We start from the raw sequence: 55,956 nt of genomic DNA on the forward strand, positions 1-55,956 counted from the left end.
CGCCGCCTGGGTGCTGATGACGGGCAGTTACATCCCGATGCTGCGCTACTACCGGCAGACCTTGTGGCTGGCACCGCTGCTGCCCCTGACGGCCCTTCTCTACCTCCTGATGACCGTGGACTCGGCGGTGCGGCACCTCCTCGGACAGGGCGCGGCCTGGAAGGGGCGCACCTACGCCCGCCCCAGCTCCGCGCCCTGACGGCCGCGCGCCGTGCACCGGGTCTTCACTTGCGGCCGGGTGTCCAGTTCATGCCCCAGCCGTAGGCGTGGTCGAGGGTGCGCTGCGGGCTGACTCCGCGCTGCGGCACCAGATAGCGGGCCTCGCGCTGTACGACGAGATCGTTGCCGGTGTTGGTGATGAGCGCGAGCGCGCAGACCGGGGACGGGACGGTGCACTCGTCGAGCGAGAAGTCGATCGGCGCGCCGAACTGCGGTTGCAGGGTGACCGTGGCGTGGAGGTTGGCGAAGCTGCGGGCGCCCTCGTAGATGGTCACGAAGACCAGGATCCGGCGGAACGACCGCAGGTGGTCGAGGTTGATGGTGAGGTTCTCACCGGCCGCCCGGGCACCGGTCCGGTCGTCGGCGTCCAGGTGGATGAAGGGCGGTTGGTGCAGCGAGCCGAACGAGTTGCCGAGCGCCTGGACCACGCCCTTGCTGCCGTCGGAGAGTTCGAACAGCGCCCCCAGGTCGAGATCGAGCTCGTTGTGCATGGCCATGGCCTTGCCCAGCTTGGAGGCCCAGCCCGAAAACTGCTTGTGCACCTGCCAGTTGAGGTTGACCCGCATGGTGCCGGAGGTGCCGCCCTGCTTGGTGAGCGAGACAGCGGGCGCCTCCTTCGTCAGGGTGACCTTGCTGAGGCTCACCGGCGCCGTGGCGGGCGCGGGGGCCGGTGCGGTGGGCGGAGGCGGCGGAAGGGGCGTGGAGGCGGCGGTGGGCGGCGGAGGCGGGTACGCCCCGGCCGGAGGGCCGGACGGCGGCGCGGGGGCGGCGTACGGGTTCGGCGCGGCCGCGTGGGGGGTCTGTGCCGCGTACGGGTTCAGCCCGGCGTTCGGCGGCGCGGCGGGGGCGGGAACGGGGGCGGCGGGCCGAGCCGGCGTCTGCTGCGGTTCGTCGACGCTGATACCGAAGTCCGTGGCGAGCCCCGCCAGGCCGCTCTGATACCCCTGGCCCACCGCGCGGAACTTCCAGGCGCCCTGCCTGCGGTACAGCTCGCCGAGGACGAAGGCGGTCTCGACGGTGGCGTCCTCGCTGTCGAAGCGGGCGAGTTCCGCGCCGCCCGCCGCGTCCAGCACCCGGATGTGCAGACCGGGGACCTGACCGAACGTTCCGCCATCGGCCGAGGCCGCGAGGACCACGGTGTCGATGGCGGACTCCATGCGGGCGAGGTCCACCGAAAGGGTGTCGGTCACGGTGTCACCCATGGTCCGCTTCCCCTCGTGGCGCACCGCGCCGGAGGAGTGCGCCGCCTGGTTGTAAAAGACGAAGTCCCCGTCGGACCTGACCTTCCCGGACATCAGCAGCAGTGCCGAGGCGTCCACGTCCGGCGCCCCCGGCCCGGCGCGCCAGCCGAGCTCGATCCGCACCGCGCTTGCCGGTACTGGCGTGTTACCGCCCTTGCGCATCGCCATTTCCGTCCCCCTGCCTCTCTGTTCGTTCGGTTCCGCTCGGCCGCCGCATACCGCGGACGACCGGTGGCTACCCGCTGAAAACGCGCTCTTTACACGATCTCAACGTACCCTGACGACCGATTTTCCCTGGTTCGCTCGGATTGGGGATCCACGGCCACTCCGAACACTGAAAACAACCCTCCTACCGGACTCCCCAATCAGCACATGGTGGGCTTAACTTATGGTCTATGACCTCCCCCCGCAGCACTTACGGTGGCGGCTACTACTCCTCGCCGTCCTTCCCGGACACCCCCATCTACGACAGCCTTGTCGCCGAGCGGGGCACACCACAGATCGCGCCCATCAGGGTGCCGTCCGCCTACGACACCGGAAGTCATCTTCCGGCCCTGCCCTCAGCGCTTCCCGCGCTGCCGGCCGCGCCCTCGCCGCAGCCCACGTACCAGGGCTACCAGCAGCAGCCACAGCCCACCGGGCTGCAGCAGGCGCACGCGCCCTACATCCCGCCGCAGCCGACCGGCCCGCGGGGCTACCCGGGCGCTCAGCAGCCGCAGGCGCAGCGCCCCGGCCCGGCCGCGCCGACGGGGTACGAGGCGATGCGCCCGGCCATGACGCGTCCGGCCGCGCCGCGTCCGGCGGCCCCCGCGCCGTCTCCCTACGACGACCAGTACGGGCGTCAGCAGTACCCGGGCGGCCGGTCGCCGCAGCCTGGAGGCGGCTACTGACACGTGTCGGGAGGTGATGCGACCGGGCCGGTGCCCGGTCGCGGGAAGGATCGGGCCGGATGGGGAATCCCCGTCCGGCCCCTGACTTTTTTGCGGACCGTCGGGCCCCTGGATTCGCGGAGGCCGGGACGGTGCCGACTCTCGAGGGGCCGTTCGGCCCCTCCCCCGCGGTGGAACGCCTCGCGATGCTGGACCGGGCAATTCCGCGAGCCATCTCCATCACGGGGGCGGACCGGGCTCTCACTCCACTGCGGTGAAGGGCGACTAGACCGGTCCCCCCTCGTTCGGTGTGGGGCGCCGGGGCCGGCAGGGGAGCCGGTCCCGGCGCCCCATGCGAAACGCGCGCCGGGCCCACCGTAAGGACGTCACCAAGCCCACCGTAAGGACGTCATCGGCTCCAGACCGTACCGCGCACGGGCTCACTAACCCGTTTCGCGCTCCTTGATCCGCTCGGCGATCACCGCGGCCTGAATGCGCCGCCCCACGCCCAGCTTGGACAGGATCGAGGAGATGCGGTTCTTGACGGTCTTCTCGGCCAGGAACAGCCGCTCGGCGATCTGCCGGTTGGTCAGCCCGTCGCCGATGAGCTGGAGGATCTCCCGCTCCCGCGGTGACAGGTTCTCCAGCTCCACGGGCCCGCTGGGCGCGGGGCCGCGCAGCCGGGCCATCACCCGGGCGGTGGCGCCGGGGTCGAGCATGGAGCGGCCGTCAGCCACCGTACGCACCGCCGACACCAGGTCGGACCCGTTGATCTGCTTGAGTACATAGCCCGCGGCCCCGGCCATGATGGCGTCGAACAGCGCCTCGTCGTCGTCGAAGGACGTCAGCATCAGACACGCGAGATCGGGGAGCCGGGCCCGCAACTCCCGGCAGACCTCGATCCCTTCGTGGTCCCCGCCGTCGCCCGAGGAGCCGAGCCGTACGTCGAGCACCGCGACCCGTGGCCGTACGGCGGGGGCGCGGGCGATGGCCTCGCGGGCGTTGGCCGCCTCGCCGACCACCTCCAGATCGGACTCGGCGTCGAGCAGGTCACGCAGTCCGCGCCGCACCACCTCGTGGTCGTCGAGCAGAAAGACCCTGATGGGGCCGTCGGGGTCGGCGGTCTGGGGCACGGCCTCTCCTCCATGGCGCACGGGTCGCCGGTCGCGATCCGGCTGCCCAGCTTTACGTTCTGCCGCAGGGCGACGTAAGGGGCCATTCGGCCCCCCGGCCGCTCTCCGCGCCCTCCCGTCCGATCATGGCGAGATCCCGCCCGCGTACGGCCCGTACAGATCCAGCAGCCGGGTGCGGGCGCTCTGCAGCCGGCCCCCGATCACCTGGGCGCAGGCCAGCGCGAGGGCATAGCCCAGTTCCGGGTCCTCGTCGCACAGCCTGCGCACCGCCTCCGCGTTGAACTCGTGCGCGCGCACCGGGCTGAGCGCCTCCGCGCCCAGATGCCAGGTGTCCGGCGGGAAGAGCCAGGACCATCCGATGAGTTCTCCGGGGCCGAGGGTCTCGATCACCGCGGGCCGACGCCCCGGAACATGCAGATCGAGGGTGACCGCCCCGGTGCGGATGATCCAGAAACGGTCGGCCTTACGGCCCTCCTCGAAGATGCGGCCGCCCGCGGGGAAGGACGCATCGTGGGCAAGCGCCATCACCCGTTCACGATGTTCGGTCTTCAGCGCGTTCAGAAGTCCCATCATGACCTCACCTTGCCGTCTCCTCTCCCCCCTCGCCCCTCGGCGGTCACTGTGCGTACGAACTGTGCGTACGAGAGGCAGCGATCCAAAGCGATACACCGACGATCGGGTATCGCTTCACCCTTACCCATTTTCGGTCACGTTTCCGATATGACACGTCATTCGTGGTCGTGATGACTGATGAGACCCCACTCCCCGTACCCTCGGCTGCTTCACCGACCCTGCGATGTCGCTCGTACTCGTCACCAAACGGGAGGCACTGGTGCTAGCCGACCCTCGTCGGTCCGCCGATCGAGCCGGAGAACACCTGCTCCACCGCCATTTCACCGCCGACGAGCTGCCCCGGCTGCGGGTGCAGATCGAGGAGTGCGCGGCCTGGGCCGGGCTCAGCGAGGCCCGCCGCGGGGACTTCGTGCTGGCCGTCGACGAGATCGCCAACAACGCCATCGAGCATGCGGGCGGCACCGGCTCCCTGCTGCTGCGGCGGATCGGCGACGAGTTGGAGTGCCGGATCAGCGACTCCGGCCCCGGCTTCTCCGAGGACGTCATCCCCCGGATCCTGCCGGGGCTGGACGGCGCCACCAACGGCCGCGGACTGTGGCTGACCCAGCTGGTCACCGACCGGCTGGTGATCAGCGCGGGGGCGGTGGGGGCCGTGGTGACGCTGTCCATGCGGCTGCGCTGAGTGAGCCGCCGGACTCCCACGGCGACCGCTTCGGCGCGACAATGGGAGGGGACACACCCATGTGCCGGCAGGAGAGGCGGTGGGCACGGTGGAGCTTCCCGTGGTCGTCGGGGTCGACGGTTCGGACGCCGCCTCGGACGCACTGGACTGGGCGGCCGAGCTGGCCGGGCGCCGCGGGCTGCCGCTGCGCGTCGTCCACGCCTCCCTGTGGGAGCGGTACGAGGGCTACGTCGCCGGAACGGCCGCCGACCGCCCCGCCGAGCGGCTCCACAGCGAGGCGGTGCTGGCCACCGCGGCCGAGCGGGCCGGGCGGCGGGTGCCGGCCCTGAAGGTGATGACCGACCTGGCGGCCGACGACGCGGTCACCGCCCTGCTGCGCGCCGGGCAGAGCGCCGAGGCGCTGGTGGTCGGCTCGCGCGGCCGCGGCGAGTTCGCCTCCCTGTTGCTCGGTTCGGTCGGGCTGGGCATCGCGGCCCGCGCCCAGTGCCCGGTGGTCGTGGTGCGCGGCCGCCCGGAGAACGTGCACGGCGGGATGAACCGGGTGGTGGTGGGCATCGCCGAGCGCGAGCGCCCGAGCGAGCGGGAGCCCGCGCCGCCCTCGGCCGCCGTCGCGTTCGCCCTCCGCGAGGCGCGGCTGCGCGGCGGCGAGCTGGAGGCGGTGCACGCATGGCGCTGTGCGGGCCCCGAGGACCACGGAGCGCGCGAGAACCACGGAGCACACGAGGACCACACGGCACGCGAGAACCACAGAGCACCCCAGGACCACACGGCACGCGAGGACCACGGAACGCGCGAGGACCACGCACGGCGCGCCGCCGAGCTCCTGGACGAGACGCTGGGCGGTGCCACGGCGGCCGGGCTGCCGCCGGTGCCGGTGGCGCACCGCCCGGTCGAGGGCTCGGCGCGCAAGGCGCTGCTGGACGCCTCCGCGCACGCCGATCTGCTGGTGGTGGGGGCCCGGCGGCGGCAGGGGCACTTCGGCATGCAGCTGGGGCTTGTCAACCACGCCGTACTGCATCACGCCAAGTGTCCGGTCGCCGTGGTGCCGGTTTCCTAGGCTCCCGTCCCTCAGCGGCCCCTGGCCCTGGCCGAGTTCCTTCCATCGCCGCCACCATCGGCCCCTGCCCCGGCTACTCTGCTGGTGAGAGGCTCATGGGGGGATGGTGGCCAGGTGTCGGGCAGTGCGGATCAGGGGCGCCATCCGGCTCTTCCCCAACTCCGGCTCGACCAGCTTCTCGATGAGCTCCAGGCGCGGCTGGACGCCGCCCGGTCCACCCAGGACCGGATGCACAACCTCCTGGAAGCCGTGCTCAGCGTGGGCCGCGAGCTGGATCTGGAACAGGTGCTGCGCCGGATCGTGGAGTCCGCGGTGGTGCTGGCCGACGCGGAGTACGGCGCGCTCGGCGTGATCGACCGGCATCGGCTCTCGCAGTTCCTGCCGGTGGGCATATCCGAGGAACGAGCCCACCGCATCGGCCCGTTGCCCAGCGGTCACGGACTGCTCGGCGAGCTGATCCGCCACCCCCAGTCGCTGCGACTCACCGATCTGTCGGAGCATCCGGCGAGCTACGGCTTCCCCGAGCACCATCCGCCGATGCGCTCCTTCCTGGGCGTGCCGATCCGGGTCCGTGACGAGGTCTTCGGGAATCTCTATCTGACCGAGAAGCGCGGCGGCGCCCAGTTCGACGCCGATGACGAGGCGGTGCTGACCACCCTGTCGGTCGCCGCCGGGGTGGCCATCGACAACGCCCGGCTGTACCACGAGAGCCGGCGCCGCGAGCAGTGGCTGGAGGCGCTCGGCGTCATCACCCGTACGCTGCTGGCGGGCACCGCGGCGGGCGAGGCGCTGAGCCTGATCGCCCGGCTCGCCCTGCAGGTGGCCCTCGCCGACTCGGCGGCGATCCTGCTGCCGGCCGCGGGCACCGACTCCCTGGTGGTCGAGGTGGCCGAGGGGCATGACGCGGAGGCCATCGGCGGGCTGATGGTGCCGTCCGACGGCTCGCTGGCCGGACTCGCCGCCCGCACCGGACGCCCCGCGGTCGCCTCGGACGTACGGGTGGACTCCCGGGCCCGGTCCTGGCCACTGCCCGCTCCGGAGAGCGAGTTCGGCCCGGTGGTGGCCGTGCCGCTGGTCGCGGGCGCGCGGGCCTCCGGTGCGCTGCGGCTGTGCCGGCTCGCCGGACGGCAGCCCTTCGACGACCATGAGGTGGAGCTGCTCTCGGGGTTCGCGGCACAGGCGGCGCTCGCCCTGGAACTGGCCCGGCACCGCGCCGAGTCCGAGCATATGGCGCTGCTCCAGGACCGTGACCGGATCGCCCGGGACCTCCATGATCTGGCCATTCAGCGGCTCTTCGCGACCGGTCTCACCCTGCAGAGCGCGGGCCGGCTGATCGAACGCCCGGAGGCGTCCGAGCGGGTGGGGCGTGCCGTGGACGACCTGGACGAGACCATCAAGATCATCCGTTCCACCATCTTCGCCCTGCGCACGGTCGGGGACGACGGCGGCGAACCCGCCACGCTGCGGCGTCGGCTGGTCAAGGCCGTCCGGTCGGCCTCCGACACCCTGGGCTTCGCACCGTCACTGCTGATGGACGGTCCGGTGGACACCGATGTGCCGGACACGACGGGCGACCATGTGCTGGCGGTGCTCGCCGAGGCACTCAGCAACACCGTGCGGCACGCCCACGCCCAGCGGGTGGAGGTGCGGCTGACCGTCGGCGCCGACATCACCTTGGTGGTCGCGGACAACGGGGTGGGCATCGGGGGCGCCACCCCCAGCGGAGGGCTGGTCAACATGCGGTCAAGGGCCGAACTCCTGGGCGGCACACTGGACATCGAGGCGCCCGAGGCGGGCGGCACCCGGCTGGTCTGGTGTGTCCCTCTGAACCGCCGACGGCCCGCCGGAACGGCGAAAGGGCTGACCCCGTGATATTGCTCTCTCTTCACCGAATTCGCGCATATCCGGCCCGCCATGCGGTACCCACGGATGGGGAAGGGGGTATGTGATCCATGCGAATGATCTGGGGGCTGTGGCGCTGGCGGCGTAATCCGCTGCGCCGTAAGACGGACATCGTGGAGGCGTGCGCGGCAATGATCGCCGCGGCGCTCATCCTGCTCGTCGCCCCCGCCGCCGGCTGGGCATCGGGGTCCATGGCAAACGGGGCGCTGGTGAGGGCCGCGCACGAACAGCGGGCCGAGCGCCATCCGCTCTCGGCCACCGTGCTGAAGGTGCTGCCGCATCCACCCATCGACTCCGATCCCGAGACCGCTTCCGCGAGAGACGCGCACCGCCGCGTCCTCGCCCGCTGGACGGGGCCGGACGGCAGCAGACACCAGGGCACGCTGGGGGCCCACCCCGGTGCCGACCCCGGTGAGCGGTTCCGGATCTGGACCGACGACCACGGCCGCCCGGTCGGCCGCCCGCTGGACGCCGCGACGGCCACCACCCACGCCGTGCTGGCGGGGATCGGCGCGGCCGGGGCGACGGCGGTCCTGGTGGACGGCGCCCGGCGGCTGGTCGTATGGCAGCTCATGCGCCGGCGCTACGCACAGTGGGACCTCGCCTGGGAACGAGCCGGTCAGGACTGGGGCCGAGCGGACGCCGACAGCTAGCCCCTGCGAGTGGACCGCGCACGGGCGGGAGTTGTCATATGAACGCCAACTCCGCCCGTGGTCCACAGGCAGGTCATCTCATGGTGCCGTGCGCACGCTACGGTGGGGCATTCCATATGCGCAGCGACAGTCGGCAGCGGCGGTCGGGCGCGCACACCGGCAACGCACGAGGTGGGGGCACAGCAGCACCATGGCACAGGGCTCGGTCGTCCAGGTGACGCACAGCGGAACGTCGCGGTGGCGGCGCCGCACCGGAGAGTACGCCTCCCTCACGGCGGCCCTGGAGGCCGCCGGGGACGGTGATGTGCTCTCCATCTCGCCCGGCACCTATCGCGAGAATGTGGTGGTGGGCAGGGCCGTCACACTGCGCGGCCCCGAGGGCTCGGCACGCGGTTCGGTGCGCATCGCGCCGGTGGACGGAGTGGCACTGACGATACGTGCCTCCGCCGTGGTCCAGGATCTGCATGTCGAGGGCCAGGACTCGGCCGCCCCCGCGCTGCTGATCGAGGACGCCACCCCGGAGGTGTCGGACGTGCGGGTCGCCACGCGCTCGGCGGTCGGCATCGAGGTGCGCGGCGGCGCCCGTCCCACCGTGCGGCGCTGCACCGTGGACAACCCCGCAGGCGTCGGGCTCAGCGTGCTGGACGGCGCGGGCGGGGTGTTCGAGGAGTGCGAGGTAGTGGCCGCCGGGCAGTCCGGAGTGGCGGTGCGCGGCGGCGCCCGCCCGCGCCTGGAGCGCTGCCGGGTCCACCACGCGTCCGGGGCGGGCTTCTCGCTGACCGGCGAGGGCTCCTCGCTGGAGGCCGTCGGCTGCGAAGTGTACGAGATCAGGGGCGCCGGAGTGCAGGTCTCCGGGCGCGCGACCGGGCATCTCACCGACTGCCGGGTGCACCGTACGACGTCCGACGGGGTCAATCTGGACACGGACGCGGTGCTCACGCTCGCCGACTGCGAGATCCACGACATCCCGGAGAACGCGATCGACCTGAGGTCGCGTTCGGTGCTGACGCTGACCCGCTCCACGGTGCGCCGGTTCGGGCGCAACGGCCTGTCGGTGTGGGACCCGGGCACCCGGGTGGACGCCAACCAGTGCGAGCTGCACGAGAGCACCGGCGACTATCCGGCCGTGTGGGTGAGCGACGGGGCGACCGCCGTGCTCGACTCGTGCCGGGTGCGCGAGGTGCCGGACGCGCTGTTCGTCCTGGACCGCGGGTCGCGGGTCGACGTGGTCGACAGCGATCTGTCGCAGGTGCGCTCCACCGCGGTCTCGGTCAGCGACGGGGCCACCGTCCAGCTGGACGACTGCCGCATCCGGGAGGCGGCCACCGGGGCGTGGTTCCGCGACCACGGCAGCGGCGGCACGCTCGCGAACTGCACGATAGACGGAGCCGCCACCGGAGTGATCGTGACCAAGGGCGCCGATCCGACGGTCGAGCGCACCACGGTCTCCGGGCCGACGGAGGCCGGGTTCTATGTGTCCGCCGAGGGCCGCGGCACGTTCACGGGTTGCCGGGTGACCGGCAGCGGGGGCTACGGCTTCCACATCATCGACGGCTGCCGCACCACCTTGACCCGGTGCCGCACGGAGCGGTGTGCGCGCGGCGGGTACGAGTTCTCCGAGGCGGGGCCGCTCGTCGAGGACTGCACCAGCGACGAGAGCGCCACCACGGCGCTGGGCTCCCCGACCACGCCCGGCCAGCCCCCGCTCACCGCGCCCGCCGTGGAGACCGCCGCCTCGACGGGCGGGCTGCTGGGCGGCGTCCCGTCACAGCGGTCCGTCCAGACCTCCGCGCCCGCCGTCGAGCCCCCGGTCTCCGTCCGCCCGTCCTCGGCGGTGCTGGGCGAACTCGACACACTGGTCGGGCTGGAGAGCGTCAAGCGCGAGGTGCGCGCTCTCACCGACATGATCGAGGTGGGCCGGCGGCGCCAGGAGGCCGGGCTCAAGGCCGCCTCCGTCCGCCGCCATCTCGTCTTCACCGGCTCCCCGGGCACCGGCAAGACGACGGTCGCCCGGCTCTACGGGGAGATCCTGGCCTCCCTCGGGGTGCTGGAGCGCGGCCATCTGGTGGAGGTCTCCCGGGTGGACCTGGTGGGTGAGCACATCGGCTCCACGGCCATACGCACCCAGGAGGCGTTCGACCGGGCGCGCGGCGGGGTGCTGTTCATCGACGAGGCGTACGCCCTCTCGCCGGAGGACTCCGGCCGGGACTTCGGCCGGGAGGCGATAGACACCCTGGTCAAGCTGATGGAGGACCACCGGGAAGCGGTCGTGGTCATCGTCGCGGGGTACACCGCCGAGATGGAGCGCTTTCTGTCCGTCAACCCCGGTGTGGCCTCCCGCTTCTCGCGCACCATCACCTTCGGCGACTACGCCCCGGAGGAGTTGCTGCGGATCGTGGAGCAGCAGGCCGAGGAGCATGAGTACCGGATCGGCGAGGGGGCGGCGGAGTCGCTGCTCAAGTACTTCACGGCGCTTCCCAAGGGCCCTGCGTTCGGCAACGGGCGCACCGCCCGGCAGACCTTCGAGGCGATGGTGGAGCGGCATGCGGGCCGGGTCGCCCAGCTGAGCGACCCGACCACGGACGACCTCACGCTGCTCTATCCCGAGGACCTGCCGGAGCTCATCTGACCGGCGGCCCCCTCCTGCGGAGGCGGCGGCGTCTGCTCCGGGAGCCGGGCCAGCAGCCCGGCCCGCTCCCGGTCGAAGACGGGGTCGACCTGGTAGTCCCCATGCCCCAGGATCGGCGCGGGCAGCGGGTGTTCGGGCGTACGGCCGTAGACCAGCGGGTCCTTGAGCGCGCCGCAGTCGACCTCGGGCCCGCTGCCGTCGGGCAGCCGGATGGGGCCGCCGATCGGGTCGGTGTAGCGCCACAGATTGCGCCAGCAGCGCACCTCGCCGTGGAGCGAGAGCAGCTGGGTAGGCCCGAAGTAGGCGGGGAACCAGCGCCCGTACAGCCGCTCCAGCGGTGAGCCGTAGGTGAGCAGCGCGACCTTACCGCGGGTGCGGTGGTCCAGCTGCCAGACTGCAGCGGCGGCCAGCACACTGCCCTGGGAGTGGCCGGAGATGACCAGCCGGCCGCCGTGCCGGCGGGTCCAGGTCTCCATCCGCCAGGTCAGATCGGGCACCGCCCGCTCGGCGTAGCACGGGGGCGCGAAGGGGTGGGCGGCGCGCGGCCAGAAGGTGCCCACGTCCCACAGGATGCCGATGGTGCGGCGGGCGGCGGGGCTGCGGTAGGCGCGGCGGGCCCAGGTGACCAGCATCAGGAAGGCCAGCCCCATCAGCCAGGAGCCCAGCGCCTGGGCGGTCTGGGCGGCGGCGTCCACGGCCCCGGGGGCGTCGTCGGCTGCCCGCCCCGGCACCTGGTCCGTGACCCAGGCCCCGGTGACGGCGGCGGCGCCGAACAGCAGGGTCAGCAGCGCGACAGGGCCGACGATCCAGGGGGCGGAGTCGGTGAGGCCGGCGCGGGCGATGGTGCGCGCGATGCGCCGGGTGCGCACCGGGTCGGGCCGCTCCCCCGGATAGCCGTCCATGATGGTCGGCAGCAGTCGGTTGCGCACCTGCCACACCCTTACGGTGAAGATCAGCAGCAGGACGACCAGGGCGAGCAGCAGCGCGGGGATGGCCGTGGCCAGCCAGGTCAGCAGAACCGGCGGGGCGATGCCCGGCCCCTCACCGGGGGTGGCGCCGCCGTCCAGCCAGTCGGCGAAGCGCTGGGCGACACCGCCCGCGAGCACCGCGCCGAGCCCGCAGGCGAGCACCGCGACGGCGGGCCCGGCGAGCCCGTACAGCGGAGTGCGGCCGGGAGCGGACCGGTGGAGGACCAGGGCGCACACTGCCATGGTCACGATCAGCGCGCCCTCTCCTATGGCGATGGCGCAGAACGCCTGGTTGCCCGGTAGCTTGCCGGTGGAGGCCCAGCCGGGGCGGGACCACCCGGCGTACAGCACGGAGAGCGCCAGCACCGCGAGGGCCGCGCCGGGCAACGCGGTGATGGTGATGCGGTCCAGCTCCCCGTCGACCTTGGTCTCGCTGCGGCCGCGGTAGCACACCACGGCCACCACCGCGACCGCGCCCGCGGCGAGCAGCGTCAGCAGCGCCCAGCCCGCGGCGTCCTGCGGCCCGCCGCCGCCCGGCTTGCGGTCGTAGGTGGTGGTGGGCAGGGTCAGGCCGGCCGCGATGGTGAGGAAGCCGGCGGCGGTGTGCGCGGCGCGCAGCCGGGCGACGATCCTGCGGCCGTACCAGAAGCCGGGCAGGCACAGCGCGGGGCGGTTGCCCGCCTCGGGGGCGGACTCGTCGACCGGGCTCTCCAGCGGCGGTGAGGACTCGTACGCGCTCCAGGTGCGGTTGGACAGGTACCACAGCAGTCCGGTGAGCGCGCCGGGCAGCGCCGCCGCGAGCGCGAGCCTGCGGCCGGGCTGGCTCCACCAGCCGTGGTTCTCCGGGGACAGGAAGCCGAGCCAGGACTTGCCACCGGCGCAGTCGGCCGAACCGGCACACTGCCAGGCGATCAGGTCCAGGGCCACCTCGCAGGCCCCGGCGATCAGCAGCACGGTCAACGTGAGCGCCACCAGCCGTACGAACAGGCCGTAGGTGCGCACGGTCCGCTCGCGCCGGTCGGCCGGGGGCCGCATCCAGTGGGCGAGGTTGGCGACCATGAACGGCAGTAAAAGCAGCCACAGGGCGCGGGAGCTGTTGCCCGAGGTGAGGTTGCACCATACGTACGCCTCGCGGATCGGGCCCTCACGGTCCGGGCCCTCCCGGTCCTCCGGCGGGCGCTGCTCGGCGTCGACCTCGTCCGCCCTGCGGTAGACCGCCGCGGTCTCGTCGCCGGTGACCCGGCAGGTGCGCGGATCGCGCAGCATCTCCTCGGGGGTGGTGCCGCCCACTCCGTGGACGAGGAGTTCGAGATCGGACGGCGGTGCTCCGCCCTTACGGGCTGCCGTCGCCCCTTGCGCCCCGTCGGCCGGCGTGTCCGTAGGCATGGTCGCTGGCACCGTGTTCCCCCGATTCCGGTGTGGTGCGGTCGTTCTGCTCCAGGATTGTGCCCATCGGCCAGCTCCCCCGACCCTGACAGGCCGGGCGTGGCGAAATCGTAACCCCGGGTGCTGTGGCGACCGGCTGTCCTCGCCTCATGCGAAGATGAACGCGCGGGCGACGAGGGCCGACCGGAGGGAGACGAGGCAGGGTGAGCGACAACCAGAACCTCCTCGCGGAGCAGCGGCGTGCCCTGATCCTCGACGAGGTCAGGCGGCGCGGCGGGGTGCGGGTCAATGAGTTGACCCGCAAGCTCAATGTCTCGGACATGACGGTTCGTCGCGATCTGGACGCGCTGGCCCGGCTGGGCGTGGTGGAGAAGGTGCACGGCGGGGCCGTGCCGGTGGCCGAGGCGAGCACATACGAGCCCGGGTTCGAGGCCAAATCGGGCCTCGAGCTGAGCGCCAAGGAGGACATCGCGAAGGCGGCGGCCGCGATGGCCACGCCGGGCACCGCGATCGGTCTGGCCGGGGGCACCACGGCCTTCGCCCTGGCCCAGCAACTGCTGGAGGTGCCGGATCTGACGGTGGTGACGAACTCGGTCCGGGTGGCCGATGTGTTCTACAACGCCCAGCGGTCGGCGGCGCTCGGCGGGGTGGGCCCGCGCCCCGGTGCGGCCACCGTCGTGCTCACCGGCGGGGTGCGCACGCCATCGGACACTTTGGTGGGGCCGGTCGCGGACGCGGCGGTGCGCTCGCTCCACTTCGATGTGCTCTTCCTCGGAGTGCACGGCATATCGGTGGAGGCGGGTCTGTCGACGCCGAATCTCGCGGAGGCGGAGACCAACCGCCACTTCGTCAGGGCCGCGCGGCGGGTCGTGGTGGTCGCGGACCACACCAAGTGGGGCACGGTGGGGCTGAGTTCCTTCGCCACGCTGGACCAGGTGAACGCGCTGGTCACGGACCCGGGGCTGCCGGAGGAGGCGCGGGCGGAGATCTCCGAGTATCTGCCGGAGCTGGTGGTGGCGGGCGAGCCGTCCCGCACCGCAGACATCTGACACCCCGACAGATATCGTGTGTCCATGACACACCGGTTGCGTGCCGTCGGACTGGAGTACGCCGAGACCGCCCCGTTGCGGCTCGTCTTCGTCGCCGAGATCTCGGCCTCTCCTCAGGCGGTGTTCGAGGCGTTCACCGATGTCGAGGGCTGGCCGCGGTGGTTCCGGTCGGTGAAGGAGGCCCGCTCCACGGACGGCGGCAAGGGCAGGGCCATCCGCCTCGTGGGCGGCGGCCGCTTGCGCGAGACGATCATGGCGGCCGATCCGCACGAGCGCTATGCCTATCGCGTCGACGAGACCAACGCTCCGGGGCTGCGGGCCCTGCTGGAGGAGTGGACGCTGCGGCCCACGGCCGGCGGCGGGACCGTGGTGCGCTATGTGTTCGCGGTGGACGGCACGGCACTGCTGCGCGGTGTCGTACGGGCGATGCGGCCGGGTCTGCGGCGCGCCTTCCACCAGGCGGTGCGGAACCTGGACCGGATGGTGGCGGCGGCCTGACGGCCGTACGGGCGCTGCTCGGCCGGTCCGGCCGTTGTGCGCCGTCAGTCGGTCCAGTTGCCCGTGGCGAGGAAGATGTCGAGCGTCTTCATATACGGCTCGATGTCCAGCCCCTGTTCCTCGAGCCACGCGTCCGAGTAGTACTTGTCCAGATACCGCTCCCCCGGGTCGCACAGCAGCGTCACCACGCTCCCGGTCCGCCCCGCGGCGACCATCTCCGCGACGATCCGCAGCGCGCTCCACAGCCCCGTCCCGGTGGAGCCGCCCGCCTTACGGCCGATGGCCCGCTCCAGGGCGCGCGCGGCCGCGACGCTCGCCGCGTCCGGGACCTTCATCATCCGGTCGATCGCGCCCGGTACGAAGCTGGGCTCCATCCGGGGGCGGCCGATGCCCTCGATGCGTGAACCGTGGTCGCTGGAGGCGTCGTCGTCATGGTGGACCCAGCCGTCGAAGAAACAGGAGTTCTCCGGGTCGGCGACGCACACCCGGGTGTCGTACTGCATGTAGTGGACGTAGCGGGCGAGGGTCGCCGAGGTGCCTCCGGTGCCCGCCGTGGCGACGACCCATGCCGGTTCGGGATACCGCTCCAGACGCATCTGCTGATAGATCGACTCGGCGATGTTGTTGTTGCCACGCCAGTCCGTGGCCCGCTCGGCGTAGGTGAACTGGTCCATGTAGTGACCCCCGGATTCCGCCGCGAGGGCGGCGGACTCCTGGTACATCGTCCGCGGGTCGTCCACGAAATGGCACTGGCCGCCATGGAATTCGATCAGGCGGCACTTCTCCCGGCTGGTCGTGCGGGGCATCACCGCGATGAAGGGCACCCCGATCAGCTTGGCGAAGTACGCCTCGGATACGGCGGTCGAGCCGCTGGACGCCTCGATCACGGGCTTGCCCGGCCGGATCCAGCCGTTGCACAGCCCATAGAGGAACAGCGAGCGTGCCAGACGGTGCTTGAGACTCCCTGTGGGGTGGGTGGACTCGTCCTTGAGGTAGAGGTCGATCCCCCAGCGCTCGGGCAGCGGGAAGCTCAGCAGATGGGTGTCCGCGGACCGCTGGGCGTCCGCCTGCACCTTTCGGACGGCCTCCTTCAGCCACTCGCGATAGCCGTGGTCGCTGCGGTCCACGTCGATCGTCTTGATGATCCCGCCCGCCGTGCCGTCCAACGCCCACTCCTCCTGCTTGTGCCCACGCCCAGCCCAGGTGGCATACTCGTGCCGTTTCGATCCTCATTGTCCCCCAGTGCGCCCTGGTGCCCGGGGCCGGTCCCGGGCACACTGCGCAGCAGGGAAAATGAGAGACGGCGACAGAAGCGCCAGTCGGAGCCATCGGGGAGGCGGTTGTGATGGCCGATAACGAGTTCAACGCCAGGGGAGTGCGGATCGAGCGGTTCCTGCGCTCGGTCACCCGCGCCGGACAAGTCTTGATCAAGGACGGCAGGCTGGAGTTGCTCACCAGCTATGGCCGCGAGATCGACAGCGCGCCGGTGCAGTCGGTGCGCGCCAGCAAGCCCTGGTTCGTGGACGGTGACCAGGCCATGGCCACCGTGAACGGCACCCGTTACCGTCTCACTCTCGGCTCGCAGGACACCAAGTCCACCTCGGCCAAGTCCGGCTCCGGGGCCGCCAGCCGCTTCCTCGACGCCGTCCGGTCCGCCCGGGGGCACTCCCAGAAGCGGTGAAGTGGCCGAGTTGCGCGTGCGCGCGGTGGGACCGACCCTGGACGAGTATCAGTATCACTGAGGGTCAACAAGCGGTGACGCAGAGAACCGTCCCACCGGTCGCGCCCAGCAGCCACCACTGCTGAACGTGTTCGTCGCCCGCATCTGAATCAGGCTAGCCCCAACTTCTTCAGGGAGTCGCAGCCGTGATCAGTCGTCCTAGCAGGCAGTGCACGGTGGAGCTGCAGGCCCTGCCGTCGCGGATCGGACAGGTCCGCAGAATCGTGTCGGCGCAGTTGCGCTACTGGCATCTGGATCCGCTCATCGACCCGGCGGCGCTCGCCGTCACCGAACTGCTCACCAATGTGCATCGGCACGCCGAGCCGGACAAGCAGTGCACGGTGGAGATCGTCCTCATGCTGGACCGGTTGACCGTTTCGGTCCGCGATCAGGATCCGCGGCTGCCCCGCCTTCGGGCCTGCGATCCCGTGGCCACGCATGGCAGGGGGCTCGCGCTGGTCGCGGCCGTCAGCCAAAGCTGGGGGATGCATGCGCGGGACGACGGCAGCGGGAAGGTCGTCTGGTTCACGCTGGCCGTGCCGCGGCCCATCGCCACCGCCAAGTCGCCCCTCACGGCGCATGGAGCGGGGCGTACCGCACCGCCCCATCGCACGGACGCCTCCCGCCCGGCGCCGGCGCCCACCACGCCCATCACCGGCCCCGCACCCACACCCGGACCCGCCACCGCCCCGGCACCGGCCGCCCCGGCACCGGTGCCCGTCGCACCGGCACCCACCCCCGCACCCGTCGCCCCCGCGCCCGTCGCCGCGGCCCCGGCGTCTGCGGTGCGCGAGCGGGCTCCCGCGGCCGCCCGGTCGGCAGCCTCCCGCTGAGCACGCAGGCGTCCCGCCTCCCGCGAGGCGGGACGGTCCGGACAGCCCCGACGGCCCCGGCAGCCCGGACAACCCCAACCCCCCTGACAGCCCTGACAGCCCTGACAGCCCGGCCGGCCTGAGCGCCCCGCGTCAGCGCCCCACCGTCAGCAACGGTCAGAGGACCCCGCCCTTCGCCTGGTGTCCGAACCGCTCGTCCAGGACGGACAGTCGGCGCCAGTACTCATCCTCATCGATCTCACCGGCCGCGAAGCGGCGGCCCAGCACCGCGATCGGCGAGCGCTCGCCGAAGTCCACGGGCCCCTGCCGCCAGGGGGCGCGTCCGCGCCACCCGCCGCGCCTCAACAGGAAGACCGCACCGCCGACGACCAGCGCCCACATCAGCGGGAAGAGCAGAATCCACGGTCCGGGGCCGTCGCCGTAGGCGAATCCGTGCGCCAGGGTGTTCATGATGATCGCGCTCCTCGGGAGTGGTTGTCTCATGGCCCGTTGTCATGGCCACTTCTCACGGCCCTTTCTCACGGCCACTTCGAGGATCACCCCCTCACGGCGCCCGGTCGTCGTACGGCCGACGACACTCCCGGTACCTCCTGGGGAGTACGCGCGCCGAGGACCACCCCTTCTGTACCTACTAGTGTGTACGATCCGAACGCAGCGGAACGGCCGCGAACGCACGCCCCGCCGACAGGAGTTCACCGATGCTCGTCATGCAGTACCGGATCACCCTGCCCGCCGACTACGACATGAGGATCATCCGGGACCGGGTGGAGGCGAAGGGGCCGCTGCTCGACGACTTCTCAGGGCTGGGCCTCAAGGCGTACGGCATCCGGGAGCGGGGGGTGGACGGCTCGCCGGTCCATCAGTACGTCCCGTTCTATCTGTGGACCGCGCCCGAGGCCATGAACCGCCTCCTATGGGCCCCCGGATTCCAGGGCATCGTCCGGGACTTCGGCAGGCCCGCGGTCGAGCACTGGCAGGGCCTCGCCTTCGAACGGGGCCCGGCGGCGGGCACCGTACCGCGCGCCGCCACCCGCCACGCCACGCCGGTTCCGGCCGCCGCCGACCCCGCCTCCGTTGTCGAGGACGCGCTGGCGCGGCTGGCCGAGCGCGCGCGTACGGACGGCGTCCACGCGACGGCCCTCGGCATCGACCCGCGCGGCTGGGAGCTGATCCACTTCACGCTCTGGGAGGACTGCGCACCGCCCTCGGAGCCCGGCGACCGTTACCACGTGCTCCATCTGTCGGCCCCGGACCTGAGCGCGCTCCCCCGGGGCCGCCAGTGGTGACGGCCGTAAGGAGCTCGCGGTGGTCAGCCCACGCCCAGGGCGGCCAAGGGGTCGTCCAGCACCGGTTGCCACGCCAACTCGGCCGCGCCCACCAGGCTGTTGTGGTCCAGCGTGCACGGCAGAATCGGTACGCCCCCGCTCCGGCCCCACAGGCTCCGCTCCGCCACCACCGCGCGCAGCCGCTCCGGGTCGGCCTCCAGGAGTTCGCGGTGCAGCCCGCCGAGGATGATGCGGTCCGGGTTGAGGATGTTGACCAGACCGGCGAGCCCGAGGCCGAGGCGGTCGATGAGCTGGCTGGTGGCGGCCCGAACGGACGGCTCCGTGGCGTACGCCTCGCGCAGCAGATCGCGGGCCTGCTGCAGCAGGGACACCTCCGGGCCCGGGTCGCGCCCGGCCGCTGTGAGGAAGGCGAGCGGATCGGCCTCGATGTCCAGACAGCCGCGGCTGCCGCAGTGGCAGGGCGGGCCCTCGGGGTTGACGGTCAGATGGCCCACCTCGAGGGCGAGCCCCGCGCTGCCCGTGTGCAGCCGCCCGTCGAGCACCAGCGCGCCACCGACGCCCCGGTGCCCGGTGGCGACACAGAGCAGGTGCTGGGCGCCGCCGCCCGCGCCATGGCGGTGCTCGGCGAGCGCGGCCAGGTTGACGTCATTGCCCGCGAAGCCGGTGACCGGCTCCCCGTCGTCGCCACGGATACCGGCCGCGGCCAGGCTGCGGTTGAACAGCTCGCGCACCGGAGCGCCCGCGGGCCAGGCGACGTGCAGCGGGTTCAGGGCGGTGCCCTCCGGTTCGGCGACCGCGGACGGGACGGCGAGCCCCGCGCCCACGCAGCGGCGGCCGGTCTCCCGCAGCAGCCGGGCCCCTGCCTCCACGACCGCGTCGATGACATGCGCCGGGTCGGCGGGCACGGTCATGCAGCCCGGGGCCGTGGCCACGGTCCGGCCGCCGAGCCCGACGAGCGCCGCGCGGAACCCGTCGGCGTGCACCTGAGCGGCGAGCGCGACCGGCCCCCGGGGGGCGATCGACAGCCGGTGCGAGGGACGGCCCTGCGCCCCGGCGGCCCCGAGCGGCCGTGAGTCGACCTGGATCAGGCCGAGCGCCTCCAGCTCGGCGGCGACGGCGCCCGCGGTCGCGCGGGTCACCCCGAGCTCGGCCGTGAGCACCGCGCGGGTGGGCGCGCGGCCGGTGTGGACGAGTGCCAGTGCCGGGCCAAGAGCGCTTCGGCCGCGCTCGAGCCTTGTCCGTGTCTGGGTCACGCCCCTATTCTCACTTTGTGCCGACTCCAAACAAAACACGGACGGCCATCCTGGGCGCGCGCCGCTCCGTCGCCGCGGATCGCGACCTCGCCCGACTCCGCGCCGCCATCACCGCGTTCTTCTTCCTCGACGGCTTCGTGTTCGCCGGATGGGTCGCCCGGATCCCCGCGATCAAGGACCAGACGAGCGCCTCGGAGGGCGCGCTGGGGCTGGCCCTGCTCGGCGTGTCCGCGGGCGGGACGGCCACGATGATGGCCACCGGGCGCCTGTGCCGCCGCTTCGGCAACCACCCGACGACGGTGGCCGCCGGCGTGCTGTTCGCCGGCTCCGTGGCGCTGCCGCCGCTGACCCACTCCGCGCTCGCCCTCGGCCTGGTGCTGCTGGTCTTCGGCACCGGGTTCGGCGCGCTCAACGTGGCCATGAACAGCGCGGCGGTCGACCTCATCGCCGCCCTGCGCCGCCCGGTCATGCCCAGCTTCCACGCCGCCTTCAGCCTGGGCGGGATGGCCGGGGCCGGGCTCGGCGGGCTGATCGCCGACCACCTCTCCCCCACCCGCCATCTGTCGCTGCTCGCGGTCTTCGGGCTGCTGCTCGCGGCGGCCGCCGGCCGGAGGCTGATCTCGCTGCCGGTGCCCGCGCCGCGGGACGGCGCCGGGCCCGCGACCGAGTCCGGGAACGCCGCCGCCACCGAACCGTCTCCCGGCGCAGAGCGGTCGGGCCGCGCCCGGTGGCTCGTCGCCGTCTTCGGCCTGATCGCCCTCTGCACGGCGTACGGCGAGGGGGCGATGGCCGACTGGGCGGCCCTCCATCTGCACCAGGAGCTCGACGCGTCCGCCGGACTCGCCGCCGCGGGCTACGCCGTCTTCGCGCTGATGATGGCCGTCGGCCGGCTGACCGGCACCGCGCTGCTCGAACGGCTCGGCCAGACCAGGGCGTTGATCGCGGGCGGTGCCACGGCCGCGGCCGGCATGCTGCTGGGCTCGCTCGCGCCCACGGTCTGGCTCGCGCTCCTGGGCTTCGCGGTCACCGGGCTGGGGCTGGCCAATCTCTTCCCCGTCGCCATCGCGCGGGCGGGCGCGCTGACGGGACCGGGCGGGGTCGCCGCGGCCTCCACGCTCGGCTACGGCGGGATGCTGCTGGGCCCGCCCACGATCGGCTTCCTCGCCGACTGGTACTCGCTGCCGGTCGCGCTCACCACGGTCGCGGCGCTGGCGGCCGTGGCGGCGGTGGTCGCGTACGGCACGCGGAACGCCGTGCGCCTGGCCGGAAACTGACGCCCTCGCCGTCCCGGCGCCGACCGATGTCGGAGGTGGCTGGCATGATTCCGCCATGAAGACTGCCGAGTTGATCGAAATCTTTGACCGCGAGGGCCGGCTGCTGGCCGACGCCGCGGCCGAGGCCGGAGTGGACGCCCAGATACCGACCTGCCCCGACTGGCGCGTCCGTGACCTGCTGTCCCACCTTGGCCAGGTGTACGGCTGGGCCACCCGGATCGTCGGCGAGGGCCTGGCGGAGCCGGTCCGGCCGGCGGTCGAGCCTGCACCGGCCGACGCCGAGCTCGTGTCCTGGTACCGCGAGGTCCATGGGCGGCTGGTCGGCACCCTTACTGATGCCGACCCCGAGCTGAAGTGCTTCACCTTCTTTCCCTCGGAGTTCCCGCTGGCCTTCTGGGCCCGGCGCCAGGCCCATGAGACCGCCATCCACCGGATCGACGCGGAGTCGGCGCGGGGCGGGGCCCTCTCCCCGTTCACCCCGGAGTTCGCGGCCGACGGGGTCGATGAGCTGCTGGTCGGTTTCCACGGCCTGGACCGGTCCCGGGTGCGCACGGACACCCCGCGCACGCTCCGAGTGAGGGCCACGGACCATGACGCGGTGTGGACGATGCGGCTGTCACAGGACGTTCCGCGCACCGAGCGCGACGGCGAGGGGGCGGCCGACTGCGAGCTGAGCGGCCCGGCCGGCGACCTCTATCTCGCGCTCTGGAACCGGCAGCCGATCACCGCGCTGACCACGGAGGGGGACGAGAAGCTGGCCGAGCTGTGGCGGGAGCACTCGGGCATCTGATACGCCGAGCATTGGGTTACCGACGGGTAATATCACGTGCTGGCTTCCTGACATGTCACGTCGATCGATGTCCGCGCGCCGCCTGCGTCTCGCGATGAACTGGTGGCCGCCCTATCTCTTCGCCGGAGTGCGGGTGGTCCACCTCGCGGAGGACTGGAGCAGTGTCCGGGTCAGGCTGCGGCTGCACCGCTTCAACTCCAACTACGTGGGGACCCACTTCGGCGGTTCGCTGTTCGCGATGAGCGACCCGTTCTGGATGCTGCTGGTGATGAACCGGCTCGGCCGGGACTACATCGTCTGGGACAAGGCCGGCGAGATCGACTTCGTCTCGCCCGGCCGCGGCGATGTGTTCGCCGACTTCAAGCTCACCGAGGAGCGGCTGGAGGAGATCCGCGAGGCCACGGCGGACGGTGGCAAGGCACTGCCGTGGTTCGAGAACGACGTGGTCGCCGCGGACGGTACGGTCGTGGCACGCGTACGGAAGCAGCTGTATGTGCGCGAGAAGCAGCGTGACGGGCAGCGCGAGCCGGGGATGACCGACTCGGCGGCAGCCACCGGACAGCAGGCGGAGGACTGATTCGAGATGACCGGGCCCCGTTCCCAGGACGAGCGCGACACGCTCACCGTCGAGATGGTGTTCGCTCTGGTCACGGCCAGTCTGCTGGCGGCCGTGCTCTATGTGGCGGTCGCGAGCCCCGCGCTCTTCGGCGACCTGGGCCGGGCCCAGGAGAGGGCCTGGAAGGCAGCCGCCTTCGCGGTGGCCACCGTCGGATTCGCCGTCCGCCTGGTGCGGGCGCTGTGGCTCTTCTCCCGGCAGCGGCGCTGATGACCGAGAGCCCGCGGCCTCCACGGTGGCAGTGCGCGGGATCGCGCTGGGGCCGACGCGGGCCCGCGCTCGTCTGGCGCCATCCGGCCCAGGGGGAACGGCTCTCCCCGCTGACGCCGGACCGCCCGCTCTCCTTCACCACCGGGCCCCGGCGCGACTGCGTCGGCGTGCGCAGGGGCTCCCGGCACACCCCGTGCCCGGCCGGGGCCGAGGTCCCGGCCGCCGCCGTATCGGCGCAGTGCCCGGACTGCGCCCGGCTGGACCGCTCGTACTCCGTGGCCGCCGACACCCGTACGGACGACCCGCGCCCTTACGACGTCTATCTCGCCTGGTTCGGCCCGGATCTGGTCAAGGTCGGGATCACGGCGGCCGAGCGGGAGGGGGCGCGGCTGCTGGAGCAGGCCGCGCTCTCGTACTGCCTGCTGGGCCGTGGCCCGCTGATGGCCGCGCGCCGCGCAGAGGCGGAGCTGGGCACCGCGCTCGGCGTCCCGGACCGCTTCCCCTACGCCGCCAAGCGCACCGCCCGCGAGGCCGCGCCGTCCCCGGAGCGGCGGGCCGCCGACCTGGCCGCGCTCCACCAGCGGGCGCGCGCCCTGGGCGGGCTGCCGGAGTCGCTGGCCCTGGCACCGTTCGAGCCGGTGCACCACGACGCGGCGTTCCATCTGGACCGGGTGCGCCCCGCGCTGGGGCTGATCCAGCTCGTCCCCGAGACCACCGTGGCCGGTCGGCTCGACGCCGTGGCGGGCCCGGACATCCACCTGGCCTCGACGGACGGCCGGATCCTGGTGCTGGACACCCGCCGGCTGGCGGGCTGGCCGCTGACGGCGGCCGCGGCGGACGCCGCGACGACGGCGCCGGTGGCGGTGTGGGAGCGGGAGACGGAGGCTCCGGAGGGGCTGTTCTGAGCCGGGCCCCGAAGCACCGAGCACCGAGCACGGGGCACCCTCGCCACCGCTCCCCGGGCCCAGGCCCTTCCTCAGCCCAGCCAGCCGGGCCGGACCAGGCCCGACTCATAGGCGAGCACGACGAGTTGGGCGCGGTCCCGGGCGCCCAGTTTGACCATCGTGCGGCTCACATGGGTCTTGGCGGTGAGCGGGCTCACCACAAGCCGCCGGGCGATCTCCTGGTTCGACAGCCCCATGCCGACCAGGGCCATCACCTCCCGCTCCCGGTCGGTCAACTCGGCCAGCGCAGCCGCGGGCGCGGGTTCCCTGGAACGGGCCGCGAACTCGGCGATGAGGCGGCGCGTCACCCCGGGCGACAGCAGCGCGTCGCCGCCGACGACCGCGCGCACCGCCCGCAGCAGCTCCTCCGGCTCGGTGTCCTTGACCAGAAAGCCGGAGGCGCCGGAGCGGATCCCCTCGAAGACGTATTCATCGAGCTCGAAGGTGGTCAGCATGACCACCTTCACCTCGCCCAGGGCCGGGTCCTCGGTGATCCGGCGGGTGGCGGCGAGGCCGTCGAGCACCGGCATGCGGATGTCCATGAGGACGACATCGGGGTGCTGCTCCCGCACGAGCGCCAGCGCCTGCTCCCCGTCGGCCGCCTCGCCGACCACCTCGATATCCGGCTGCGCGGCCAGCAGGGCGCGGAAGCCGGCGCGGACCAGGATCTGGTCATCGGCGAGCGCGACACGGATCACGGCGTCTTCCCTCTCCCGCTCACTCATGGTGTCTCCCTCGCGCTCCTGAACGGGATCCGGGCCCGGACGCGGAAGCCGCCGTCCGGGCGGGGGCCCGCCTCCACCGTGCCGCCGAGCGCGGCGGCCCGCTCGCGCATGCCGACCAGGCCGTTGCCGCCGCCCGTCACCTCGCCCCCGGCCGCCGGACCGTCGTCGTCCACCCGCAGCTCCAACTCACCGGGGGCGTAGCACAACAGGACGTGGGCGTTCCGGGAGCTGGAGTGGCGGACGATATTGGTCAGGGCCTCCTGCACGATACGGAACGCCGCGAGGTCGGCACCGGGCGGCAGGGCCGTCCGTACGCCCTCCACCTCCACCCGCACCGCGAGCCCCGCGTCCGCCGCCTGCCCGGTCAGTTCCTCCAGACGGTCCAGGCCGGGCGCGGGCGAGCGCGGCGCGGCGCCGGACGCGCCGGAGGTCCGCAGCGTGTCGAGGACCTGGCGGACCTCGCCCAGCGCCTCCTTGCTGGCCGCCTTGATGGTGGTCAGCGCGGTGCGGGCCTGTTCGGGGTGCTGGTCGAGGAGGGCGAGGCCGACGCCCGCCTGGACGTTGATGACCGAGATGCTGTGGGCGAGGACGTCATGCAGTTCGCGGGCGATCCGCAGCCGCTCCTCGTCCGCCCGGCGCCGCGCCGCCGCCTCCCGTTCGGCCCGTTCGCGGACCCACCGCTCACGCCGTACGCGGACGAGCTCGGACGCGGCGACGATCGCCATGGCCCAGGCGGTGATCCCCAGTTCCTGCCCCCATCCGACGGGCCCGTCACCGTCCGGCGGCAGCCAGCGGTAGAGCCAGTGGCCGATGAGCAGATGGCTGCCCCACAGCAGCCCGAGCGCGCTCCACGCGGCGATCCGCCTCCCGGCGGCGACGGCCGCCACACAGGCGACGACGACGCTGAGGAAGACGGGCCCGTACGGATATCCGGCGGCGATGTAGACCACGGTCACCGCCGCCGTGCCGACCACGACGGTCCCGGGGTGCCGGTGGCGCAGGAGCAGCAGCGCTGGCCCGGCGAGCAGCAGCGCACCGGCCCCGGGCCCGAGGCCCACCCGGGCGGGCTGGTCATGCGCGGCGAACCCCGTGCCCAGCAGCTGGACGACGGCGATGGCGAGCGAGGAGGGCCAGGGTACGGCCGAGCGCGGTGGGCCGAAGGGCATCTCGCGCCAGCGTCCGCCCGGCCGGTGCCAGGGGCCGGGCTCCCCCGTGAATCCGTGCATACGGGCAACGCTAAACCGGCCGGGCGGGCCCGGCGTCCCCCTTGCGTGGTGCCCACACGTACTCCCGGCGGAGTACGTTACGTCGGCCGGACCCGGACCGCCGGGATGCCGCCGGTCCTCAGCGTCGCCGGCGAGGAGGCAGGGCCGCCACGCGACCCACTACCGACGAAGCCTCGGGGCCGCCGCACGACGCATCACCGACGAAGCCTCGGGTTGCCGCGCGACGCATCACCGTCGTATGACGCCTGATCGCCGCGCGACGCCCGAGCGAAGGCGGCTAGCCCCGGTCCATCGCCGCCAGGGCCCGGCGGGCGGCCGGGTGGGTGCGGACGAGGTCGCCCAGGGTGGTGGTGCCGCGGGTGATCTTCGTAAAGACGCGCCAGGCCGGGCGGAAGCCGGTGAGCGCCGCGTGGAACATCCCGGGGCGGCGGGCGAAGACCGTGTACAGACGGCGGCCGACGCCCATCTCCACACCGAGCCCCGCCTTGATCGCGAAGGCGTAGTTCAGGGCCTGACGGCGGGCGTCCACCGCGTCGTGCGCCTCGGCGACGCGCACCGCCCACTCCCCCGCGAGCCGGCCCGAGCGCAGCGCGTAGGAGATGCCCTCGCGCGTCCACGGCTCCAGCAGCCCGGCCGCGTCCCCGCACACCAGGACCCGGCCGCGGGACAGCGGCGAGTCGTCCGCGCGGCAGCGGGTCAGATGGCCGGAGGAGATGCTCGGCTCGAATCCGGCGAGGCCCAGCCGGGCGATGAAGTCCTCCAGATAGCGCTTGGTCCCGGCGCCCTCGCCGCGCGCCGAGATGACGCCGACGGTCAGGGTGTCGCCCTTGGGGAAGACCCAGCCGTAACTCCCCGGCATGGGGCCCCAGTCGATGAGCACCCGGCCCGCCCAGTCCTCCGCGACGGTCTTCGGAACGGGGATCTCCGCCTCCAGGCCGAGATCCACCTGGTCCAGCTTCACGCCGACATGCGCGCCTATGCGGCTCGCGCTGCCGTCCGCGCCGACCACGGCCCGCGCCAGCACCGTCTCACCGTCGGCGAGCACCACGGCGACCGTGCGCCGGTCGGGCACGGCCGGGCCGTGCTGTTCGACGCGGGTGACCGCGACGCCCGTACGGATCTCGGCGCCCGCGTCCTTGGCGGCCTCGACCAGGGCCGCGTCGAACTCCGGCCGGTTGATCAGCCCGAAGAGCGCGTGCTTGGAGCGGCGGGTGCGGGCCAGCTTGCCGTTGAGCGAGAAGGTCACCGCGTGCACCCGCTCCCGCAGCGGCAGTTCGAAGCCCGGCGGGAGCGCGTCGCGCGAGGGACCGATGATGCCGCCGCCACATGTCTTGTAGCGCGGCAGTTCGGCCTTCTCCAACAACAGCACCCGGCGTCCGGCGCACGCGGCGGCATGGGCCGCGGAGGCACCTGCGGGGCCCGCGCCCACCACGACGACGTCCCATACCGTCTCATTGTCCGGGGCTGCGTTGTCGCTGCTCACGTGTGGATCCGCTCCCAATCGACCGACCTGATGCGCCTTCCCGGCATCCTACGGCTCCCCGACGGATGACCCCGCTGTGGGATGATCGGCCACGCGGCATCAAGCCGTACATACGTGCCCATCGCGGCGCATCCCGCCGCCTACCCGTCGCACCCCAGGAGTGACCCCCATGGAGAAGGCACCTCTCGCCGCCACCGTAGCCGCCCTGCAGCCGCGCGCCAGGGCCGAGCTGGCCGAGTTGGTGGCCTTCACGTCGGTCGCGGACCCGGCGCAGTTCCCGCGCGAGGAATGCGAGGCCGCCGCCCGCTGGGTCGCCGACGCCCTGCGCGCCGAAGGGTTCGAGGACGTGGCGCTGCTGGACACCCCCGACGGCACCCAGTCCGTCTACGGCTTTCTGCCCGGTCCGGCCGGTGCCCCGACCGTGCTGCTCTACGCCCATTACGACGTGCAGCCCCCGCTGGACGAGGCCGCCTGGCACACCCCGCCCTTCGAGCTGACCGAGCGCGACGGCCGCTGGTACGGGCGGGGCGCCGCGGACTGCAAGGGTGGCGTGATCATGCATCTCACCGCCCTGCGGGCGCTCAAGGAGCAGGGCGGAGTCCCGGTCAACGTCAAGATGATCGTGGAGGGTTCGGAGGAGCAGGGCACGGGCGGCCTGGAGCGCTATGCCGAGGCCCATCCCGAACTGCTGACCGCCGACACGATCGTGATCGGCGACGCGGGCAACTTCCGGGTCGGGCTGCCGACGGTCACGGCCACGCTGCGCGGAATGACGCTGCTGCGGGTCTCGGTGGAGACCCTGGAGGGCAATCTGCACTCCGGCCAGTTCGGCGGGGCGGCCCCGGACGCGCTCGCCGCGCTGATCCGCGTCCTGGACTCGCTGCGCGCCGAGGACGGCTCGACCACCGTCAAGGGCCTCGAGGCGGACGCGGAGTGGGACGGGCTGCAGTATCCGGAAGAGGCGTTCCGCAACGACGCCAAGGTGCTCGACGGGGTCGGACTGGTCGGCTCCGGTACGGTCGCCGACCGCATCTGGGCACGCCCCGCGGTCACCGTGATAGGCATCGACTGCCCGCCGGTGGTCGGCGCCACCCCGTCCGTCCAGGCGAGCGCGCGGGCGCTGATCAGCCTGCGGGTGCCGCCGGGCGTGGACGCGGCCGAGGCCAACCGGCTGCTCGCCGAGCACCTCCGGTCCTCGGTGCCGTGGGGCGCGCGGCTCTCGCTGGAGCAGGTCGGCCAGGGCCAGCCGTTCCGCGCGGACACCACGAGCCCGGCGTACGCGGCGATGCGGGAGGCGATGCGTCTGGCGTACGACGGCCAGGAGATGGCGATCGCCGGGCAGGGCGGCTCGATCCCGCTGTGCAACACGCTGGCCTCGCTCTACCCGGAGGCGGAGATCCTGCTGATCGGGCTGAGCGAGCCGGAGGCGCAGATCCACGCGGTCAACGAGAGCGTCTCGCCGCAGGAGTTGGAGAAGCTCTCGCTGACCGAGGCACTGTTCCTGGGGATGTACGCGGCGGGCAAGGGCTGAGCCTCCCCCGCCTGCCGACGGGGTACGGGGCGGGCCGGTGGAGTACGAGACGGGCCGGTGGGTCAGCCGGTGGGGACGCCCGCTTCGAGGTAGAGCGGGCGGCCCTGCTCGCGGGCGCGCAGCGCCCAGCGCAGTCGGCTCAGCCGCACCGGCGGCAGCAGCGCGGCGGCCTCGCTCTCGGTGACGAAGCGCCAGCCGCGCAGTTCGGAGCCGGGCAGCAGCACCTCCCGGGCGGCCGCGCTGGAGAGCTTGCCGCCGTCGAAGAGCAGCCGCAGGCCCCCGTAGCCGGGCGGCTGGGGGCGCTCCCAGTCGGCGACCAGCAGCCGCAAGGGTTCGTCCAGCCGCACGCCCAGCTCCTCGGTGACCTCGCGCACCCCGGCGCACATCGGGGGTTCGCCGGGTTCGACGACGCCGCCGGGGAACTCCCAGCCGGGTTTGTAGGTGGGGTCGACGAGCAGCACACGGTCCTCCTCGTCGAAGAGCAGCACCCCGGCGGCCAGCGTCTCCGCCGTCGGCTCCGGGGTCTGCACGATGTCGCAGCTCCCGGCGCCCTCGCGGACGGCGTCGGCGATGTGCTGGGCGGTCTGGCGCGGGGTGATGCCGGTGGTGTCCACGACATGGGCATCGGCGGTCAGCCAGGGCAGGGCCGCCCGGTAGGGGGCGAGATGGGCCAGGCACCACTGGCGTACCGACTCGCTCGCTTCCGGGTCCCCGGGTATCGCCTCGCGCCCGGCTATCCGCTCGCGAAGGATCGTTTCATCGGTGCGGAGCAGAACATGCCGTACGGGGATGCGACGGGCCGCGAAACCACCGAAGATCTCATCCCGGTACTCCTGTCTGAGGACCGTCATCGCCACCACGAGCGGACCGCCGACCTCCGCCATCAGCGCCGCTCCGGTGTCCACGACCAGCCGGCGCCAGGAGGGCAGATCCTGGTAGTCGGACACCTGTTCAAGACGTTTACGCGGAAGCATCATCCGCAGACCGTTACCGACCAGCTCCGGGTCGTAGAACGTGCTGCCGGGCATGAAGTCCACCAATTCACGGGCCGTGGCGGTTTTACCCGCACCGAACGCACCGTTCAGCCAGACGATCACATTTCCCCCTATTCCATCGCCTCCTGACAGTTGCCCGCATCACCCTGCCACGGAAACGCCCGAAGACGACCGAGTGGCGGATCGCGCCGCTCCGGACCGTATGGGCGCATGACGCGGGGGGAGGCGGTGGGGCGCGGCCGGGGGGCGTGGGGCCCTTGCGCCACAGGGGTCACCCCGGCCACATGGACCACGGTGACCCCTGTCGTATCAGCCCTTGCTGGCGCCGAGGGTGAGTCCGGCGATGAAGTGGCGCTGCAACAGCAGGAAGACCAGCACCGTGGGCAGCGCCACGATCACCGAACCCGCCGCGAGCAGGTTGTAGTCGGTGAAGAACTGGCCGCGCAGATTGTTGAGCGCGGAGGTGATGGGCAGCTTCTCGCCGTCGGAGATGAAGACGAGCGCCCACAGGAAGTCGTTGTACATCCAGGTGAATTGCAAGGTGGCGAGCGCGGCGAGCGCCGGCCGGCACAGCGGAAGCGTGATGTTCCAGTACTGCGTCCATACCCCCGCGCCGTCCACCCGCGCCGCCTCCACGATCTCCTCGGGGAGGGTGCGCATGAAGTTGGCGAGGACGAAGACGCAGAAGCCCACCTGGAAGGCGACCTGGACGACGAGCACGGCCCAGTAGGAGTCGTACATCGTCATCGAGTCCGACATCCAATAGGGCAGGTTGATCTTGGTGAAGAGCACGTAGAGCGGGGTGACGATGACCTGCTGGGGCAGCAGATTGCCCGCCGTGAACACCATCAGCAGCACGAGCCCGCCGCGCATTCTCAGCCGGGTCACGCAGAAGGCGACGAACGAGGCGAGAAACAGCGTCAGCAGCACTCCGGGCACCGCGATGATGAGCGAGTTGATGAAGTACTTGCCCATTCCGGAGTCGTTGAACGCCTGCGCGTAGTAGTCGAACGACAGATGGCGCGGCAGCGAGAAATAGCCGTATTTGGCGGTTTCCTCATAGGGCCGCAGCGAGGCGTAGATGGCGAGCAGCAGCGGGGCGAGAAAGGCGAGCGACACGGTCATCAGGAACGCGTGCAGCCCGAGCCGGCCACGGCTCACCCGGCGCTTGCCGGTGCCGGTCACCGGCGCCACGGTCCGTACGGGGGCGGTCCGGGTGATGGTCATCCCTTCTTCCCCCCTCGTAGCTCCTGCACCAGATAGGTCACGATGAATCCCATGGACACGGTGAGCAGGACGACGGCGATCGCGGAGCCGAAGCCGATCCGGCTGGCCTCGCCGATGATGTTGTCGGTGACCAGCACCGAGAGCAGTTCGAGCCCGTTACGGCCATGGTTGATGGCGTAGACGATGTCGAACGCGCGCAATGCCTCGATCACGGTGATGACGCCGACGATGACATTGACCGGCCGCAGGGTGGGCAGCACGACCCGGAAGAAGGTCTGGGTCTCACTGGCGCCGTCGATCGCGGCCGCTTCCTTGAGCGAGGGATCGACGGATTTCAGCCCGGCGAGATAGAGAATCATCACATACCCGGTATGCCGCCAGGCGGCCGCCAGCAGCACCATCCAGATATTGAGCTCCGGGTCTCCCAGCCAGTCCACCGGATTGTCCTTGTCGGCCAGAATCGCGTTCAGCGCGCCCTGGTCACGGGAGAAGATCAGCTGCGCGATGAAGCCGACGATGGCGAGGGAGAGCACCACCGGCATATAGAGGGTGGACTGGTAGAACCGGCTGAACCGGACGCCCTTGTCCAGCAGTACGGCCAGCAGCAGTCCGAACGGGGTCGCGACACAGCCGAGAAAGGCCACCCAGAGCAGATTGTTGCGGACGGCGGGCCAGAACGGCGGATAGTCGGTGAAGAGGGTCTTGTAGTTGTCGATCCCGACCCATTGGATATCGCCGATCCCGTCCCAGTTGGTGAAGGACAGACCGATGGAGGCGAGGGTCGGGCCCCAGATCAGGGCCAGGTCGAGCAGGATGGGTATGCCCAGCAGCACGCCGATGACGGCGAGGTCGCGGGAGGTGAACCTCCGGGGACCCCGCCGTTTGGCACGCCGCGCGTTGATGAGCGGCACGGCGCGAATCTCCTAGTTGGCGGCGAAGATGGTCTTCTTCTGGGACTCGATGTCCTTGGTCAGGGAGTCGATGTCGTCCGGCTTGTTGATGAACTGCTGAATGGCCCGGATCATCACCTGGGACGCGAAGTCCGGCCGGGTGTCGCGGTCCATGAACTGGGATATCTGCTTGGCGTTCGAGACGAGGTCGACGGCCTTCTTCTGCAGCGCGTTGTACGAGGAGGTGGACGCGCCGTCGTTGACGGCGATGTTGTTCGGGTCCCGCTTCAGGTAGATCTCCTCGGCGGCAGGTGTGGCGAGGTACTTCAGCAGTTCCTTGCCCTCCTTCTGCCGCTTGGACTTCTTCGCCAGCAAAAAGCCGTCGATCGGCGCCTCGACCGCGTCCTGGCCATAGGCGGAGTCGATCTCGGGGAAGGCGAAGAAGTCGAGATCGTCGCGGTCGGCTTCGGAGAACTGCTGTCCGGGGTGGGGAAGTCCGAAGACCGCCATACCGGACTTCTTCTGCGCCAGGCTCTGGGCGGCCTCCTGCCAGGTCCGTCCGTTGCCGCCCTTCTGGTGGTACGGCATCAGCCCGCGCCACAGATCGAAGACGTTCTTGACCCGGGGATCGGTCCAGGACTCCTTGCCGCCCATCAGGGAGATATGGAAGTCGTAGCCGTTGGCCCGCATATTGAGATAGTCGAAGGTCCCCATGGCGGGCCAGCCGTCCTTGTCGCCGAAGGCGATGGCGTCGAGGCCGTCCTTGTCCATGCGCTTGGCAAGGGCCCGGAACTCATCGAAGGTCTTCGGGACCTCATAGCCGCGCTGGGCGAAGACGCTCTTCCGGTAGAAGACCGCCCAGGGGTAGTAGTAGTACGGCACGAGGTACTGCTTGCCGTCCTTGCCGCTGGACTGCGCCTTGAGCGCGTCGGAGAAGCCGTCGAAGCCCTTCCACAGATCGCTGATCTCGGCGAGCTGCCCCTGCTCGGCGAAGAACTGCATGCGGTACCCGGCGAACCACATGAAGACGTCGTCGGGAGTGCCCTTCAGATAGCGGTTGATGCCTTCCTGAAAGGCTTCGTGGTTGACGGTGTTGACCTTTACCTTCTTGTCCGACTTCTTCTCGTACGCGTTGAAGACCTCCGCGAACGCCTTCCGGGGCACGGCGTCGGAGGCGTTGGAACCGATCTTCACTTCGTTGCCCGGACCACCGCAGGCGGTCAGCAGCGTCGGCAGGGCGACCGCGCCGGCTCCGGCCGCAGTACCTCGTAGCAGCGCACGGCGGGAGATCCGATGTCCTGACAGTGACGGTGCCATGTACCCCTCCACAGAGGTCCAATCAAACACAATCGAACGCGAGTGAGGGGATCTCACCCGGCACCCAACGGAACCGTCAAGGGTTTTGACGAGATATCGAACAACTGTTATCGCATCTCTTCCAACAGACTCCAACAGGGTCTACCGTAAACGCTCGCATGTGACGCAGTCATGACACTGCGTCACCCCGTTGGGAACGGAGGACTCGCATCGTGCGCCACCGCTGTTTTCGACCCTCGAAGCGAAGAGTCATCGGAGCACTGAGCGCCGGCCTGCTGGCCACGGCCGGCCTGGCCCTCCCGGCCGTGGCCCAGCCGTCGCACCCCGCCGAGGTCACCACACCGGCCTCCGCGCCAAGCGCCGCGCCCGGTGACGGACTCGCCCTCACCCCTCCGATGGGCTTCAACAACTGGAACTCGACCCATTGCCGCGCCGAGTTCAACGAGGCGATGGTCAAGGGCATCGCCGATATCTTCGTGGCGAAGGGACTGAAGGACGCCGGATACCAGTACGTCAACCTCGACGACTGCTGGGCGCTGCCGCAGCGCGACGCGGACGGCAAGCTGGTCCCCGACCCGGTCCGCTTTCCGAACGGCATCAAGGCCGTCGCCGACTACGTCCACTCCAAGGGTCTGAAGATCGGCATCTACACCAGCGCGGGCACCAAGACCTGCAACACCGCCGGCTTCCCCGGGGCCCTCGGCCATGAGAAGTCCGACGCCCAGCAGTTCGCCGACTGGGGCATCGACTACCTCAAGTACGACAACTGCAACAACCAGGGTGTCGACGCCAAGCAGCGCTACCGTGACATGCGCGACGCGCTGAAGGCCGCGTCCGAGTCCACCGGCCACCCCATCGTCTACAGCATCTGCGAATGGGGCGAGAACAAGCCATGGGAGTGGGCCGGCGAATTCGGCCAGCTGTGGCGGACCACGGGCGACATCAGCGACAGCTGGGGCAGCATGCTGTCGATCGCCAAGCAGAACCTGCCGCTCGCGCGGTACGCCGGACCCGGCCACTGGAACGACCCCGACATGCTGGAGGTCGGCAACGGCGGGATGACGGACACCGAGTACCGCAGCCACTTCTCGCTGTGGTCGATCATGGCCGCACCGCTGCTGATCGGCACCGATCTGCGCAAGGCCGGCGCCGAGACCTACGAGATCCTCGGCAATCACGAGGTCATCGGCGTCGATCAGGACCCGCTCGGCAAGCAGGGCACCGTGGTCTCCTCCGAGGGCGGGCGCTGGGTCATCGCCAAGGAGATGGCGGACGGCAGCCGCGCCGTCGCGCTGTTCAACGAGACCGACCGGCCGCGGCACATCGCCACCACGGCGACCGGGGTCGGGCTGCCCCAGGCGACCGCGTACCGGCTGCGCGACCTGTGGTCGCACAAGGACTACAACACCGCCGGAGCCATTTCGGCCACCGTCCCGGCCCATGGCACCGTGCTCTACCGGGTCTCGGCCGACGCGCGCTGGGCCTCCTACCCGCCCGTCGCCGAACTCGGCATCGACGGCACCGCACTGACCGAGGCCGGGGCCACCGCCCAGGTCGCCACCACGGTCACCGACCTCGGCCGCACCCCGGCCCATCAGGTCTCGGTCCGCCTCACCGGCCCCGACGGCTGGCGGATCAAGGCCACCTCCCCGACCCGGGCCGCCTCGCTGCCCACCGGCTCGAAGCTGGTCACGCGCTGGCAGGTCACCGCGCCCGCCGGAGCCGCGCCCGGTGCCTACGATCTGACGATCGGCGCCGACTACCGCTCGCCGAAGGGCGCCAAGGCCGCCGCGCGGCTGGTCTCGGCGGTCCATGTGGTGGTCGCGCCGCCCTCCGGCAGCTCGTACGCGAGCGATCTGCCCTGGCTGAGCGCGCTCAACGGCTGGGGTCCGGTGGAGAAGAACACCAGCGTCGGCGAGAGCTCGGCGGGTGACGGCCATCCGCTCACCCTCGGCGGCACCACGTACGACAAGGGGCTGGGCGTGCACGCGCCCAGCGAAGTCACGTACTACACCGGGGGCCGGTGCTCGCGCTTCACCGCACAGGTCGGCGTGGACGACGAGGAGGGCACCGAGGGCACGGTCGCCTTCGAGGTCTGGGCGGACGACACCAAGGTGGCATCGTCCAAGACACTGACCAACGCCGATCCGGCCACCGCCCTCGACGCCGCCATCGGCACGGCGGACACGGTCCGGCTCGTCGTCACCGACGGCGGGGACGGGGTCACCAGCGACCACGGGGACTGGGCCGACGCGTCCTTCACCTGCTGAGACCCCTTCACCCCACGGAAACGCGCCCCTTCCCGCGGCCGCCCGGGCTCAGCACTCGGGCAGCCCGGGGAGGGGCTCGTCGTTGTTCCCGCCCTTGACGTAGACGACGCTCACATAGACATCGCGATGGCCGTTGTCGTCGTCGGTCCTGGCCCACCACACGTTGGACCACTTGCCGTAGGTCTCCCGGCGGCCCAGGTTCTCCTGGCAGAAGAAGTAGTTCACGCCGTGCTCGAGGGTGCCGACCGGCTCACCGCCATGGGTGTACGAGGTCGCGTCCCGCCACACCTCGCAGTCGTACCGCCCGCCGCCGCTGCCGTGGCAGACGGGTGCGGCCCCCGAGGGCGGGGCCGATGAAGCCTCCGGGCCGCCCCCCTCGCCGTTGCCGCCGTCAGGGCTGCGGGACGCGGGCGGTGAGGCCGTGTCACCCGGCCGCTCGCCGTCCTGCCCGGCCGTGCCGGTCGCCCTTCCGCCGCCCGGTGAGGCGGTCTCCCCGGGCCCCGTCGGCTTGCTCGGCGGGTCCTTGGCCGACTCCGCCGCCGGATCCTTCGGCGGCCCCGAGGCCGTGGTGTGGTCATCGCCGCCGACCAGGGCGTACGTCACCCCGCCGGCGATGAGCACGACGGTGGCGGCCGCGGCCGCGATGAGCGCTCGGCGGCGCCTGCGTCCCGCGCCCCGCGCGCCGTCCCCGTCCCCGTCCCCGTCCCCCGTGCCCGGCACCCCGCTCACCAGCGGCCCCACCGCGGGCGGCGGCCCGAAGCCCGGCGGCGGGGCGGCCACCGTGCTCGGTGCGGACGGAGGCCGCACGCCCTGCGGCGTCCGCCCGGCGGCCACATCCGCCAGCATCCGGCGCGCCTCGGCGGCGGACGGCCGCCCCCGCGGATCCTTGTCCATCAGCGCGTGCAACACGGGCGCCAGCGGCCCGGCCAGCCGCGGCTCGGGCAGCGGTTCGGTGACGATCGCGGTGAGCGTCGACCATACGGAGGTGCGGCGGAACGGCGACGAGCCCTCCACCGCCGCGTACAGCGTCATCCCCAGCGCCCAGATGTCGGAGGCCGGGCTCGGGTCCTGACCCTGGGCGCGCTCCGGTGCGAGATAGTCCAGGGAGCCGATCAGCTCGCCGCTGCGGGTCAGCTTGGTGGTCGCGCCGTCCTCGGGCGCCTCCAGGCTCGCGATGCCGAAGTCCGTAAGGACGACACGGCCCGTGCGGTCCAGCAGCACATTGCCGGGCTTCACATCCCGGTGCAGCACCCCGGCGTCATGGGCCGCGCCGAGCGCGTCCGCGACCTCGGCGCCGATCCCCGCGGCCTCCCGGGGGTCGATGGTGCCGCGCTCGTCGATCACATCGTCGAGCGAGGGCCCGTCGATCAGCTCCATGACGATGAGCGGCAGCCCGTCCTCCTCGGCCACATCGTGGACCGTGATCACCCCGGGGTGCCGGATCCGGGCCGCCGCCCGCGCCTCCCGCTGCATCCGGGTGCGCAGATCCGCCAGTTCGGCGCTGGAGGCGTCGGTATGGGCGCGCAGCACCTTGACCGCGACCTCCCGGCCGAGCACCGCGTCCACGGTCCTGCAGACCACGCCCATGCCGCCCCGGCCGAGCCGGCCCGTCACGCGGTACCGCCCGCCCAGGAGCCTGCCGGACAGATCGCCGCCCATGTCCACCGGTGCCACCGCTCCGCTCCCCCTCGTGCCGTCCTCGGCCCGGCCTGGCCGCTGCCGGGCTCAGCGCTTGGGGCTTGGGACTTCGGGCTCAGGGCGAACAGCTTAGGGGGAGACGGTGACAGCGGGGCTCAATCGCCGGTCGGATGCGTGCCCGCCGCCGGGCCGAACCCCTCCAGCCGCACCTCCTGCGCCGCCGCGGCGGCCGCGCCCACCAGCCCCGCGTCGGTGCCCATCTGCGCCGGGACGACCTCCAGCCCCTGGACGAACGACAGGGTCGCGTAGTCGCGCAGGGCGCGCCGCAGGGGCGTGAAGAGCACGTCCCCGGCGCCCGCCACCCCGCCGCCGATGACCGCCACCTCGATCTCGACGAGCGCGGCGGTCGCGGCGATCCCGGCGGCCAGAGCCTGGGCGGCCCGTTCGAAGGAGGCCCGCGCGACCGGGTCGCCGTCCCGCGCCGAGGCGGCGACGGCCTGGGCGCTGGTGTCGCCGTCCGGACCCGGGCGCCAGCCCCCGTCCAGGGCGCGGCGGGCGATGTTGGGACCGCTGGCGATCCGCTCCACGCAGCCGCGTCCGCCACAGGGGCACAGGTCGCCGTTGAGGTCCACGCTGATGTGGCCGATGTGCCCGGCGTTGCCGGTCGGGCCCGGGTGCAGCAGGCCGCCCAGGACCAGCCCGCCGCCCACGCCGGTGGAGACCACCATGCACAGCGCGCTCTTACGGCCGCGCGCCGCGCCCTGCCAGTGCTCGGCGGCCGTCATCGCCGGCCCGTCGCCGACCAGCGACAGCGGCAGTGCGCCGGTGGTCTCCCGGACCCCGGCGACCAGCGGGAAGTCACGCCAGCCAGGGATGTTGACGGGGCTGACGGTGCCCACGGAGGCGTCCACCGGGCCCGCGCTGCCGATGCCGACGGCGGCGACCCGTGACCAGTGCGCGGTGGCCGTGAGCTCCTCGAGCACGGCGGTGACCTGCCGCATGACCGTCGCGCCGTCTTCCTGGGCACGGGTGGCGCGGCGGGCCCGTACGACCAGCTTTCCGCTTCCGTCCACCAGAGCGCCCGCGATCTTGGTCCCGCCGATGTCCAGTGCGGCGATGAGGTCACGTGGCATAGGTGTCGACTCTCCTGGTGGGCATGGGCGCGTTCGCTGTGCGACAACAGTCTTCCTGCCGCTGACAACGTTGTCCAGGGGCTATGCTCGTCACTCCCTCCCCCACGACGACCAGCGACGGGACGAGCGCACTGTGACCGACACCGCCACGGGCACCGCCACACGCCGTTACGGCACCCGGCCCACTATGAAGGATGTCGCCGCACGGGCCGGGGTCGGCCTCAAAACCGTCTCCAGAGTGGTCAACGGCGAACCTGGCGTCACCCCCGACACCGAGCGCCGCGTCCAGGAGGCCATCACCGCTCTCGGCTTCCGCCGCAACGACAGCGCCCGCATTCTACGCAAGGGCCGTACGGCGAGCATCGGGCTGGTCCTGGAGGATCTGGCCGATCCCTTCTACGGTCCGCTGAGCCGCGCCGTCGAGGAGGTCGCCCGGGCCCATGGCGCACTGCTGATCAACGGGTCCAGCGCCGAGGACCCCGAGCGCGAGCAGGAGCTGGTGCTCGCCCTGTGCGCGCGCCGGGTCGACGGCCTCGTCATCATCCCGGCCGGCCATGACCACCGCTATCTGGCCCCCGAGATGGCGGCTGGGATCGCCACCGTCTTCGTCGACCGGCCCGCCGGCCGTGTCGACGCCGACGCCGTCCTCTCCGACAGCTTCGGCGGCTCCCGCGACGCCGTAGCCCATCTGATCGCCCACGGCCACCGCCGGATCGGCTTCCTCGGCGACCTGCCGGGCATCCACACCGCCGCCGAGCGGCTGCGCGGCTATCACGCGGCGATGAGCGAGGCCGGGCTGCCGGTCCATGACGCCTGGGTCTCGCCCGGCCCCACCGATCCGGAGCGGGTCCGGGCCGCGGCCACCGCGATGCTGAACGCCGTCGAGCCGGTCACCGCGCTCTTCGCGGGCAACAACCGGGTCACGGTCACGGTCGTACGGGTCCTGGCCGAGCGGCCCGCGCCCGCCGCGCCGGTGGCACTGGTCGGCTTCGACGACTTCGAGCTCGCCGATCTGCTCTCCCCCGGGATCACCGTCATAGCCCAGGACTCGGCCCAGCTCGGCCGCACCGCCGCCGATCTGCTCTTCCGCCGCCTCGACGGCGCGGGCGGGGACCCCCAGCGGGTCGTCCTGCCGACCCGGCTGATCCCGCGCGGCTCGGGCGAACTGCCCCCGCCCGCGACGTCCACCCCCTGACCGGCCGTCCCCGTACGGCCGCGCTTCCCCGCGCGCCTCGGCCGTTTCCCCGAAGGGCGCGTTTTCCCCCGGACGCCTGAACGGCCCCGCTCCGGTTGCCCCGGCCCCCCACCGCCCCGAGGGTGGACGCGGGGGGCCCGGGACCCCGGCCGGCGGAACGAGGGAGACGCGATGAGCGGGCGCCGAACGCGGACGATCTGCGCGGTGAGCCTCATGGCCGTGCTGGCGCCGACCGCCGTCGGCTGTTCGGACGACGGGGGCACCCCGTCGTCCGAAGTGTCCCGGGCCTCCGCCGCCATCGCCTCCGCGAGGTCGTCGGCCCAGGCCGAGCTGGACAAGATCAAGGGCGGCTCCCAGGCCAAGCGCGAGGTGCGGGCCGGCCGGGCGACCCGCGATGGCGCGGGACGGGCCGTGGCACCGCTGACCGTCACCAACGGAGGCAAGCACACGGCCAACTACGCCATCGAGGTCAACTTCCGCAACGCGGGCGGGGACTTGGTGGACGCCGTCGTCCTGCACCTGTCCAAGGTGCCCCCGCACCGGCCCACCAAGGCCACCGCCCGCAGCCACCGCAAGCTCACCGGCCGCATCACGGCGCAGGTGGGCACCGCGGTGCGGTACTGATCACAGCGGTGCCGATGGTTCGTTCAAGCCGCCAGGACCTTGGCCTTGGCCCGCTCGTACTCCTCGGGCGTGAGGTCGCCGTGGTTCTTGAGCTCCACGAGGTGCTCGAGCTCCTCCGCCCGGCCGGTGGCCGCGGTCGTGCGCACGAACTCCCGGAAGTCCTCCTCCGCCCGCTCGGCACGCTTCATCTCGCGCATGCCCATCCCCCGCCCCCGTGCCACCAGGTACACGAAGACCCCGAGGAAGGGCAGCAGGAGGGCGAAGACGGTCCAGCCCGCCTTGGCCCAGCCGCTCAGCGAGTCGTCACGGAAGAGGTCGGTGAAGACACGGAACAGAAGCGCCAGCCAGAGGATCCAGAGAAAGACCCACATCGTGGTCAGGAAAACATTCAGCAGCGGATAGTCCATCGTCAGCCTCCCGTCGGCCACGCCCGGCGCGGCCGTGAGCGCCCCGCCGGGCCCCACCTCTTCAGCTTACGGCGCCACGGTCGGCGCAGCGCCGGATGCCGTGGCGGCGGGCGGTGCGTAGAAATGGGAGTCGGGAGGATGATCGGGCGACGCGGACTGGAAGGGCAGGCGGCCGTGGATCTGCAGATTCTCCCCCTGGCCATCACCATGATGGCCGGCCCTCAGATCGTGGCCGCGGTCATCCTGGTGACCACCGCGCGGCCGGTGCGGGTGTCCCTGGCGTTTCTGCTCGGGGTGGCGGTCGCGACCGCGGCGGGGGTCGCTCTCGCCCGGGGGCTGTGCGGGCTGCTGGGGCAGGTGGTCTCGCCGGGCAGCCCGGCCGACCGGGGATCGGCCGCTTCGGTCGTACAGCTCGTGCTGGTGGGGCTGTTGGCACTGGTCGCTGTCAAGAACGTGGTGAAGCGGCGGACGGTCGAGCCGCCGAAGTGGCTGGGCGCGCTGATGGAAGCCGGTCCCCGTAAGGCCCTCACGACCGGCTTGCTGATCATCCTGCTCATGCCGTCCGACATCGTGGTCATGCTGACCGTAGGGGCGAATCTGGTGCAGCACCGGGCGGGGTTGGCGGCGGCGCTGCCGTTCATCGCCGCCACCGTATTGATCGCGGCGCTGCCGCTGCTGGTCTACCTCCTCCTCGGCGACCGGGCGCGGCGCGCGATGCCCCGGCTCCGGGAGTGGCTCGCCGCCCATAGCTCGGTGGTCAATGTCGGCGCATGCCTGATCTTCATCGTGCTCATCCTGACCCCATGACGGCCTGGCCCTCTGCCCCCTCCTGACGGACGGCCTGTGGCCCCTAACGGCCCCTGCCGTGCGCCCCCGTGCGGCCCGTGGCGGCCAGGAGGGCGATCACCGCCAGGGCGGCCAGCAGGATCAGCACCAGGAAAAGCACCGTCAGCACGGTGGGGTGGTTCCACAGGGCGAATACCGCGGCCGGCACCAGCAGGGCCGCCGTCGTCAGCCCTCGCCGGTGGTCCGCGGTCCAGGTACCGGCCCGGCCGGTACGCATCCCGTGGGCCGCGCCCCAGCGGGCCGCGCTGTCGGCGACGACCTCGGCCGTGCCGCGCACCCTGCTCGGCAGCCGCCCCGGGCCGACCAGATAGGCACCGAGCGCGACCACGACGCCGAGCACCAGCGCGGTGAGCACGGTGACCCGCAGAAAGCGCACCACCGTGTCGAAGAGGGCCGAGGCGGCCTCCCTGGACAGCACGCTCACCGGCACATGGTCGAGGTAGTAGCGACGGCCCACCGCGAGGGCCAGCGCCAGGGTGAGGGAGGCGAGCGCGGTGCCCAGGGCCGCGCGGGCGAGCGCCCGGCGGCGCCGGTGGGCGAGCAGCACTCCGGTGCCACCGAGGGTCACCGTCAGCGCGGGCAGCCAGTTGCCCGCCAGGTCGAGAAGGCGTGCCGACCGTCGGATGGTGTCGAGCCGGTCGGAGTGGAAGAGGACGAGCCGCTGGTGGATGTCGGGGATACCGGTCACCACGGGGAGTCCGGCGTCCACCAGTTGCTGTCGGACCCGCTCCACGGCGGCGCCGACATTGAGGGTGACGGTGTGACCCTCGACGCCGACCGGCCCGCCTCCCTTACCGGTGAGGGCGCCCACGACGGCGGTGTGCGCGGCCCGGTTGGCACCGGTCCATACGGCGGGGAACTGCTCACTGCGCACGATATGGGCCGCCACCTTCCGCACCGCCTGGTCCAGGGCCGAGTCCAGCTGCGGGGCCAGCCCCTCGATGGTGTCGGCGGCCTGTTCCGGGAGGCCGTGGGCGCGCAGCCAGGAAGCGATGTCGGCGGTGACTTCCCGGCTGTTGTGGCGGATGTCGACGGCCTCGCTGACCTGGTCCACGGCGGTGTCCTGGATCGCCGGGTCCTTCGCCAGCGGGGCGACCGTCGCCACGTAGCGGTCGGTGTCCAGGACGATGTCGTGGACCCACACCGTCAGCACGGACACCGGTACGAGCAGGCAACCGAGCAGGATCAGCAGGGCCGACACGGCGCTTCTGGCCATGAACCCATCTCCCGCCTTCCCCGGCGGGGCCGCATCCCGGGTGACACGTGCGGGTGAGCGGATATGGCCAAGCGGATCAGCGGGCCCGGCGGACCCGGTGGAACTGTGGACTCCGGCGCGGTGGCCCCGGCGGACGGGCGGGCTCAGTCGGGTCTATGGGCTCCTGCGAGTCGACAAGTGCCCACCGAGCTGCGGGCTTCAGCGGACTGGCAGGCTTCCACCGATCGGCAGCCACCTACCGATCCGCGGTCTCCAACGGACCGGCAGGCTCCAACAGACCCGCGGGCGCCGGTAGGTCAGCGGGCTTCCACCGAGCCGCGGCTCCCGGCGGACCCGCCGACTGCCGAGGTCAGGGGATGGCCGGGGCCCGCCCCGCCAGCGCGTCGAGTTCGGCGCGGCCCAGACCGGTCAGGCGCTCGACCTCGGCGCCGTCGAGGGCCCCGCAGTCCAGCCCGCGCACCAGATGACCACTGAGCGCCTTGGCGGTGGCCGGTTCGTCGGCGATGCCGGTGCCTTGGACCGTACGGTCCACATACGCGGCGAGCCGTTCCGCCGCGGCCTCCAGGCCCTCGCGGTAGAAAGCGTAGACGGCGGCGTAGCGGGTGGGGAGGTGGCCGGGGTGCATGTCCCAGCCCTGGTAGTACGCGCGCGCCAAGGACCGGCGGACCAGGCGGTGGTGGAGCCGCCACGCGTCGTGGACCCGCTCGGTGGGGCCGACGGGCAGGACGTTGGTCGAGCCGTCGGAGAGCCGTACGCCGGTGCCGGCGGCGGCGACCTGCATCACGGCCTTGGCGTGGTCGGCGACGGGGTGGTCCATGGACTGGTGGGCGGCGCCGACTCCGCAGGAGGCGCTGTAGTCGAAGGTGCCGTAGTGCAGTCCGGTGGCCCGCCCCTCGGCGGCGTCGATCATCCGGGCGACGGTGGCCCGGCCGTCGGAGCCGAGGATGGCCTGGGTGGTCTCGATCTGGATCTCGAAGCCGATGCGGCCCGGGGCGAGCCCGCGCGCCTTCTCGAACTCCTCGCACAGCCGGACCATCGCGGTGACCTGCTCCGCGTACGTCACCTTGGGCAGGGTGAGCACCAGGCCGTCCGGCAATCCGCCGGCCGCCATCAGCCCGGTGAGGAAGATGTCGAGGGTGCGGATGCCGCGGTCGCGTACGGCGGCCTCCATGCACTTCATGCGGATGCCCGCACAGGGCGGCGCGCTGCCCTCCGCGCAGGCGGCCGCGAGGAGCGAGGCGGCGCGGGCGGCCGCGGCGTCCTCCTCGACGTCGGGGCGCGGGCCGTAGCCGTCCTCGAAGTCGATGCGCAGATCCTCCACGGGCTCGCGCTCCAGCTTGGCCCGCACCCGGGTGTGGACGGGTTCGGCGAGGTCGCCGGGGAGGCCGAGGACGGCGGCGAAGGAGTCGGCGTCGGGGGCGTGCTGGTCGAGGGCCGCCAGCGCCTGGTCGCCCCAGTCGCGCACGGTGGTGGCGGTAAGGAGGTCGGCGGGCACGTAGACAGTGTGGACGGGCTGGCGGGTGCCGGGGTCGCCGGGGTAGCGGCGGGCGAGCTCGGCGTCGACGGCGGCGAGGGAGTCGGCGATGGACGCCCGTACGCCACCGGGCAGGCTGGTCGGCACGGTCCCCTGAGGCTTCATGTCCGCTCCTCCGCCCTTCCCGCCGCGGCCAGCTTGTTTCCACGTTACGGAAACGATGATCCGTAGCGCGAAGTTATCCGGGCGCTCGACGGCGGGTCAACACCCCCTTGGCAGCCGCGAGGCCCCGTACGCGCATGGCGCTTTCCAGGGGCCTCGCGGAATGTCCTGCGGGGATCGCGGAGGATCAGCCCTTGCGGGTCTTGACCTCCTCGGTCAGCTGCGGGACGACCTCGAAGAGGTCACCGACCACGCCGTAGTCGACCAGATCGAAGATCGGAGCCTCGGCGTCCTTGTTGACCGCCACGATCGTCTTCGAGGTCTGCATACCCGCCCGGTGCTGGATCGCACCCGAGATACCCGCCGCCACATACAGCTGCGGCGAGACCGTCTTACCGGTCTGACCCACCTGATTGGTATGCGGATACCAGCCCGCGTCCACCGCCGCACGCGAAGCACCCACCGCCGCGCCCAGGGAATCGGCCAGCGCCTCGACAACGGGGAAGTTCTCCGCACCACCCACACCACGACCACCGGAGACCACGATCGCCGCCTCGGTCAACTCCGGACGCCCCGTCGACTCACGCGGCGTACGCGAGACCACCTTCGTCCCCGTCGCCTGCCCCGAGAACGACACCGACAACACCTCGACCACACCCGCGGCCGGAGCCGCCTCCACCGCCGCCGAATTCGGCTTCACCGTGATCACCGGCGTGCCCCTGGACACCCGGGACCTGGTCGTGAAAGCCGCCGCGAACACCGACTGCGTCACCACCGGACCCTCCTCACCCGCCTCCAGATCCACCGCGTCAGTGACGATCCCAGACCCGATACGGACCGCGAGCCGAGCCGCGATCTCCTTACCCTCCGCAGAGGACGGGAACAGCACAGCAGCCGGCGACACCGCCTCATACGCGGCCTGCAGCGCATCCACCTTCGGAACCACCAGATAGTCGGCGAACTCGGACGCGTCAGCCGTCAGCACCTTCACCGCACCATGCTCGGCCAGAACGGACGCCGTGCTCCCGGCACCGGCACCCAACGCGACCGCGACCGGCTCGCCGACACGACGGGCCAAGGTCAGCAGCTCCAGAGTGGGCTTGCGGACAGCACCGTCCACGTGATCGACATAGACAAGGACTTCAGCCATGGGAATCGCTCTCCTGCGACATACGAAATGCGAAAGATAGGGGGCGGGAAAAGGGGGCCAGAGACCTTCCGACCCGCCAAGCGGCCTCAGATGAATTTGCGCTCCGCGAGAAAGACGGCGAGCTGCTTGCCACCCTCGCCCTCATCCTTGACGATCGTGCCCGCCGTACGGGCCGGACGCTCCGTGGCACCGTCCACCACAGTCCAGGCACCCCCGAGACCGACCTCGTCCGCCTCGATCTCCAGGTCCTCCAGGCCCCAGGAAGTCACCGGCTTCTTCTTCGCCGCCATGATGCCCTTGAACGACGGGTAACGCGCCTCACCCGACTGATCCGTCACCGACACCACCGCCGGAAGCTGCGCCTCCAGCAACTCCGTCGCGGAGTCACCATCCCGGCCCCCCTTCACCATGCCCTCCTCGACCGACACCTCCGACAGCAGCGACACCTGCGGCACACCCAGACGCTCCGCCAGCATCGCCGGAAGCACACCCATCCCACCATCGGTGGACGCCATACCACAGACCACCAGGTCATAGCCGGTCTTCTCAACAGCCTTGGCCAGCACCAGCGAGGTACCCAGCGCGTCCGTGCCGTGCAGATCGTCGTCCTCGACATGCACCGCCTTGTCCGCACCCATCGACAACGCCTTCCGCAGCGCGTCCTTGGCATCCTCCGGACCGACCGTCAGCACAGTGATCTCCGCCTCGTCAGCCTCATCGGCGATCTGGAGGGCCTGCTCGACCGCGTACTCGTCCAGCTCCGAGAGCAGGCCGTCCACATCGTCGCGATCGACGGTCAGGTCCTCGGCGAAGTGCCGGTCGCCGGTGGCGTCGGGCACGTACTTCACACAGACAACGATCCTCAAGCTCACGCCGGCTCTCCTACTGCATCGTCTCTACCGAGCTGCCTTGCTTGCTGGCAGCATAGGCGCCTTCGGGGGCGGGACCCGAGCGGTACCGCGGGCGGTTTCCTGCCGGGGCGGCCCATGCACCGCAGCAAAATATTACTCGTCAGTACATCCAGCTCATTCCCCGGACGCAAGCCGCGTGAACTGTGACCTTGCCAACGCGGCGATCAGCGGGAGGAGCGCACGCCGGCGGGAGGCCGTGACTCAGTCGCGCAGCGCGTTGAAGCCCCCCTGGTGGTACAGGAGCGGACGGCCCGCCCCGGCCGCGGTGCCCGTGGTCACCTCGCCGATCACCACCCGGTGATCCCCGGCGGGTATCCGGGCCACCACCCGGCATACCAGCCACGCCAGCACCCCGTCCAGCACCGGTACCCCCTCCGGTCCCGGGCGCCAGTCGGTGGCCGGTCCGAAGCGGTCGGCACCGCTGCGCGCGAAGGTCGCCGCCAGCTCCCGCTGGTGCTCGCCCAGGATGTGGACACCGACGTGCTCGGCCTCGGAAAGCACCGGCCAGCTCGAGGAGCCGCTGCCCACGCCGAAGGAGAGCAGCGGCGGCTCGGCGGCGACGGAGGCGAGGGAGGTGGCGGTGAAGCCGACGGGGCGGGTGCCCCGGGCAGTGATCACGGCGACGCCGGAGGCGTGCCGGCGGAAGACGGAGCGGAAGAGGTCGGACGTCGCGAGCGAGGACGTGCCGAGGTCGTGCGTTGCCGTCATGGAGTTGTCCTTCTGCCGGAGGTACGGGCGGGGGGGTGCTTGTCGTCGTTCGCTCACCCGCCAGGACACCGTGCGCCGGCGGTCCGCACCGGGTCCTCGTGCACACGTCCGCAGAGAAGGAGTCCAGGCCGCATGATGTTCAGCCTGGCCACGTCGGGTGCGGACCGTCAAGTGCGTCCGGGGCGCGGTGGCTCACACGGCATCACCCAGAGCGGCGATGACATCCGCCCGGCGCGGCTGCCCGGAGGCCCGCCGCACGATCCGCCCGGCCCCGTCGAGCACCAGCACGGTGGGGGTACGGACGATGCCCAGGGCCCTGACGAGCTCCAGCCGCGACTCGGCGTCGATCTCGACGTGGGCCACCCCGTCCACCATCGCGGCCACCTCGGACAGCGTCCGCCTGGTGGCCCGGCAGGGCTGGCAGAAGGCGCTGGAGAACTGGAGCAGCGTCGCCCGCTCCCCCAGGTCCGCGCCCAGCTCGGCGGCGCCCAGCCGCCGGCCTCCGTCGCCGTGTCGCACCTGCCTCCTCCCGATCGGACCTCCCCCGTGCAGCGTTACGGGCGGCCCGGAGATTCCCCGGAGGTCCCTGACGTGATGAGGATCTCTTGACCGGGCGGCGCCGTCCGGTAGCACATCGAGACGACATCGGGCACCATCTGGCAGAAGCCGGAAACCTACGGCCGCGTAACTTCCGCCGGGAGAACCCTCCCCGGGCATACGACGAAGGGTCCTCAATGGCAGAGCTCGTCTACCCGCCGGTGATCGGCATGGCCCGCACCATGTTCAAGGCGCTCGATCTGCGCTTCGACATCAAGGGCACGGAGAACATCCCGCAGGCGGGCGGCGCGGTTCTGGTGAGCAACCACATCGGCTATCTCGACTTCGTCTTCTGCGGGCTGACCGCCCGTCCGGCGAAGCGGCTGGTGCGGTTCATGGCGAAGGAGTCGGTCTTCCGGCACAAGGTCTCCGGTCCGCTGATGCGCGCGATGAAGCACATTCCGGTGGACCGCGCGGCGGGCATGGACGCGTACAAGCACGCCCTGAAGGCGCTGCGCTCCGGCGAGATCATCGGGGTCTTCCCGGAGGCGACGATCTCGCGGTCGTTCGCCCTCAAGAACTTCAAGTCGGGCGCGGCCCGGCTGGCGCAGGAGGCGGGCGTCCCGCTGCTGCCGATGGCGCTGTGGGGCACACAGCGGCTGTGGACCAAGGGCCAGAAGCGGGCGCTGGGCCGCCATCACTTCCCGATCACGGTGCGGGTCGGCGAGCCGATGGAGGCCGACCCGACCGAGCCCTCGGACACCCTGACCGAGCGGCTGCGCGGCCGGGTGCAGGAGCTGCTGGAGGCGGCGCAGCGGGCGTATCCGGTGCGGCCCAAGGGCCCGGACGACACCTGGTGGGTCCCGGCCCACCTGGGCGGCACCGCTCCCACCCCGGCCGAGGCGCTGGCCCTGGACCGGGGCCGGTAACGAAACCCGCGCGGGCGGGCCCCGGCGGCCCGCCCGTACCGCACCCGCCAAGGGCCTAGCGGCCCATCTCCTCCTTGACGGCGGTGACGAAGCCGTCCACGTCCTCCTCCGTGGTGTCGAAGGAGCACATCCAGCGCACATCGCCCGCGGCCTCGTCCCAGAAGTAGAAGCGGTAGCGCTTCTGGAGGCGCTCGCTCACCTCGTGCGGGAGGCGGGCGAAGACCGCGTTGGCCTGGACCGGGTGGAGGATCGTCACTCCGTCCACCGAGCGCACACCGTCGGCCAGCCGCTGGGCCATGGTGTTGGCGTGGCGGGCGTTGCGCAGCCACAGATCGCGGGCGAGCAGGGCCTCCAGCTGGACGGAGATGAACCGCATCTTGGACGCGAGCTGCATGGACAGCTTGCGCAGATGCTTCATGGCGCCCGCCGCGTCCGGATCGAGGACGACGACGGCCTCGCCGAAGAGCATCCCGTTCTTGGTGCCGCCGAAGGACAGGATGTCGACGCCCGCCGCGTTGGTGAACGAGCGCATCGGCACGTCCAGGGACGCGGCCGCGTTGGCTATCCGGGCGCCGTCGAGGTGGACCTTCATCCCGCGTTCGTGGGCGTGGTCACAGATGGCGCGGATCTCGTCCACCGTGTAGACGGTGCCGAGCTCGGTGTTCTGGGCGATCGAGACGACCTGCGGCATCGCCCGGTGCTCGTCCTCCCAGCCCCATGCCTGGCGGTCGATGAGCTCGGGGGTGAGCTTGCCGTCCTCGGTGGGGACGGTGAGCAGCTTGAGCCCTCCGACGCGCTCGGGCGCCCCGCACTCGTCGACGTTGATATGGGCCGTCTCGGCGCAGATGACCGCGCCCCATCGGTCGGTGAGCGCCTGCAGGGCGACGACATTGGCGCCGGTCCCGTTGAAGACCGGGAACGCCTGTGCGTGCGGGCCGAAGTGGCTGCGCATGACGAACTGCAGATGCGCGGTGTAGTCGTCCTCGCCGTAGGAGACCTGATGGCCTCCGTTGGCGAGCGCGAGCGCGGCGAGGATCTCCGGGTGGGCGCCGGCGTAGTTGTCGCTGGCGAAGCCGCTCACCTCGGGATCGTGGTGGCGACGGGCGTCGGTCCTCACGGCTTGGGGGTCAGCCACAGGCGGGTTCCGTTCACTTCCTGGGCGGGCTGGTCCCAGAGTCCGGTGATGGCCTCGGCCAGCTCCTTGACGTCCGTGAAGCCCGCGAACTTCGCGTTGGGGCGCTCCGCCCGCATGGCGTCGTGCACCAGCGCCTTGACCACCAGGATGGCAGCGGCCGCCGAGGGGCCGCCCTCGCCCCCCAGTTTGCGGAAGGAGTCGGCGAGCGCGAGCGTCCATGCCTCGGCGGCGGCCTTGGCGGCGGCGTACGCGGCGTTGCCCGCGGTGGGCCGGGCCGCGCCCCCCGCGCTGATCAGTACAAAGCGGCCCTTGCCGCTGCGCAGCAGGGCGTCGTGGAAGGCCAGGGAGGTGTGCTGGGCGGTCCGGATCAGCAGATTGTGCAGGGTGTCCCAGTCGGCGAGCGGGGCGTCGGCGAAGGTCTTGCTGCCGCGCCAGCCGCCGACCAGGTGGATCAGCCCGTCGACCCGGCCGAACTCCTTCTCGGTGCGGTCGGCCCAGGCGCGGGCGGCGTCGAGGTCGAGCAGGTCGACCGTCTCGCCGGTGACGCTGGCGCCGCCGTGGGCGTAGCGCGCCGCGTCCACGGCCTCGGCCAGCCGCGCCGGGTCGGAGTCGGAGGCGACGACGGTGGCACCGGCCTCTGCCAGGCGGAGCAGCGTGGCCCGGCCCGCCGGGCCGGCCGCGCCGGCCACCGCCACCACCGCACCGTCCAGCGGCCGCTCGCCCGGTTCGTTCGGGCTGGGGCTCGACGTCGGTGTGGTCATGCTCGCTGCCTCCTCGTCCTTCCCCGTACGGCGGCTGTCCGCCGTCGCGGGGCTCATGCCGCCGCCGGTAGGTCGCTGCCGGCCGTGATCCCCTTGGTGGAGGCGACCACGTCACGCAGCTTCTTCGCGAGCGCCTCGTAGAACATGCTCAGCGGAAACTCGTCGGGGAGCACGTCATCGACGAGCTTGCGCGGCGGCTGGGTCAGGTCCAGGGCTTCCGGGCCCTTGGCCCAGACCGAGCCGGGGTGAGGTGCGAGATACGTCGACACCAGCTCGTACGCCTTGAACCAGTGGACCAGTTTGGGGCGGTCGATGCCGTCGCGGTAGAGCTTCTCGATCTCGCCGCACAGCTGGTTGGTGACCTGCGAGGCGCGGGACCAGTCGATATGCAGGGTGTTGTCCGTCCAGCGTACGACGTCGTGCTGGTGGAGGTAGGCGAAGAGCAACTGGCCGCCGAGCCCGTCGTAGTTGCGGACCCGCGCGCCGGTGACGGGGAACCGGAACATCCGGTCGAAGATCACGGCGTACTGGACGTCACGGCCCTGGGCGACGCCCTCGGCCTCCAGCTTCACGGCCTCCTTGAAGGCCGTGAGGTCGCAGCGCAGCTCCTCCAGTCCGTACATCCAGAACGGCTGCCGCTGCTTGATCATGAAGGGGTCGAACGGCAGGTCGCCATGGCTGTGGGTGCGGTCGTGGACCATGTCCCACAGGGCGAACGCCTCCTGGCAGCGGCGCTGGTCGGCGAGCATGTCCCGGATGTCCTCCGGGAGTTCGAGCCCCAGAGCCTGGACCGCGGCATCGCTGACCCGGCGGAAGCGGGCCGCCTCGCGGTCGCAGAAGATGCCGCCCCAGGTGAACCGCTCGGGGGCCTCGCGGACGGCGATGGTCTCCGGGAAGAGCACCGCGGAGTTGGTGTCGTAGCCGGAGGTGAAGTCCTCGAAGGCCAGGCCGCAGTAGAGCGGGTTGTCATAGCGGGTGCGCTCCAGCTCGGCCAGCCAGTCCGGCCAGACCATGCGCAGCACCACGGCTTCCAGATTGCGGTCCGGGTTGCCGTTCTGCGTGTACATGGGAAAGACCACTAGGTGCTGGAGGCCGTCGGCGCGCGTGCGGGCGGGCTGGAAGGCGAGCAGCGAGTCGAGGAAGTCGGGGACCCCGAAGCCGCCCTCGGCCCAGCGGCGCAGATCCGCGACAACCGCCCGGTGGTAGTCGGCGTCGTGCGGCAGCAGCGCGGCGAGCCCCTCGATGGCCTCGATCACCCGGGCGATGGTCGCGGCGGCGGTCTCGCGGGTGGGTGCGCCCTCGGCGTCGAAGTCGATGGAGCCGTCCTTGGACTGCCACGGGCGAAACGTTTCGACGGCGTCCTTGAGGGTCGGCCAGGCCGGATGTTCGACCACACGCTCTGCAGGCAGAACGCCACCTTCAGCTATCGGGGACGAAAGAATTTCCGTCATGACCACTCCTTCACCGGAGAAACTTGCGTGCAGCCACCGTATCTATCGAACACCCCCTCACTCAAGCGACGGTACGGGAAATCATCCTGCGCCACACCCGCGCCACCGCAGTTTTTCCTGCCCCCATCGGCTCCGCTCATGCCACGGCCCCGCTTGAGCAGTCCTGTCATGAGCGGCCGGTATGGTGTGCGCCGGTCCGGCGGCCCGCCCGCCGAGAGCCGACGAATCTGCCTCCCCACTGCCTCCCCCGACCCGACGAAGACGACCCGACGAAGGCCGTCAAGGGCCGTCAGAAGAGCGAGACAGCGTTGACTTTTCTCACCATCGGACACCGCGGAGTGATGGGCGTCGAGCCGGAGAACACCCTCCGATCCTTTGTCCGCGCCGAGCACGAGGGCATGGACGTCATCGAACTGGACCTGCACCTCAGCAAGGACGGCGCGCTCGTGGTGATGCACGACGCGAACGTCGACCGCACCACCGACGGCAAGGGCCCGATCAGCGACTTCACCCTCGCGGAGCTGCGTGAGCTGGACGCCGGGAAGGGTGAGCGGATCCCGGTCTTCGAGGAGGTCGTGGACGCCGTCAAGGCGCCGCTCCAGGCCGAGATCAAGGACACGGCGGCCGCCCGGGCGCTGGCGGAGGTGCTGACCGGCCGCGATCTGCTGGACCGGGTGGACGTCCTGTCCTTCCACGACGAGGCGCTCGCCGAGATCCGCGGCCTGCTCCCGACCGCCCGCACCGCCCTCGTGGCCAGCCGCTTCGGCCTCGATGTGATCGACCGGGCGCGCGCCGTCGACGCCGGGATGCTGGTGCTCAACATCCGCAGGGTGACCCTGGAGCTGGTGGAGCGGGCGCACGCCGCCGACCTCAGGGTCATCGGCTGGACCGTGAACACCCCCGACCATCTGAAGCTGGTCCGCGGCCTCCGCCTGGACGGCGCCACCACCGACTTCCCGGAGATCCGGCGGGCGGCGCGCTTCACGGCGTGACACCCTCGCGGGCCACCATCACCCGTACGGCGTAAGCGGCGCTCAGTCGAGGGGCTTGACCAGCAGCTCGAACTCGAGGTCGGCACGGCGCGGCAGGCCGAACCGCTCATCGCCGTACGGGAACGGGGACCGCTCGCCGGTACGGGCGTAGCCGCGCCGCTCGTACCAGGCGATCAGCTCCCCACGGGCGGTGATCACCGTCATGTGCATCTCCGTCGCGCCCCACTCCGCCCGCGCGAACCGCTCGGCCTCGGCGAGGATCGCCTTGCCCAGGCCCCCGCCCTGCAGCGTGGGCCGGACCGCGAACATGCCGAAGTAGGCATGGTCGCCGCGATGCTCGAGCTGGCAGCAGGCGATCAGCTCACCGTCCCGCTCGACGATCATCATGCGGCTGTTCTGGTCCCGCACCACGGCCGCGACGCCCTCCCGGTCGGTGCGCCGCCCGGCCAGGAGATCCGCCTCCGTGGTCCATCCGGCGCGGCTGGCGTCCCCGCGATAGGCCGACTCGATCAGGAGCACCAGCGCCTCCACATCCGCCTCGGTGGCCGGGCGGAAGGCGAGCGGGGAGGCGGTGGCTCGTACGGTGGCGTCCGCGGTGTCCATGGCGTCGGAAGGGTCCCTTCGGGGGCGGGGGTGGGGGCGATCGGCGGTGGTGACGGCAGAGTGACCTTAACCTGCCCCAAGCGGGTCGGGTTGCGTAAGGTCGCGGCATGGTTCACGTACTGAGCAGTCGCATTCTGCTGCGGCCGACGGACCCCGAGCGCTCCCGGGCGTTCTACGGCGAGACGCTGGGTCTCGCGGTCTTCCGGGAGTTCGGGACGGGCCCCGAGCGGGGCACGGTCTACTTCCTCGGCGGGGGCTTCCTGGAGGTCTCCGGCCGCTCCGACACCCCGCCCGCCCCGGGCCTCCAGCTGTGGCTCCAGGTCGCGGACGCGGCGGCGGCGCACAAGGAGCTCACCGCGCAGGGGGTCGAGGTGCTGCGCCCGCCGAAGAAGGAGCCGTGGGGGCTGGTGGAGATGTGGATCGCGGATCCGGACGGACTCGAAATCGTTATCGTCGAGGTGCCAGAGGATCATCCGATTCGCTACCGGCCGGGGATCTAGCAGCGGATCGCGGGATCCGGACGGCGTGCGCATCGCGGTCGCGGAGGTCCCCGAGGACCATCCGATGCGGTACCGGCCCTGACGACCTTCCTGATCCCTTTCTGAGGCCTTTACGCACATCGCCCGACGGCGGCCGGGCGCCCTGCCTCCGTTCGGCCGCCCCGGCGCCCTCCGTCCGCCCGCCTGCCCCCGGCTCGCGGTGGCTAGGGGCGGTGGGACGGACGGCGGGCGGTACCGGGCGTCAGCCGGGCTGGGTGTTCTCCTTGTGCTCGCCCCAGCCGTGCCAGCGGTCGATCTCGATCCAGGCGCTGACCCGGCCGCGGTCCCGCTGCGGGTACTCCTTGCCGAGGTACTGCCGGGACAGCCGGTCGATTCCGGACAGGTCCTCGTCGTCCTGGAGCTCGACGACCCGGCCGATGAGGCTGATGTGGTTGTACCAGTTCGCCTCGTCGATCACGGTGAGCGTGACCCTGGGGTCGTTGCGGATATGGCTGAGCCGCTTGCGGCCCTCGTCCATGTTGACCAGGATCCGGCCGTTGTCCCAGAGGTACCAGGTGGCCGTGGAGACGGGCTGGCCGTCGGACCGGATCGTCGCGATCACGGCCGGGTTGGGCTTCTCGAGCATGGCGACCGCGGCCTCGGGAAGCGGTGGATTCGACACGGGCTCTCCTCCTCGTAGAACGGCTGTGCACGTCCCGTGGTGCGGCGGGGGCCTGCATGATCCACGGGCCGCATCTCTCACGGTGCCATACCGCGCCTCGCGCCCCTCACCACTCCGCACGCCTCGCGCTCCCCCGCTGCGCCCATGCGCTCGCGTGTGTGGCCCCGCGGCAGGGGATGTCTCCTGGCATTACGTCCCCCTTTCGGGAGGTGTGCCGTGTACGGAACTCCGCTCGTCGGCTGGCTGCTGGTCGCGCTGTGCGCGGCCACGGGTGCCTACTGTCTGCTGCAGATGCGCGGTGAGCCGCCCGGGCCGGGGCGGCGGGTAGCGGGCGCCGAGGCACTGATGGGGTGGGGGATGGCGGCGATGGCGGTGCCCTCCACCGTGCTGGACCCCCGTCCATGGGGCCCGCCCGCGTTCGCGGCGGTCTTCGCCGTGGCCGCCGTAAGGGCTCTGCTGCCGATGGCGAGCGGCGCGGGCTTTCCGGGGCACCGTCTGCATCACGCCATCGGGGCGCTCGCGATGGTCTATATGGCGCTCGCGATGATGATGGGCACCACGGGCGGTCACCAGCACACCGGCCGGATGGCACCGGGCCGGATGGCGGGCGGGGTGCCGCTGCTGACCGGGGTACTGCTCGTGTACTTCGCGGTCTACGTCGTACGGTCCGGGCTGCGGCTCGTACCGATGACGGACAGCGCGCTGGACGGCACGGGGGCCAGGGCCGCGGACGCAGCGGGAGCCGGTGCCGGGGTCGGAGCGGGGGCGGGCGCAGGAGCGGGCTCGTCCGGTATCGGCTGGTCACGGCGGCCCGAGCTGCGGCATGCCTGCAGGCTGTCGATGGGGATAGGGATGTTCGCGATGCTGCTCACCGTGTGAACGGGCGGCGGGCCGGGCCATAGCCCCACCCGTAGCCGCACCGTGGTATGCGTCACTTCCCCGTCGTGACCGTACCCGGTCCGAGCTTCGCGATCATAGGGTGACCGCCATGTTGGTCCCGTTCGCGCTGATGGGCCTCGGCGCACTGGCGGCGGCAATGGCGCCGCGCCTGCTGTCCCGCTCCGACTGGATCGACCGCGAACCTGTGCTCGCCCTGTGGGTGTGGCAGTGCGTGGTCGTCGGGGTGCTGTTGTGCTGCGCGCTGACCATGGCGCTCACCGCCGCGGCCGCCTGGGAGGCCGTGCGCGGAAATGTCTTCGCCCCCGCACCCAAGGGCGTGGTGGAGGCGTACGCGCTCTCCGGCTACGGGCCGCTGGCCGCGCCCATCGCCCTCGTGCTCGCCCTCGGGGCCGTCTGGAGCGCGGTGATGCTCACCCGCGAGATCGGCCGCGCCCGCGCCTGGCGCAGGCAGCACCGCGCGGAACTCCTCGTCCGCTCCCCCGCGTTGCCCGGTGAGGAGCCCAGCGGGGAGCGTCTGGTCGTCCTGGAGGGCGACAAGCCGGACGCCTGGTTGCTGCCGGGCACCACGCCCCAG

54 protein-coding genes and 1 pseudogene (2 of these 55 only partly in view) are annotated in these 55,956 nt (G+C 71.8%); 27 read left to right on the top strand and 28 right to left on the bottom strand.

The genetic code is table 11. The annotated features are described in order from the left end of the window. Positions 1–199: the end of a glycosyltransferase gene (locus AS97_RS06225; RefSeq protein WP_079059500.1), read on the top strand. It extends 1,052 nt beyond the left edge of the window; 199 of the gene's 1,251 nt are visible here — the last part of the coding sequence; its start codon lies off the left edge, out of view; the stop codon is at positions 197–199. 25 nt (positions 200–224) lie between these two features. On the opposite strand, the gene AS97_RS06230 is transcribed toward AS97_RS06225, so the two are convergent. Continuing rightward, positions 225–1,622 carry a TerD family protein gene (locus AS97_RS06230; protein WP_210567147.1) on the bottom strand — a complete coding sequence of 466 codons (1,398 nt, stop codon included), beginning with the start codon at positions 1,620–1,622 and terminating at the stop codon, positions 225–227. Between the two features lie 233 nt (positions 1,623–1,855). Here AS97_RS06230 and AS97_RS06235 point away from each other — a divergent pair, with 233 nt between their 5' ends. After that, positions 1,856–2,350 (top strand): DUF6643 family protein, encoded by a 495-nt coding sequence (locus AS97_RS06235; RefSeq protein WP_086711098.1) that lies wholly within the window; start codon positions 1,856–1,858, stop codon positions 2,348–2,350. A 422-nt stretch (positions 2,351–2,772) separates the two neighbouring features. Here the strand turns inward: AS97_RS06235 and AS97_RS06240 are convergent, their stop codons facing one another. Beyond that, entirely contained in the window at positions 2,773–3,462 is a 690-nt protein-coding gene (locus AS97_RS06240) for a response regulator transcription factor (RefSeq protein WP_247204251.1), read from the bottom strand. 123 nt (positions 3,463–3,585) lie between these two features. After that, a complete protein-coding gene (locus AS97_RS06245) occupies positions 3,586–4,035 on the bottom strand; it encodes a cyclic nucleotide-binding domain-containing protein (RefSeq protein ID WP_059145508.1) in 450 nt (149 codons plus the stop codon). Positions 4,036–4,258: 223 nt separating this feature from the next. Between AS97_RS06245 and AS97_RS06250 the strand changes: the two genes are divergently transcribed. From AS97_RS06250 to AS97_RS06270, 5 genes are all read left to right on the top strand, one after another. After that, positions 4,259–4,717, top strand: a complete 459-nt coding sequence (locus tag AS97_RS06250; protein WP_059145509.1) for an ATP-binding protein — start codon at positions 4,259–4,261, stop codon at positions 4,715–4,717. A 79-nt stretch (positions 4,718–4,796) separates the two neighbouring features. Beyond that, positions 4,797–5,774 (top strand): universal stress protein, encoded by a 978-nt coding sequence (locus tag AS97_RS06255; protein ID WP_210564479.1) that lies wholly within the window; start codon positions 4,797–4,799, stop codon positions 5,772–5,774. Positions 5,775–5,888: 114 nt separating this feature from the next. Then, positions 5,889–7,646 (top strand): GAF domain-containing sensor histidine kinase, encoded by a 1,758-nt coding sequence (locus AS97_RS06260; RefSeq protein WP_161500533.1) that lies wholly within the window; start codon positions 5,889–5,891, stop codon positions 7,644–7,646. An 80-nt stretch (positions 7,647–7,726) separates the two neighbouring features. Further along, entirely contained in the window at positions 7,727–8,329 is a 603-nt protein-coding gene (locus AS97_RS06265; RefSeq protein ID WP_059145512.1) for a hypothetical protein, read from the top strand. A gap of 190 nt (positions 8,330–8,519) precedes the next feature. Further along, complete coding sequence (locus tag AS97_RS06270) at positions 8,520–10,958, top strand: right-handed parallel beta-helix repeat-containing protein (RefSeq protein WP_059145513.1); 2,439 nt, start codon at positions 8,520–8,522, stop codon at positions 10,956–10,958. Here AS97_RS06270 and AS97_RS06275 read toward each other — a convergent pair. Then, on the bottom strand, positions 10,928–13,192 hold the full coding sequence (locus AS97_RS06275) for a hypothetical protein (protein WP_247204775.1): 2,265 nt from the start codon (positions 13,190–13,192) through the stop codon (positions 10,928–10,930). The genes AS97_RS06270 and AS97_RS06275 overlap by 31 nt on opposite strands. 323 nt (positions 13,193–13,515) lie before the next feature. Between AS97_RS06275 and AS97_RS06280 the strand changes: the two genes are divergently transcribed. Both AS97_RS06280 and AS97_RS06285 read left to right on the top strand, forming a co-directional pair. After that, positions 13,516–14,361 (top strand): DeoR/GlpR family DNA-binding transcription regulator, encoded by an 846-nt coding sequence (locus AS97_RS06280; protein ID WP_086711399.1) that lies wholly within the window; start codon positions 13,516–13,518, stop codon positions 14,359–14,361. 24 nt (positions 14,362–14,385) lie between these two features. Continuing rightward, on the top strand, positions 14,386–14,859 hold the full coding sequence (locus AS97_RS06285) for an SRPBCC family protein (protein ID WP_185930056.1): 474 nt from the start codon (positions 14,386–14,388) through the stop codon (positions 14,857–14,859). Positions 14,860–14,903: 44 nt separating this feature from the next. Here AS97_RS06285 and AS97_RS06290 read toward each other — a convergent pair whose 3' ends face one another. Next, positions 14,904–16,025 carry a PLP-dependent cysteine synthase family protein gene (locus AS97_RS06290; protein WP_210564480.1) on the bottom strand — a complete coding sequence of 374 codons (1,122 nt, stop codon included), beginning with the start codon at positions 16,023–16,025 and terminating at the stop codon, positions 14,904–14,906. A gap of 179 nt (positions 16,026–16,204) precedes the next feature. Here AS97_RS06290 and AS97_RS06295 point away from each other — a divergent pair, with 179 nt between their 5' ends. Both AS97_RS06295 and AS97_RS46925 read left to right on the top strand, forming a co-directional pair. Then, positions 16,205–16,540 carry a hypothetical protein gene (locus AS97_RS06295; RefSeq protein WP_059145517.1) on the top strand — a complete coding sequence of 112 codons (336 nt, stop codon included), beginning with the start codon at positions 16,205–16,207 and terminating at the stop codon, positions 16,538–16,540. Between the two features lie 185 nt (positions 16,541–16,725). Then, a pseudogene (locus AS97_RS46925) lies at positions 16,726–17,127 on the top strand (ATP-binding protein); the annotation flags it as partial. A gap of 441 nt (positions 17,128–17,568) precedes the next feature. Here the strand turns inward: AS97_RS46925 and AS97_RS06305 are convergent. Further along, entirely contained in the window at positions 17,569–17,862 is a 294-nt protein-coding gene (locus AS97_RS06305; protein ID WP_125760344.1) for an SHOCT domain-containing protein, read from the bottom strand. Positions 17,863–18,110: 248 nt separating this feature from the next. On the opposite strand from AS97_RS06305, the gene AS97_RS06310 reads away from it, so the two are divergent. Then, complete coding sequence (locus AS97_RS06310; RefSeq protein ID WP_125760343.1) at positions 18,111–18,698, top strand: DUF4865 family protein; 588 nt, start codon at positions 18,111–18,113, stop codon at positions 18,696–18,698. Between the two features lie 23 nt (positions 18,699–18,721). Here AS97_RS06310 and AS97_RS06315 read toward each other — a convergent pair whose 3' ends face one another. Continuing rightward, complete coding sequence (locus AS97_RS06315) at positions 18,722–19,951, bottom strand: ROK family protein (RefSeq protein WP_125760342.1); 1,230 nt, start codon at positions 19,949–19,951, stop codon at positions 18,722–18,724. A 17-nt stretch (positions 19,952–19,968) separates the two neighbouring features. On the opposite strand from AS97_RS06315, the gene AS97_RS06320 reads away from it, so the two are divergent. From AS97_RS06320 to AS97_RS06340, 5 genes are all read left to right on the top strand, one after another. Further along, positions 19,969–21,225 (top strand): MFS transporter, encoded by a 1,257-nt coding sequence (locus AS97_RS06320; protein ID WP_210564481.1) that lies wholly within the window; start codon positions 19,969–19,971, stop codon positions 21,223–21,225. A gap of 55 nt (positions 21,226–21,280) precedes the next feature. Continuing rightward, a complete protein-coding gene (locus AS97_RS06325) occupies positions 21,281–22,015 on the top strand; it encodes a maleylpyruvate isomerase family mycothiol-dependent enzyme (protein WP_059145523.1) in 735 nt (244 codons plus the stop codon). A 67-nt stretch (positions 22,016–22,082) separates the two neighbouring features. Then, complete coding sequence (locus AS97_RS06330; RefSeq protein WP_210564482.1) at positions 22,083–22,592, top strand: DUF4442 domain-containing protein; 510 nt, start codon at positions 22,083–22,085, stop codon at positions 22,590–22,592. A gap of 6 nt (positions 22,593–22,598) precedes the next feature. Continuing rightward, on the top strand, positions 22,599–22,841 hold the full coding sequence (locus AS97_RS06335) for a DUF6332 family protein (RefSeq protein WP_059145525.1): 243 nt from the start codon (positions 22,599–22,601) through the stop codon (positions 22,839–22,841). Further along, the gene (locus AS97_RS06340) at positions 22,841–23,746 is read left to right on the top strand and encodes a DUF2797 domain-containing protein (protein WP_059145526.1); all 906 of its coding nucleotides are present in this window, start codon (positions 22,841–22,843) and stop codon (positions 23,744–23,746) included. The genes AS97_RS06335 and AS97_RS06340 overlap by 1 nt, the downstream gene beginning before the upstream one ends. Positions 23,747–23,817: 71 nt before the next feature. On the opposite strand, the gene AS97_RS06345 is transcribed toward AS97_RS06340, so the two are convergent. From AS97_RS06345 to AS97_RS06355, 3 genes are all read right to left on the bottom strand, one after another. Continuing rightward, positions 23,818–24,483 carry a response regulator transcription factor gene (locus AS97_RS06345; RefSeq protein ID WP_210567150.1) on the bottom strand — a complete coding sequence of 222 codons (666 nt, stop codon included), beginning with the start codon at positions 24,481–24,483 and terminating at the stop codon, positions 23,818–23,820. Positions 24,484–24,506: 23 nt separating this feature from the next. Next, positions 24,507–25,676 (bottom strand): sensor histidine kinase, encoded by a 1,170-nt coding sequence (locus AS97_RS06350; RefSeq protein ID WP_236669816.1) that lies wholly within the window; start codon positions 25,674–25,676, stop codon positions 24,507–24,509. A gap of 337 nt (positions 25,677–26,013) precedes the next feature. Further along, a complete protein-coding gene (locus tag AS97_RS06355) occupies positions 26,014–27,219 on the bottom strand; it encodes a geranylgeranyl reductase family protein (protein ID WP_059145528.1) in 1,206 nt (401 codons plus the stop codon). Positions 27,220–27,388: 169 nt separating this feature from the next. Here AS97_RS06355 and AS97_RS06360 point away from each other — a divergent pair, with 169 nt between their 5' ends. Further along, positions 27,389–28,750 (top strand): dipeptidase, encoded by a 1,362-nt coding sequence (locus AS97_RS06360; RefSeq protein WP_210564483.1) that lies wholly within the window; start codon positions 27,389–27,391, stop codon positions 28,748–28,750. A gap of 62 nt (positions 28,751–28,812) precedes the next feature. Here AS97_RS06360 and AS97_RS06365 read toward each other — a convergent pair whose 3' ends face one another. From AS97_RS06365 to AS97_RS06380, 4 genes are all read right to left on the bottom strand, one after another. Beyond that, a complete protein-coding gene (locus tag AS97_RS06365; protein WP_059145530.1) occupies positions 28,813–29,847 on the bottom strand; it encodes an NUDIX hydrolase in 1,035 nt (344 codons plus the stop codon). Positions 29,848–30,054: 207 nt separating this feature from the next. Continuing rightward, a complete protein-coding gene (locus AS97_RS06370; protein ID WP_059145531.1) occupies positions 30,055–30,972 on the bottom strand; it encodes a carbohydrate ABC transporter permease in 918 nt (305 codons plus the stop codon). Continuing rightward, complete coding sequence (locus AS97_RS06375) at positions 30,969–31,883, bottom strand: sugar ABC transporter permease (RefSeq protein WP_059145532.1); 915 nt, start codon at positions 31,881–31,883, stop codon at positions 30,969–30,971. Before AS97_RS06375 ends, AS97_RS06370 begins: the two co-directional genes overlap by 4 nt. Positions 31,884–31,895: 12 nt before the next feature. Further along, the gene (locus AS97_RS06380; RefSeq protein ID WP_185930234.1) at positions 31,896–33,179 is read right to left on the bottom strand and encodes an ABC transporter substrate-binding protein; all 1,284 of its coding nucleotides are present in this window, start codon (positions 33,177–33,179) and stop codon (positions 31,896–31,898) included. A 212-nt stretch (positions 33,180–33,391) separates the two neighbouring features. Here AS97_RS06380 and AS97_RS06385 point away from each other — a divergent pair, with 212 nt between their 5' ends. Continuing rightward, positions 33,392–35,449 (top strand): NPCBM/NEW2 domain-containing protein, encoded by a 2,058-nt coding sequence (locus tag AS97_RS06385; protein WP_059145533.1) that lies wholly within the window; start codon positions 33,392–33,394, stop codon positions 35,447–35,449. A 48-nt stretch (positions 35,450–35,497) separates the two neighbouring features. Here AS97_RS06385 and AS97_RS06390 read toward each other — a convergent pair whose 3' ends face one another. Both AS97_RS06390 and AS97_RS06395 read right to left on the bottom strand, forming a co-directional pair. Next, the gene (locus tag AS97_RS06390) at positions 35,498–37,108 is read right to left on the bottom strand and encodes a serine/threonine-protein kinase (RefSeq protein ID WP_210567151.1); all 1,611 of its coding nucleotides are present in this window, start codon (positions 37,106–37,108) and stop codon (positions 35,498–35,500) included. Between the two features lie 134 nt (positions 37,109–37,242). After that, positions 37,243–38,220 carry an ROK family protein gene (locus AS97_RS06395; protein WP_059145534.1) on the bottom strand — a complete coding sequence of 326 codons (978 nt, stop codon included), beginning with the start codon at positions 38,218–38,220 and terminating at the stop codon, positions 37,243–37,245. A gap of 133 nt (positions 38,221–38,353) precedes the next feature. Here AS97_RS06395 and AS97_RS06400 point away from each other — a divergent pair, with 133 nt between their 5' ends. Continuing rightward, a complete protein-coding gene (locus AS97_RS06400; protein WP_148181223.1) occupies positions 38,354–39,415 on the top strand; it encodes a LacI family DNA-binding transcriptional regulator in 1,062 nt (353 codons plus the stop codon). Between the two features lie 171 nt (positions 39,416–39,586). Then, positions 39,587–40,039, top strand: a complete 453-nt coding sequence (locus tag AS97_RS06405; protein ID WP_059145536.1) for a hypothetical protein — start codon at positions 39,587–39,589, stop codon at positions 40,037–40,039. Between the two features lie 23 nt (positions 40,040–40,062). Here AS97_RS06405 and AS97_RS06410 read toward each other — a convergent pair whose 3' ends face one another. Further along, positions 40,063–40,446: an SHOCT domain-containing protein gene (locus tag AS97_RS06410; protein WP_059145537.1), complete on the bottom strand. Its 384-nt coding sequence runs from the start codon at positions 40,444–40,446 to the stop codon at positions 40,063–40,065. Between the two features lie 138 nt (positions 40,447–40,584). On the opposite strand from AS97_RS06410, the gene AS97_RS06415 reads away from it, so the two are divergent. Then, complete coding sequence (locus tag AS97_RS06415; RefSeq protein ID WP_197049145.1) at positions 40,585–41,253, top strand: GAP family protein; 669 nt, start codon at positions 40,585–40,587, stop codon at positions 41,251–41,253. Between the two features lie 43 nt (positions 41,254–41,296). Here AS97_RS06415 and AS97_RS06420 read toward each other — a convergent pair whose 3' ends face one another. The 6 genes from AS97_RS06420 to AS97_RS06445 form a co-directional block, all read right to left on the bottom strand. Further along, positions 41,297–42,508 (bottom strand): hypothetical protein, encoded by a 1,212-nt coding sequence (locus AS97_RS06420; RefSeq protein ID WP_125761761.1) that lies wholly within the window; start codon positions 42,506–42,508, stop codon positions 41,297–41,299. 349 nt (positions 42,509–42,857) lie between these two features. After that, positions 42,858–44,147 (bottom strand): aldolase/citrate lyase family protein, encoded by a 1,290-nt coding sequence (locus AS97_RS06425; RefSeq protein ID WP_125761759.1) that lies wholly within the window; start codon positions 44,145–44,147, stop codon positions 42,858–42,860. 184 nt (positions 44,148–44,331) lie between these two features. Beyond that, positions 44,332–45,294 carry an electron transfer flavoprotein subunit alpha/FixB family protein gene (locus AS97_RS06430; protein ID WP_210564484.1) on the bottom strand — a complete coding sequence of 321 codons (963 nt, stop codon included), beginning with the start codon at positions 45,292–45,294 and terminating at the stop codon, positions 44,332–44,334. An 86-nt stretch (positions 45,295–45,380) separates the two neighbouring features. Then, positions 45,381–46,166, bottom strand: coding sequence for an electron transfer flavoprotein subunit beta/FixA family protein (locus AS97_RS06435; protein ID WP_210564485.1), 786 nt, complete (start codon positions 46,164–46,166; stop codon positions 45,381–45,383). Positions 46,167–46,406: 240 nt separating this feature from the next. Beyond that, positions 46,407–46,913: a flavin reductase family protein gene (locus AS97_RS06440; RefSeq protein ID WP_210564486.1), complete on the bottom strand. Its 507-nt coding sequence runs from the start codon at positions 46,911–46,913 to the stop codon at positions 46,407–46,409. Between the two features lie 192 nt (positions 46,914–47,105). After that, entirely contained in the window at positions 47,106–47,432 is a 327-nt protein-coding gene (locus AS97_RS06445; protein ID WP_125761162.1) for a thioredoxin family protein, read from the bottom strand. Between the two features lie 215 nt (positions 47,433–47,647). Between AS97_RS06445 and AS97_RS06450 the strand changes: the two genes are divergently transcribed. After that, entirely contained in the window at positions 47,648–48,379 is a 732-nt protein-coding gene (locus AS97_RS06450; protein WP_059149404.1) for a lysophospholipid acyltransferase family protein, read from the top strand. 55 nt (positions 48,380–48,434) lie between these two features. On the opposite strand, the gene AS97_RS06455 is transcribed toward AS97_RS06450, so the two are convergent. The 3 genes from AS97_RS06455 to AS97_RS06465 are packed head-to-tail and all read right to left on the bottom strand — an operon-like array spanning position 48,435 to position 51,726. Continuing rightward, the gene (locus AS97_RS06455) at positions 48,435–49,496 is read right to left on the bottom strand and encodes a low specificity L-threonine aldolase (RefSeq protein ID WP_210564487.1); all 1,062 of its coding nucleotides are present in this window, start codon (positions 49,494–49,496) and stop codon (positions 48,435–48,437) included. Then, complete coding sequence (locus AS97_RS06460) at positions 49,493–50,275, bottom strand: SDR family NAD(P)-dependent oxidoreductase (RefSeq protein ID WP_086706911.1); 783 nt, start codon at positions 50,273–50,275, stop codon at positions 49,493–49,495. Before AS97_RS06460 ends, AS97_RS06455 begins: the two co-directional genes overlap by 4 nt. Positions 50,276–50,328: 53 nt before the next feature. After that, positions 50,329–51,726, bottom strand: a complete 1,398-nt coding sequence (locus AS97_RS06465; protein ID WP_210564488.1) for a DUF6421 family protein — start codon at positions 51,724–51,726, stop codon at positions 50,329–50,331. Between the two features lie 308 nt (positions 51,727–52,034). Between AS97_RS06465 and AS97_RS06470 the strand changes: the two genes are divergently transcribed. Further along, positions 52,035–52,718, top strand: coding sequence for a glycerophosphodiester phosphodiesterase family protein (locus AS97_RS06470; protein WP_059149400.1), 684 nt, complete (start codon positions 52,035–52,037; stop codon positions 52,716–52,718). Between the two features lie 42 nt (positions 52,719–52,760). Here AS97_RS06470 and AS97_RS06475 read toward each other — a convergent pair whose 3' ends face one another. Continuing rightward, positions 52,761–53,321, bottom strand: a complete 561-nt coding sequence (locus tag AS97_RS06475; protein ID WP_210564489.1) for a GNAT family N-acetyltransferase — start codon at positions 53,319–53,321, stop codon at positions 52,761–52,763. 107 nt (positions 53,322–53,428) lie between these two features. Between AS97_RS06475 and AS97_RS06480 the strand changes: the two genes are divergently transcribed. Next, positions 53,429–53,821 (top strand): VOC family protein, encoded by a 393-nt coding sequence (locus tag AS97_RS06480; RefSeq protein ID WP_059149398.1) that lies wholly within the window; start codon positions 53,429–53,431, stop codon positions 53,819–53,821. 241 nt (positions 53,822–54,062) lie between these two features. On the opposite strand, the gene AS97_RS06485 is transcribed toward AS97_RS06480, so the two are convergent. Then, positions 54,063–54,482 carry a PPOX class F420-dependent oxidoreductase gene (locus tag AS97_RS06485; protein WP_059149397.1) on the bottom strand — a complete coding sequence of 140 codons (420 nt, stop codon included), beginning with the start codon at positions 54,480–54,482 and terminating at the stop codon, positions 54,063–54,065. Between the two features lie 216 nt (positions 54,483–54,698). On the opposite strand from AS97_RS06485, the gene AS97_RS06490 reads away from it, so the two are divergent. Both AS97_RS06490 and AS97_RS06495 read left to right on the top strand, forming a co-directional pair. Further along, positions 54,699–55,361, top strand: a complete 663-nt coding sequence (locus AS97_RS06490; protein ID WP_210564490.1) for a DUF5134 domain-containing protein — start codon at positions 54,699–54,701, stop codon at positions 55,359–55,361. A gap of 109 nt (positions 55,362–55,470) precedes the next feature. Further along, positions 55,471–55,956, top strand: partial view of a M56 family metallopeptidase gene (locus AS97_RS06495; RefSeq protein ID WP_210564491.1) — the 5' portion only. The gene runs 450 nt beyond the window's last position; 486 of the gene's 936 nt are visible here — the first part of the coding sequence; it begins with the start codon at positions 55,471–55,473; its stop codon lies off the right edge, out of view.

Origin of the sequence: Streptomyces sp. AgN23 (genome assembly GCF_001598115.1) — a bacterium.
In the GTDB taxonomy this organism is placed as follows: domain Bacteria; phylum Actinomycetota; class Actinomycetes; order Streptomycetales; family Streptomycetaceae; genus Streptomyces; species Streptomyces antimycoticus.

What these genes read in the sequence shown, in the direction of transcription:
- AS97_RS06230 (WP_210567147.1), bottom strand. Translation starts at nt 1,622, where the DNA reads ATGCGCAAGGGCGGTAACACGCCAGTACCGGCAAGCGCGGTGCGGATC.
- AS97_RS06235 (WP_086711098.1), top strand. Translation starts at nt 1,856, where the DNA reads ATGACCTCCCCCCGCAGCACTTACGGTGGCGGCTACTACTCCTCGCCG.
- AS97_RS06245 (WP_059145508.1), bottom strand. Translation starts at nt 4,035, where the DNA reads ATGATGGGACTTCTGAACGCGCTGAAGACCGAACATCGTGAACGGGTG.
- AS97_RS06250 (WP_059145509.1), top strand. Translation starts at nt 4,259, where the DNA reads ATGTCGCTCGTACTCGTCACCAAACGGGAGGCACTGGTGCTAGCCGAC.
- AS97_RS06265 (WP_059145512.1), top strand. Translation starts at nt 7,727, where the DNA reads ATGCGAATGATCTGGGGGCTGTGGCGCTGGCGGCGTAATCCGCTGCGC.
- AS97_RS06270 (WP_059145513.1), top strand. Translation starts at nt 8,520, where the DNA reads ATGGCACAGGGCTCGGTCGTCCAGGTGACGCACAGCGGAACGTCGCGG.
- AS97_RS06275 (WP_247204775.1), bottom strand. Translation starts at nt 13,192, where the DNA reads ATGCTGCGCGATCCGCGCACCTGCCGGGTCACCGGCGACGAGACCGCG.
- AS97_RS06285 (WP_185930056.1), top strand. Translation starts at nt 14,386, where the DNA reads ATGACACACCGGTTGCGTGCCGTCGGACTGGAGTACGCCGAGACCGCC.
- AS97_RS06295 (WP_059145517.1), top strand. Translation starts at nt 16,205, where the DNA reads ATGGCCGATAACGAGTTCAACGCCAGGGGAGTGCGGATCGAGCGGTTC.
- AS97_RS06305 (WP_125760344.1), bottom strand. Translation starts at nt 17,862, where the DNA reads ATGAACACCCTGGCGCACGGATTCGCCTACGGCGACGGCCCCGGACCG.
- AS97_RS06310 (WP_125760343.1), top strand. Translation starts at nt 18,111, where the DNA reads ATGCTCGTCATGCAGTACCGGATCACCCTGCCCGCCGACTACGACATG.
- AS97_RS06325 (WP_059145523.1), top strand. Translation starts at nt 21,281, where the DNA reads ATGAAGACTGCCGAGTTGATCGAAATCTTTGACCGCGAGGGCCGGCTG.
- AS97_RS06330 (WP_210564482.1), top strand. Translation starts at nt 22,083, where the DNA reads ATGTCCGCGCGCCGCCTGCGTCTCGCGATGAACTGGTGGCCGCCCTAT.
- AS97_RS06335 (WP_059145525.1), top strand. Translation starts at nt 22,599, where the DNA reads ATGACCGGGCCCCGTTCCCAGGACGAGCGCGACACGCTCACCGTCGAG.
- AS97_RS06340 (WP_059145526.1), top strand. Translation starts at nt 22,841, where the DNA reads ATGACCGAGAGCCCGCGGCCTCCACGGTGGCAGTGCGCGGGATCGCGC.
- AS97_RS06350 (WP_236669816.1), bottom strand. Translation starts at nt 25,676, where the DNA reads ATGCCCTTCGGCCCACCGCGCTCGGCCGTACCCTGGCCCTCCTCGCTC.
- AS97_RS06360 (WP_210564483.1), top strand. Translation starts at nt 27,389, where the DNA reads ATGGAGAAGGCACCTCTCGCCGCCACCGTAGCCGCCCTGCAGCCGCGC.
- AS97_RS06370 (WP_059145531.1), bottom strand. Translation starts at nt 30,972, where the DNA reads ATGACCATCACCCGGACCGCCCCCGTACGGACCGTGGCGCCGGTGACC.
- AS97_RS06380 (WP_185930234.1), bottom strand. Translation starts at nt 33,179, where the DNA reads ATGGCACCGTCACTGTCAGGACATCGGATCTCCCGCCGTGCGCTGCTA.
- AS97_RS06390 (WP_210567151.1), bottom strand. Translation starts at nt 37,108, where the DNA reads ATGGGCGGCGATCTGTCCGGCAGGCTCCTGGGCGGGCGGTACCGCGTG.
- AS97_RS06395 (WP_059145534.1), bottom strand. Translation starts at nt 38,220, where the DNA reads ATGCCACGTGACCTCATCGCCGCACTGGACATCGGCGGGACCAAGATC.
- AS97_RS06405 (WP_059145536.1), top strand. Translation starts at nt 39,587, where the DNA reads ATGAGCGGGCGCCGAACGCGGACGATCTGCGCGGTGAGCCTCATGGCC.
- AS97_RS06410 (WP_059145537.1), bottom strand. Translation starts at nt 40,446, where the DNA reads ATGGACTATCCGCTGCTGAATGTTTTCCTGACCACGATGTGGGTCTTT.
- AS97_RS06415 (WP_197049145.1), top strand. Translation starts at nt 40,585, where the DNA reads ATGATCGGGCGACGCGGACTGGAAGGGCAGGCGGCCGTGGATCTGCAG.
- AS97_RS06420 (WP_125761761.1), bottom strand. Translation starts at nt 42,508, where the DNA reads ATGGCCAGAAGCGCCGTGTCGGCCCTGCTGATCCTGCTCGGTTGCCTG.
- AS97_RS06425 (WP_125761759.1), bottom strand. Translation starts at nt 44,147, where the DNA reads ATGAAGCCTCAGGGGACCGTGCCGACCAGCCTGCCCGGTGGCGTACGG.
- AS97_RS06430 (WP_210564484.1), bottom strand. Translation starts at nt 45,294, where the DNA reads ATGGCTGAAGTCCTTGTCTATGTCGATCACGTGGACGGTGCTGTCCGC.
- AS97_RS06440 (WP_210564486.1), bottom strand. Translation starts at nt 46,913, where the DNA reads ATGACGGCAACGCACGACCTCGGCACGTCCTCGCTCGCGACGTCCGAC.
- AS97_RS06450 (WP_059149404.1), top strand. Translation starts at nt 47,648, where the DNA reads ATGGCAGAGCTCGTCTACCCGCCGGTGATCGGCATGGCCCGCACCATG.
- AS97_RS06460 (WP_086706911.1), bottom strand. Translation starts at nt 50,275, where the DNA reads ATGACCACACCGACGTCGAGCCCCAGCCCGAACGAACCGGGCGAGCGG.
- AS97_RS06465 (WP_210564488.1), bottom strand. Translation starts at nt 51,726, where the DNA reads ATGACGGAAATTCTTTCGTCCCCGATAGCTGAAGGTGGCGTTCTGCCT.
- AS97_RS06475 (WP_210564489.1), bottom strand. Translation starts at nt 53,321, where the DNA reads ATGGACACCGCGGACGCCACCGTACGAGCCACCGCCTCCCCGCTCGCC.
- AS97_RS06480 (WP_059149398.1), top strand. Translation starts at nt 53,429, where the DNA reads ATGGTTCACGTACTGAGCAGTCGCATTCTGCTGCGGCCGACGGACCCC.